A 40,994-nucleotide genomic window follows, 5' to 3' on the forward strand; every position below is an offset into this window, starting at 1 on the left:
AACCGATTACGCATAAAAAAGAGGCGCTACTTAGCGCCGCTACATGGGGGGGTAACTACTCAGTTATTGCTGCACTTCAATGTCATTTTCGACAGACTTAACACCTTCAACGCCGCTTGCGAGCTGTGCTGCTAAATCAGCTTCTTCACTGGTTGTCACCACGCCGCTGAGTACAACGTTGCCATCAATGGTTTCAACATTGATGGCGCTAGCACTGAGCTGGTCAGCCTCAAACAACGCTGTTTTTACCCGTGCTGTAATGGCACTGTCGCTAAGAAAGTCGCCAGTACGTTCTGCGGTGTCGCGGGTGAAATCAGCAGCGTCACTTGCGGCCTGTTTGGTGGCCTCGGTCGCTTGTTCTAACGAAGACTGTGCCTTGTCGCGCGTGTCATCCTGCTCCTGTTGCGAGCAAGCAGCTAACGATACGGTTGCAAGGAATGCAAGAATTAACGTTGTGATTGTTTTCATGTAAAACCTCCTGTTTTATAAGTTGTTGCAACTAAACATAGTAAAGTGGCAAAAAATATCGAGGTGGTTTACAAAGCTTTTGCGCTTTACACTAAAGCCGTTGAAGCAGTTTAGAAAAGGAAAAGTAACATGCGTACATTAGGGAACGTGTTGTGGTTTATTTTGGGTGGCGCGATCATGGGGCTAGGCTGGTGGTTAGCTGGTGTTCTCGCGTTTGTAACCATTGTCGGCATTCCTTGGGGGCGCTCGTGTTTTGTGATTGGTTTATTCTCCTTCTTTCCATTTGGCCAAGAAGCCATTAGCCGCGAAGAACTCACCCAAAAGAGCGATCTGGGCACCGGCGGGTTTGGCTGCCTGGGCAATGTTCTGTGGTTTATATTCCTGGGTTGGTGGCTGGCGCTGGGTCATTTAGTGTCCGCCATTGCACTATTTATCACCATCATCGGCATTCCATTCGGTATTCAGCATCTAAAACTTGCGGGCGTAGCATTATCACCGATTGGCAAAACTATCGTCAGTAAAGAAGTGGCAGCAGCAGCCCGTATGCACAATGCGACCACCACGGTATCTAAACTTAGAGAAAAATAACTGGCGAAACCAATTAATCGGGGCCGTTCTTGCTACACTAAAGCAACGATTAAAAGTTGAGGAAATTCCAATGAAATGGATGATTTATGGTGCGAACGGCTATACCGGAGCCTTGGTGGCCCAGTATGCGAAGCAACAAGGCTTACAACCGGTTCTTGCTGGACGCAATAGCGAGGCAATCCATAAACTCGCCGGGCAACTTGAACTGCCCTCATGCATTGTTGACTTAAGTGATTCAACCGCGCTGCAACGCGCGTTAGCAGATGTTGATCTTGTTGTGCATTGCGCGGGCCCATTCGAAATTACCGCTGCGCCAATGATAGAAGCCTGCTTGGCAAGCAAAACCCATTACGTGGACATTACCGGTGAATTGAGTGTGTTTGAGTACGCGCATGCCTGTCACGAGCGTGCGCAGCAAGCTGGCGTGGTGCTTTGCCCCGGTGTAGGTTTTGACGTGATTCCAACCGACTGTGTTGCGGCTAAATTGAAGCAAGCATTGCCCGACGCAACAGAATTGACGTTAGGGTTTGATTCAGCCTCGCGCATGAGTCGCGGCACGGCGAAAACCAGTGTGCGCCGTCTTGGCGAAGGTGGCGCGGTGCGGCGTGACGGTAAAATCACGTCAGTGCCATTGGCTTACCATACGCGTAGCATAGATTTTGGTAATGGCGAAAAATTTGCCATGACAATTCCTTGGGGTGATGTTTCAACGGCGTATTACACCACCGGCATTCCCAATATTGAGGTGTACATTCCAGCCTCGCCGAATTTAGTAAAAAAATTAAAACGGTTAAATTGGTTTCGTTGGTTGCTGCGTTTGGAAACGGTTAAGAAATTCCTTGAGAAAAAAGTTGAGCAGCAACCGGCTGGGCCGAATGAAAAACAATTGGAGCAGGCTATTACCTATGTCTGGGGTGAAGCCAAAAATGCTCAAGGTGTTACCGAGACGCTGCGAATTACAGTGATGAATGGTTACAGGCTAACCAGTCATGGTGCGGTTGATGTGGCCCAATATATTTTGACGCATAGTCCAGCAGGTGGCTTCTACACACCAGCGAAGCTTTGCGGTGCTGATTTGGTGGAGAAGTATTATGTGGTGGCGTAGTTGTGCCGTAGCGCTTGTTGTTGCGGCTTTTTCGCACGTTGCATACGCACAAGATACCAGTACAGAACAATCGCAAGAGGAACTTGATGCTGAGGCGTTCAAAGAATCCGATCTTGTAGGTCGTTTTTGGGATTTAGGCCAAGATCAAAAGCGCGGCATTTTTGATTTGCGAACCTTTCAACCCAATTTTATCCTGCCAGCGCATTACAGTTCAGACACCAATGAACAACCGATGTCGCCGACTCGAGGGCCGGGTACGCCATTAGAAAGCTACCAACCCACCGAAGTTAAACTGCAACTGTCACTGCGAACCAAACTGTTTGAAAACCTGGTGTTTGGCGGCGATGTTTGGGTCGCTTATTCACAAACCTCACTGTGGCAAGCATGGAATTCTGATGATTCGTCACCGTTTCGCAGCACCGACTATAAACCGGAAGTGTTTTACATTTTGCCGTGGCAAGACGAATGGGATTTTATTCCAGGCAATGCACGAATACGGTTTGCGAAGGCAGGTTTTGCTCATGAATCAAACGGCCAACGGAAGCCCGATTCACGCAGTTGGAATTATGTGTATTTTGGCGGTGCTGTTGAATGGGGGCCCGTGGTTTGGGAGTCGACATGGAAGCAGCGCGTGAATGAAACCGGCGATGACGACGACAATCCAGATTTAATTCGTTTTCGCGGTAACTTTGAAAATCGATTTTCGTGGCGCAATGCCTTGAGCACCTACAGCCTCACACGGATTACACGAGAGCTGTCGTGGGACAGAGGTTCCTGGCGTCTGGATTTTACCCACCCATTGAACTCGGAAAAACCAGACGGTTTGCGCTTTTATATCCAAATTTTTTCCGGCTATGGTGAAACCCTATTGGACTACAATCATCGTCAGAATCGAATCGGCATTGGATTTTTGTTATTAAACATTTAAGCGCTTTGCGTTGTCGTACGGCCAAAAATATGACAGACAATTACTTATTAAAGCTTTACCACAAAACACTGAGTTATCCGTTTGGGCGCGCGTTGTTTTCGCGCATGTTTGCGGCAAAAGCGCCTTATTTTAAGTCGATAAAGCCAACCATTACCGAGCTGCAACCTAACCATTGCGAACTGACCTTCAAGAAGCGAAAAGCAGTGCAAAATCATATCGGTACAGTGCATGCTATCGCGTTATGCAATGGCCTTGAAATGGCCATGGGGGCGCTCGCTGAAGCGTCCATACCCAAGCACTTGCGGTGGATACCGAAAGGCATGACGGTTAACTACACCGCCAAGGCTGATAGCGATATTCGTATTGTCGCAAGCACTGATCCACAGGCGTGGAAACTCGGTGATTTGCCAGTAACAGTGCAAGGCTTTCGTCGTGATGGTACGCTTGTTATTGAGGGTGTGATTACCATTTATATTTCTGAAAAGCCGCCCAGAAAATCCATTTAGCTCAGTTGCTTGAGAGCTTGTTCAATCGCGAAAACATGTTCATCATGCTCGCCAAGTTCACGCAATGCATCGGCCAGCTTCAATAAATACTCATCATTGGGGCCGCTTGGGCCAGCAGATGCGGCAATATGTGCTGCAATATCGGTTTCATTGGCTTGCCCTAAGAACGCTTCGTTGTCAGGGCCTGCAACGTAAACCAAGCCTTCTACCGAGCCCGAGCCGTCAAGCCATTCAAATTCAGTAAAAAAGCGCAAGTAGCCATTTTTTTCGCGGTGGTCAAGGTGCGCAAACACGTCGGGAGTTACCTGATAAGCCATGCCGGCGCATACCGCGCCAGGGTCTGCTATTAGCGTTGCGACCCGGCCGGGCTGCTCAGGCGTGCCACGATGATCATGGGAGCCTTGCCAAAAACGCCGTACCCAACCATGAATTCGTGCCGGTCGACGTTGTATAAAGGGGAAATCCGCTTTATAAATCAGAGAGCCATAGCCGAATAACCAGACCGATTCGAGATGGTCTAGTGGTTGGCTTTGTTGATTTAGAGCAATTGTATTGTGTGACATAGCGGAAGCTATTTTAACAAAATATCCCGTTGGAAAAAGGAAAGAATAAATGCGCACATTAGAACTGAAAGTACCGCCCGTGATTGTTGTCGCAGCGACAGCCGGCTTGATGGCGTTAACGGCACGATTAATACCAATGGAGCCGTGGCACTTTACCGATGCCAAATCATTAGCTGTTGCATTAGTGGCCATTGGCGCATTGATTGCAGTCGCTGGCGTTGTTGCGTTTCGACAGGCGAAAACTACAGCCAACCCGATGGACCCAAATGCCAGCTCGGCACTGGTGTCACATGGCATTTACCGATTCACACGCAACCCGATGTATCTTGGTTTCTTGCTAGCTCTTGCCGGGTGGGGCGTGCAAATCGGCAACCTACCCGCCCTAGCGTGGTTAGTTGTCTATGTTTTGTACATAAACCGCTATCAAATCATTCCCGAAGAGCGCATATTAGAAAGTAAGTTCGGTCAGGCATTTTTAGACTATCGGAAACATGTGCGGCGCTGGTTTTAATTGGGTTTTGCTGCTATATGTTTAACTTCATTCATTATTTTGAGGTAATTGCTTGCGGAACTCTTTAGGCTTAGCCTGTCTTGCGGCCGCAGCTTGTCTCGCCTTTGGGCAGACAGCTTTGGCGCAAAAATCCACCCTACGCGTTGGTGTTTACGACAACCCGCCTAAAATTTTGTTAAAGAATGATCGACTTTCTGGAATATTTGGCGACCTGTTTCAGGAGATTGCAGAACAAGAAGGTTGGCAAGTCCAAGCGGTTCCGTGCGCATGGAACGAGTGCCTGCAACTGCTGCAACAAGGCGAAATTGATTTAATGCCAGACGTTGCTATAAATCAGAAGCGCGATGAACGCTTTATTTTCCACGAAACCCCAATTTTGCATTCGTGGTCTCAGCTTTACGGCCAGCGTAGCTTGAAAATTTCCACCCTGCTTGATCTTGATAATATTCGCATAGCGGTGCTGGAAAACTCAATACAGCAAAATTATTTAGTGAACATTGCCGAAAACTTCGGGCTTGATGTCACCTTGGTTCCTGTAACATCGTTTGACGAAGGTTTTCAGGCCGTTGTGAATGACATGGCCGACGCCGTGGCTGCCAACCATCTCTATGGCGATCAGCGCGCGCGGGAACTCAATTTAGAAGCAACGCCGGTGATGTTTCAGCCGGCACGGTTGTTTGTTGTTGCAACCAACAGCGCCATGCAACCTGTTTTGAACACCATCGACACGTACATCAATACGTGGAAGCAAGACCCCAACTCTCCGCTGTTTAAGACACTAAAACGCTGGCGCGCGATGGAAGAAGAGTCTCCGCTGTTTCCTTTGGCTCTAGTTGTTGGGCTCGTGTCGACATTGTTGTTGGTGTTAGGGGTATTGTTATGGCTCCGCCGCCGCGTTAAGCAACGAACACTGGAGTTATTTCACAGTGAATTGAAGCTCAATACCATTTTAGATTCCGTTGAAGCCTATATTTTTATTAAAGATAAAGAACTGAAATATCAGTATGCGAACAAAAAGGTCTGCGATTATTTAGGTACTACCACGGCAGGCATCATCGGACAGAGTGACACAGCATTTTTTGATGAAGAAACTTGCACGCACCTACGCGAAAATGACATGCGTGTTATTGAACAGGGTCTGCGAGTTTCGAATGAAGAAGACAATGTCACCACTGACGGTTCGGTACGCCACTTTTTATCAGTAAAAATCCCGTTGCGTGACGCCTACGACAGTGTTTATGCGCTGTGCGGTATTTCAACGGACATCACTGAACATATTACGATTAAAGAGTCGTTAAATCAGTTGGAGTATTACGACACCGTTACCGGCTTAGCGAATCGTAAGCTGTTATTAAAAAACTTAGAACATGCATTAGCCAGTGCCAATAGAACTCAATACGACGGCGCATTATTAACAATTGATTTAACAGATTTTACCATTATTAACGAAACCTTGGGTCACATAGCTGGTGACAACGTGCTACAGCAGGTGGCACAGCGAATTCGGGCACGCATAGACGACACCGATACCGCAGCACGACTGGGCTCGGATGACTTTGTGGTTATCTTAGAAGATATCAGTCAGGACACCGATCAGGCGGTATTGGATGTTCGCAATTGGGCGCGTGAATTGTTGGATTTGTTGGCTGAACCTTATGATTTGGGTGACATAACCCATACCACAAGCGCCAGCATTGGCGTCACGATGTTTTCTGACAGCCAAGACGACGTGGCGGGGCTTCTAAAAAATGCAGACTTGGCCATTTCTGAAGCAAAAGCTCAGGGGGGCGGGTCGATTCGTTTCTTTAACCCGGTAATGCAAGAAAATATTAACCGTCGCATGTTAATTGAATCTGCGTTGCGCCGTGCGGTGAAACATCAAGAGCTTGAAGTCCATTTACAACCGCAGGTAAATGAACGTCACGAAGTGGTTGCTGGAGAACTGCTGTTACGCTGGACAGATCCTGATCTCGGCTCAATTTCTCCGGCAGAATTTATTCCAATTGCTGAAGCAAGTGGGCTCATTATTCCGCTGGGTGCTTGGGTCATCGAACAGGCGTGTCGAACGCTTAGCGATTGGCAAACGATGGATGCGCTGAAGCATATTCCGTTGGCAGTGAACATTAGCCCACGGCAATTTCGCCACGGCGGGTTTGTCACTCAAGTTGAGCATTGCCTGCGCGAAGCAAAACTTCCGGCGGGGTTGTTGGAGCTTGAAATTACAGAGGGCATGTTAATTGACAATGTCGACGTGACCGTGAAGCGCATGTACAAGCTGGGTGATCTGGGCGTGCGTTTCTCACTGGATGATTTCGGTACCGGCTACGCGTCATTGGCTTATTTGAAGCAACTTCCGCTGTACCAGTTAAAAATTGATCAGTCGTTTGTACGCGATATGCTCACTGATGTGAACGACGATGTCATAACCCAAACCATTCTGGGCTTGGGTAGAAACTTGAAGCTGTCAGTTATTGCCGAAGGTGTCGAAACCGTCAAGCAACGCGACCATTTGCAGGCAATGGGGTGTACCAAGTTTCAAGGCTTTTTGTTCGGCAAGCCAGCGCCCATTGCAGAGTGGCAGGCTCGCCTGTTAGAAAGTACTGCGCTGACGGTTGATTAGCGGATGGGCGGCACCAGCAATTGAATTTTTTCAGGCACCATGCGCATCAAATGAACCCGAAGTGGATGCCAAAATACTGACAACAATAACAACCCGAAGCCAATGACCAAGCCAATAATTGCTGCACCTAAATTCACCACACCGAAGCTTGTCAGCAGCGCACCAAACACATAAATAACGTATGACAAGGCCGAGACCATCAACGCACGTCGATCAAGAATCAGCGACATCGCACTAAGCACCAGGTAAAGCACGAGAGTAATCAGAGCTTGGGTTACGCTAACATCAAAATCGCTATCCGCTAAAGTCACGAAGATAGGATGCACCAATAATGGGGCCGCCAATAAGTGCAACCAAAACGCCACGTCTGACTGTCGGGTTTGTCGTTGCCGATCACGACTGTCCCAACGCAGCGCCAAGAGAAATACCAACACACCGCAAGCAAACAAGGTAACTTTTAGTAACGTATCGGAAAACGCAAACACCATGGATAACGCCGAGACTAAAATGCCAATGAATGCGGCGAGTCCTGCAGCTAACGTGAGCGGTACTTTAAAACGGTACCAGTGCGCAACAGCGACCAGCGTGGTGACGAAAAATGCCAGCAATGAAATGCTACCAGGGCTATCCAAAACAGCAAAATTATTGGTTATCGCGAAAAACACGCCGCCCAAGCAAAAGCCTAACAAGACAATAGATGGCAGAGCCATGCGTCGTCTCAAAGTAAAATATTCGGCCATACCCCAAGCCGCTGCCGCAACCAATAAGCCGCCAAGCCAAGGGGTGACCGTATTACCCAGAGTACCCAGAGCAACGAGCGCGAGTACGGCCGCAATCACGACAAAAATATCATTGAAGCCACTAATGAGTCGAAAGTGCTCTTCGTCTTGAATGGTCATGTGCCGTTGTTTTTGCACGTAATCACGGAAAGCTTGCGCCTGCGCTTCCGGCAAAACCCCTTCTTGCACGGCAGACGTTAAATCGTCATCGGTATACATATGCGAGTTCCTTACGTGAATTCCTGATATTAAGAGCGTGTTCAAAAAATGAACTGTTATTGATGCTGGCACGAAAACAATTTACTGTCGACAGATAAGCGTAACAAACTGTTGCGTAGCTTGTTTTCGTATGAGAACAACGATGCCACGCCACCATTGCATTTGCGCTAGCGAAGAACTCTGCGGCGCTATTTAACTACATCCAACGCTGGTGGTTGTTAGCAATAGTAGCGCTCCAGTCACGTTGTAGATTGAATGCGATTTCAGCCGGTTGGTATTTGATCACTTGTGCGCCGGCAGCGGTGTGTACAACAACGTCAGCGTAGCCGAGCAAACGTAACCACGGCGACTGATACACGTCTATCTGCTGCGTTTTATAAAGCGGATACCAACTTTCAATACGACCAAAAACGCCACGTTTAATACCAAGCCAGCCTTCAGTCATGACATAGCCATAGTTTTGCCAACGCGCTACGGTGTAGGCTTGTAGAAGCACCCAAACCAGAGCGCCAATAACCAGCCCAAGTTGCGGCGGTTGCCAATTAAAGTACCCCACTACAGCCACTGCTGGCGCAACCAAGGCCACCCAGAACGACGGGTTCAATAGCGCAATTGAGCTTATTCGCTGCCATGGCACGGTACTTCTATCAGGCAGTTGCAACCAATGGCATAGCTCATCCACGCCTGCTTGCGTCAATACGGGGAGAACAAAAGCACCGGCAGAACCTTGTTGTTGCGCATGCGCGGACGGTTGCAGTTGACTGACGCGCGCACTAAAGCGACCTAACAGGCGGCCACGAAGATTTTGCTTTAGGCGTACGCGTTGTAATTTATGGTAGCGAAAACTTACCGTGCGAATACTAAACAGCCCCGAGCGGGCCTGATAACGCTGATTAGCAATGGTGAACTGTAAATTATAGTAACTGGCAATTGTGACACCAATAGCTAAGGTAAATAAAACCAGCAGCGCGGTTACCACCAGCCCGACATTTAACCACAAGCTTTGCTCAATAAATTTTACGTTGGCTTCCAACCAAGGAACAAGCTGCTCTTCCAGCACATCGGTTTGCGAAAGTGGGTAGATAAGCACGGCCAGCAGTACGAAAACTTTATTGTCCATAATGCCCGCGCGAACAATTTCACTGAGCGAATAGTTCCGTTGTAAATCTGTGTGTTGTGCGCTTTCACTCACCGAACCGCCATTGGATTCCGCGTCGGTTGAACGGTGCGTGCTTGCCGCTTGCGCCAACATACGTTGGCGTAAGTCTTGGGCCAGTGCTATTGGTAAGCCCGGTATTTCAACTTCCTTGCCAGCTGAGCCTGCGCTGTCGACGCGCAAAATGGTTAGATTAAACGGCCGGAAATACCAAGTCTGATCCAGCTCAGCCTGTTGAATACGCTCATACTTCAGGGTGAGACTCTTTTTGCCAAATACCCCAGTGCGCAGGTGTACTGCGTCATCGGTAAGCGCATACAGGAAAAAATGATGGTTCAAAATGGCGCTGATCACAATAAAAACTAAGTAGCCGCCGCCTACCGCGTAAGGTAGCCAGTCGTTATCGGTTACAAAAATTACGGCGAGTACCGGAATAAAGTTGGTAATGTTACGGACAAACTGCCGTATTTCTTTTGCAACGAAAAAGCCCAGTGTTAATAGCGAAGTGCGTTGCCAAGTTAACTCAGTCATCGTTCTTGTCACTCACTGGCTCTGCAGCAATAGTATTCACCAGCTCTGCTTTCATGGCTTCCGCAGTCGCCAGTTTTAGCCCTGGTATACTTAAATCTGCACCACCACTGCCGGCGGTGTATAACGTCAGGTGCGCAAGCCCAAGCAGACGCTCAATAAACCCTTGGCGCACTTCCACATGTTGAATGCGATTCAGCGGTACAGCGCGGGTTAAGCGCCATAATGCGCCGCGGCGCAAGTGCATGGACACATCGGTGCTTGCATAAGCGGTAAATTGAAATCGACGTGATGACCAGAATAGGCCGAAAAATAAGGTTAAAACCGCCCAAGGAATTCCCAGCCATAGTGGGTTAGGCAGCCAGCCAGTTGACGGGCTGAACAGATACAAGCCAATCGCAATGAGCGCCAAAATACTCATATCGATAAGCACAATTAACTGTAAATAAGTTTTGTAAGCGGGCTCAACAGGCTTCCACGCAATTGTCATGTGATCGTTTCCTTACTTGAAAAGGTATGTTTTAGCACCCATGTATCTTTCATGTAACTCTAACACGAAGTAAAAAAATAGGAGCAAGCTCATGAAAATTTTAATGGTTTTAACCTCGCACGAGCAGCTCGGTGACAGTGGCCATAAGACTGGCTTTTGGGCCGAAGAATTCGCCGCACCGTACTACGCATTTAAAGATGCGGGTGCTGAAGTGGTGTTAGCCAGCCCCAAAGGTGGCCAGCCGCCAATTGATCCAAACAGTGAACAGTCCGATGCACAAACGACAGCAACAGTGCGTTTGTTTGAAGACCCTGAGACAATGGAGAAGCTTGCGACAACCCTCAAATTAAGCGAAGTTACAGCCGATAAATTTGATGCGGTTTTCTACCCAGGTGGGCATGGCCCGCTGTGGGATTTAAGCGAAGACCCACTATCCATTGGCCTGATACAACAGTTCTGGGAGCAAGAAAAACCGGTTGCAGCGGTATGCCATGCGCCAGCGGTGTTAGTGAATGTGAAAACCCCAGCGGGTAAGCCGCTAGTAGCAGGCCGTAAAGTCAGTGGCTTCACGAACACTGAGGAAGCTGCGGTGGGCTTAACGGACGTTGTTCCATTCTTGCTTGAAGATAAGCTGAAAGAACTCGGTGGTGTGTATCAGAAAGTTGATGACTGGAAACCATTGGCCGTGGTGGATGGCAATTTAATTACTGGGCAAAACCCGGCAAGTTCAGAGGCAGTTGCTGGCGAGTTGCTAAAACGCTTAAAAGCGCTTCACGTGAATTAAGTGGCACATTGGTCGGTATAACATCCGACACAACGGACACAAAAAAGCCAACCTTGGGGTTGGCTTTTTTTGTTGCTGCGTGTTGATTAATACGCGTTTATTCAGTCATTTCCTGCAAGCGAGCACGTAGCTCTTCGTCTTGCTGAATACGCTGAACAATGGTGTTGTACTCTTGCGGTGAAAGACCAGAATCATTCACAGCTGACACCATTTCTTCTTGTGCTTTACGCTGAATTTCTTGCGCTTGCTCAGCATCTTCAGCGCTTTGGAACTGCTCTGAATATTTATTGCTGATTTCCTGCACATTGCTCATGGCAGTAACAAACTTTTCCAGCATCGCATCAGTTAGTTCAATCGACTGCTGTTGCTGCATCATTTGTTGCTGTTGTGACTGACCTTCTTGTGGTGCAGCCATTGCCGCAGAACCAGAAAATAAAGCCGCGATTGCTAAAGCTGTCATTGTTTTACGCATAGATATATCTCCTATTTTGAGTTCAATTTTAATGTTGCAAGAGGTGTGCCAACTTTCGAGAATTAGATAACTCATTGTAATTAAAGATTAAACGCTGGAGCCTCGATCCACGTTACTGATTTGTGTATAATTTCGATACACACTTTGCAGGAATAAACCGTGACAAAAAGATACAGCCTATGGTTAGCCAAGGGGTCGGGCCTACAGCGAACGTTGACGTTTTACATCATGCTGCCATTGTTGGCACTGTCCGGTATCGCGATAGGTATCGGGCTTGAACGTGCCGCAGAATTTCAGAATGAGCGGTTGCGCGATGACCTTGAATTGGTCGGGCGAGCTATACATGTGCCCGTCAGTGATGCGCTGATTCGGCGTGACATTACAGCGGTTCAGGCTAGCCTCGACTCGGTATTTAAAATCGGTCGCGTATATGGTGCCTCGGTTTATGATACCGAGGGCGCACTTGTTGCATCTGCTGGGGTTACCGAGCGGGATTTATCCGAAAGCCTGTTGGCGGAGCAAGTTATCCTCACCGGCGAAACGCAAGACAGCTATCGGCAAGTGGCAGGGCGCGATGTATTTTCGCAGTTTGTGCCTATTCAAGACCGTGGCGGCCAAATTATTGGGTTCATGCAGCTAAACCGCCGAGCTCAAGATTTCGACAACTCATTTACACAACTGTCCCAAATCGCATGGGGTACTTGGTTGGTACTGGCGCTGGCAACAGTAGCTATCTTAGTGTTCGGGCATTACCGCGGCGTTGGTCGCTATGTGGAACTCAAGCTGGAACAACAGCGCCGGGAACAGGAAAAGATGGTTGCTATCGGTCAGGTGTCGAGTGGCGTTGCACATGAGCTTGGTGCACCGCTTACGGTTATTGATGGGCGCGCCAAGCAATTGCTAAAACGTCATGACGACCCAGAGTCACAACGGCAATTGCAAGCAATTCGTGGCCAAGTTCAGCGTTTAACCAAAATGGTCAAACAACTGCTGGCATTCAGCCGCACGCCAGTTTCAGCGAAGCAGCCTGTAACGATTTCCAGCTTGCTTGATCAAGCATGCAACAGTATCTCATTTGAACAGTCGCAAGGCGGGCCCAAAGTCGCGTTAAATCACCCCCCTTCAGCGATCACCATTGAAGCTGACGCGCAACGACTGGAGCTCGCCTTAGTGAATATATTGCGAAACGCGCTGCAAGCCGCAGAACACAACGTTGAAGTGGCCGTAAACACTGCACCTGACCAAATTTCCATTCATGTGCGCGACGATGGTGCCGGATTACCTGATAGTGTTGCGCAAGAAGATTTAACGAAGCCATTCACCACCACTAAGAAAACCGGCGAGGGTACGGGGCTTGGCTTGGCGCTTGTCAGTTACATTATGGCGGATCACCAAGGCATGCTGTCCCTGAAGAACTGGCACACCAACGACCAAACGGTTGGTGGTTGCGAAGTGGTCTTAACGTTGCCGCGCAAGCAACAAGCGAACAGGAGCTAAACCATGAACACCAAAAGCGTTCGCATTGCGGTAATTGAAGATGACCCAGGTTTACGTGAGTTGCTACACGAAGAACTGGAAAGTGTCGGTTATAACGTCGCAGCGTTTACTGACGTTGAATCATTTCAGGACCAGCAAACCACGTTCGAAGCACAGTTGGTGGTCAGTGATATTCGCCTGCCGGGTATGAGCGGCCTTGAGTTGCTGGCGCAATTGCAAACTCAGGACAAGGCGCCCCCCCTTATTCTCATCACCGCCTTTGGCACCGTGGACCAAGCCGTAGAAGCTTTAAAACAAGGTGCAGATGACTTTCTGACCAAGCCGTTAGATCTTGAGCACTTGTTGGTTAGTGTTGAGCGGGTACTAACATTTCATCAGTTACGTGATGAAGTTGAGCAGTATCGCCAGTCGCAGCAGCGCACCGCGGAAGGGCCAGCGGGAATTATCGGAAAAAGCCGTGTGATGCAAAAGCTGTACGATGAAATTGAGCGGGTGGCGCCGGTTGAAGGCGCCGTGTTAATTTTAGGCGAAAGCGGCACGGGTAAAGAGCTTGTTGCACAAGCATTGCATCAACAAAGCCAACGCGCGGCAGGCCCATTTTTAGCAGTTAACTGTGCCGGTATTCCGGCGGAATTATTAGAGAGTGAATTTTTCGGGCACGCCGCCGGAGCATTTACCGGCGCTCAAAAAGCACGCGCAGGCCTGCTCAAAGAAGCCAATGGCGGAACACTGTTGCTGGATGAAATTGGCGAAATGCCACTGGCCTTGCAAGCGAAGCTGCTGCGCGTTTTGCAGGAAGGGAAAATGCGACCCGTTGGTAGCGATCAGGAAGTGCAGATTGATGTGCGCATTCTTGCCGCGACCCATCAAGACTTAGAGCAAAAGGTCGCTGATAAAAGTTTCCGCGAAGACTTATTTTATCGGCTGGAAACTTTTGCGATAAAAGTACCGCCGTTGCGCCATCGTGGAGATGATGTGGCGTTGTTGGCTGAACACTTTATTCAGCAGGTTAGCGAGCAGCAGAATAAACGGATAAAAGGCTTAACCGCGGCAGCGCAAGACTTGTTTTATTCCTACAATTTCCCCGGCAACGTACGCGAATTACAAAATGCCATTGAACGTGCGGTTACTTTTTGTGACGGTGACTGGATAGATGCGGACCACCTACCAGCACGAATGCGCCTCGACCAGGTGCCAGAAGTTGCGACCGATGCAACTGAGCAGTGGCCATCGATGGATGCGTTGCAGGCTGATTATGTGCGCAAGGTGCTAGCCCATACGGAAGGGAACAAACAACGCGCAGCGCGCATATTGGGCATTACGCGCCGCACCTTGTACCGTTGGCTTACCAACGACGATTAAATTGCACACCCGCTTGCAGTTCGCGCCCCGTGCCCGGCTCAAATGCGCGTCCGCTACCTTGGTTAACCACCACGGAACCGACATAGGCTTTGTCGGTGAGGTTGTGCAGGTTTAGCCAAGGTGATACTTGCCACTGGCCAACACTGTAATTTGCGCGCCAATTCAGGTGCCATAAAGTATGGCTCGGTGCGATAACGGTGTTGGTGTCATTCGCAGCAACGTCACCACGGTATTCTGTAATCACGCTCAATCGTTGCTCTGGCCGATAGTCCCAGTTTAGCTGACTGTACAATTGGCGCTCTGCAACACCGGGTAAGCGTTCACCGCTGCTGTAGTTTGCTTCAAGCAGAGTCGCAGCTGTGCGCCAATTCCAGTTGTCGCTGAAAAGCCACGTTGCTTCAAGCTCAATACCTTTACGTTCGGTCAGGCCAGCATTGGTGTATGTGGTTCGGCCGTCAATACTTTGGTCGACCACAATCTCGTCCGTGGTATCAATCCGAAATGCGGTTAACTGGGCTTGCAATGATTCACCCTGCCAATTGACTCCGGCTTCCCATTGCTGATTATACGCAGCGCCAAGCTCTGTGTTTAAACCGGTTTCGGTGTTGCTGTAGGCCAATTCCGTTAGTGTTGCCGTTTCAAAACCATTACCGCGGGCTATAAACACCTGCCAATTGTCATGAATCTGATAATTTAACCCGAGGCTCCAACTCCATGCATGCTGGCGCTGTGCGCCACTATCATCAGGGTTGTTTGGTACCACAAAGTAATCATCCACACCAAAATCAACGTCGCTGTAACGCAACCCAGCAAGTACTGTGAAGTCGTCCAGCGGGCGCCAATCGGTTAAGCTGTAGATGGCCTGCTGTGTCACTTCGCCAAGCTCGTTGCGGCGTAGCTCACCGCGATCGCCAAAGTTATTCTCGTACCCAAACCTGCGGTCATCTTGCTCTGCATGATGCACGCCAACCGTTGTGGTTAACGGCTGAGAGAATTCCCAGTTGTAATCGTAGCTGGCATCAAGGCCAATGAAACTGCGGCGTAAATCAATCACTGCACCCGAGCCACGAATATCCCCACCAGGAAACGGCAGATACTGTTCAATATCACGCCAGCCTTTCCAACTGTTGATATGCCAGCCGTCTTGGCTACGCAGCGACACCGACATTTGTTGATGATGAATGGCTTTGCGGGTATTGAAGCGCGTTGCACCGGCAAACGTTTGCGTGGGATCAGCACGCCAGTCATCGGGGCTTAGTGAGCCAGGGTCTTGTAACCGTGGGGCGTTGTTGTCGTCCAAGCGCACGATCATCTCTACGCTATCGCTTAAATCTTGATACCAGCGCAGCGCCAGTTGATCGCGCTCAGCGCTGTTGTGCTCGCGCGGACCATCGGTGCGTAAACGTGTACCCACAACACGTATAGCGGTCGAGTCGCCTACCCAGTCACCCTGCAATAGCTGGCGCTGCGTGGCGTTACTGCCAGCCATGGCGTCAACACGCAGTTGTGTGGTATCCGGCCGCCGACTGAACCATTGCACCATACCGCCGGCGCTATTGCCGTATATCGTTGCCAACGGGCCACGAATCACCTGAACGTTTTCGGGCTCATCCAGCAAGATACTTGAGGTTTGGGCTTGGCCATCGGGCATGCTCAAAGGAATGCCGTCAAGCTGCAAAACAATACCACGCACACCAAACGCAGAACGGGCACCGAAACCTCGCAAAGTGATGCGTGTGTCTTGCGCATAGTTCGCGCGCGAGTCAGCTTGTACACCAGCGAGCCCTTTGAGTAATTCGGCCGCATCAATACGCAGCCCGGCCGGCTGCTCGGAAACGTCCGCATTACTGATAGACGCAGGCGTTTCTTTCGCGGCGCGCGGCTTACTCTGATTCACGACAATGACTTCATCAACAGCAACGCTGGCCGAAGCCAGCGTTGACAAAAGCAGTAAGTGACTACTTACAAACATAGTTTATTCCGAAGGTTTAATTTGAATAAGCTGACCATCGCGGTCATCGGTAATCAGATAAATATAGCCGTCTGGACCCTGTTCAATATCGCGAATCCGTTGTTCTACAGCCTCTTCAAATAAAGTTTCTTCATGCATCACGCGGTCACCCTCAAGATCAAGCCGCGCAACTTGTGATCCTTTGAGTGCCGCAACCAGCAAGTCGCCCTGCCAGGCTGGGAATTTATCGCCGGTATAGAAAATCATGTTTGAAGTAGCAATTGAAGGCACCCAATAGTAATGCGGTTGAATGGTGCCTTCTACATGAGTTTTGTCACTGATAATGCTGCCATCGTAGTCCACACCATAAGTGGCAATGGGCCAGCCGTAGTTGTTGCCAGCTTCAGGGATATTGATTTCATCACCGCCTTTAGGGCCATGCTCAACGGTCCACAGCTTACCCGTGGTTGGGTGAATTGCTGCACCTTGCACATTGCGGTGCCCGTATGACCAGATTTCTGGTAGTGCGTCAGCTTTGCCAACGAAGGGGTTGTCACTTGGGACGCTGCCGTCAGGCTTAATTCGCACCACTTTGCCGTGATGATTATCCAGTGTTTGGGCGTCGTCCATGGCTGAATATCTGTCGCCCAGCGTAATAAACAAATGACCATCTGGGGCAAACACTAAACGCGAGCCGAAGTGTGCGCCACTTTTATACTTGGGTGCGCCACGGAAAATCACTTTGCCGTTGGTTAACCCTGTATCGGTAAGCGTTGCGCGCATTACCGCAGTGCTGTTGCCATCGCCGCCCTGCGGGTCGGCTTCAGAATAGCTGATGTAAACGTAGTTGTTATCGGCAAAGTTTGGGTCAACCGCAACATCGAGTAATCCGCCTTGGCTTTTATCAACCACACTCGGTACGCCAGTTAGTGGTACACTGATTGAACCGTCGAGTTTCACACGACGCAAAGCACCAGATTTCTCGGTAACTAATAAGTCGCCCGAAGGTAAAAACGACATTCCCCAAGGCTTATTTAATTTGTTGGTCAGGCTAGTAATCGATACCTTGTGACGCTCAGTTGAAACGGTTTCAGCCGCAGCTGATGAGGCATTTAATGTCAGCGCTGCAGTAACACTTACCGCAAGTAAAGTGCGTAACATAAGGTTCTCCTTTGGTTGCTAATACACTAATCTGTACTAGTGTAAATATAGTTTAAATAGGAATTTGGATTGCTTTTTTTTCGCTACACTCAATGTATTACAAGAAATTAACACCTTCTCAAGGAGTATTTAATGGTAGATTTCAAACGTAACACAATGAAAGCCGCTGCAATGATTCTGGTGACCATGCACCTTAGTGCGTGCGGAACCATCCTGTATCCAGAGCGCAAGGGGCAAACAAGCGGAAAAATCGATGCTGGCGTTGCGGCGCTAAATGGCATTGGCTTACTATTCTTTTTAGTACCTGGCGTTATAGCTTTTGCTGTCGACTTTTCTAACGGTACCATTTATTTGCCGAATTCGGCAGCTACGGGTGACGATTCTGACTTGCGCGTTGTGCAAGCAGGTAAAAACCTAACTCCTGATCAGCTGCAGGCGCTTATTTCCGCTGAACTGGGTCAAGAAGTTGACCTCTCTGAGGCACAAGTTCGCGCTGAAAAAGCACCTGATCAAGCCAGTATCGGTCCGCGTCTTAGCGAGCTGCGCACAGCACCTTAAACCACGTTTTATTTTTGCTCTGGCCGCTACTCAAGTAGCGGCTCGGGCAGAAGTTGTGCGACAACCTCGGCAAAGCGTCGGAATGTCTGACGGCGGTTCGTAGTCGGCCGATAGACCAAGCCAATGTCGCGTGACGCTTCCTTCCCTGTCGGCTTTAACGCCACCAAATCAGTTCCGTTTAAAATACCCCGATCAATTGCCATTTGTGGCAAGAAGGTAGCGCCTAAACCGGCGTCGGCCATTTGCACTAAGCTGTGTAGGCTGGTGGCAGTAAATGGATTAATTTTACTGGAATCGGCCAATTCACATGCTGCAACGGCATGGCCGGTTAAGCAATGTTCCTTTTCCAATAAGAAAATAGAGTTATCCGGCAGCTTGTTATATTGCACCGGTTCTTCCAGTTTCTCCGCCAATATTTTATGCATCACCAGCTTGAATGGGTCACGGCCTAATACGTAACTTTGGTTGCCTTGAATGTCCATCGGCAGCGCCAGCACCAACACATCAAGTTCACCATTGCGCAACAAATGCAGCAAATTGGCGGTTGTGTCTTCACGAATATTCAACTGTAAATTTGGGTAGTCACGCTGCAGCTTTTTACTTAAATCGCCAAGTAAGAATGGCGCAATGGTTGGAATACAGCCGATTCGCAGCGGACCTTCCATTGTTTTGCCCTGACTTTGCGCAAAATACAGCAGCTCTTCCGTAGAAGTTAGAATATGACGTGCTTGCTCGACGACCTCTTCACCCATACCGGTAAATAAAAACGATTTGTGGTCACGCTCTATAAGCTGACACCCCAATTGTTCTTCCAAATTTTGAATACCACTGCTTAAGGTGGACTGGCTGACATTACAGGCAGTTGCAGCGCGATTGAAGTTTTGATGCTGATGCAATGCTAATAAGTAGCTGAGATTTTTTAAGCTAGGTAGTTTGCTCATGAGGTGCCTCACCGTGGCTGACAGATTAAATAACAAAACCGTTTAATTAGTATTTTCGATTATGATAATCCGTTTTATTCGTTTTAACAAATTTAATCCAGCGCCTACTATAGTCCCCGAGCTGAGGCGCAATGTCTCAAAACCTTTACGTTTAGTTTGTCTAACAAGGAGACACACATATGTTAACAGTAGGCGATAAGTTACCAGAATTTGAAGTGGTTGGTGTAAAACCTGGCTTCAACCTGCCAGAAGAAGATGGCAAAAGCGCGTTCGAAACAATTAACAACGATAGCTTTGAAGGTAAATGGAAAATCATTTACTTCTACCCGAAAGATTTCACCTTCGTATGCCCAACTGAAATTGTTGAGTTTGCGAAACTGAACGAAGAATTCGCTGACCGTGACGCAGTGGTTATGGGCGGCAGCACGGATAATGAATTCGTGAAGTTGGCATGGCGCCGTGAACACCCTGACCTGAAAAGCTTGAATCAGTGGTCATTCGCTGACAACGGTGTGAAGTCTTTGGTTGACGGTTTAGGTGTGCGTGACCAAGTCGAAAATGTTGCGCTGCGCGCAACCTTTGTTGTTGACCCACACGGTGTGATTCAACACGTGTCAGTAAACAACTTAAATGTAGGCCGTAACCCAACTGAAGTACTGCGTATTTTAGACGGTTTGCAAACCGATGAATTGTGTCCATGTAACCGCGCAGTAGGCGGTGACACCCTGTAATTAGGCATCACACCCCCACAGTACGGTGATGTCTAAAGGTGCCGCGCAAGCGGCACCGTTTTTAAGCGGAGGAATTTAAATGAGCATTGCAGATTTCAAACAAGGTTTGGGCGACCACGGTAAAGATACCAAACTCAACTTGTCGAACATTTTCGGCAATGTCGATACTTCGGGTATGACCGCGACCCAATTTTATGGCACGGCCCTGTCTTTAGCCTATTCAATTGGCGACCAAGAGCTGATTGACGCAGTAAAAGTAGAAGCTGAAGGCAAAATTGAAGATAACGTGGATGGCGCAGCAAAACTTGCGGCAACCCTGATGGCGATGAACAACATTTATTATCGCTTCTTACATTTGTGCACCGACAAGCAGTTTTCGAAACTGCCAGCAGGTTTGCGCATGAACGGCATGGCTAACCCTGGCGTTGAAAAAGCTGACTTTGAGTTGTACTCGTTAGCCGTTTCAGCTTTAGCTGGCTGTGGCATGTGTATTGACTCGCACGTTGGTGTATTGCTGAAGCACGACGTTTCAGCGCAAGTGATTCAAAACTCGATTAAAATGGCAGCCGTGATGAACGCTGCAGCAACAGCTAAGCGTATCGCTTAATTTTAGTCGCCTGATGTCACTCTTTTGTCATACATGCGTTTTATAGTGTTTGAACTTCCCTGAGATCTGGTTGTTCTCTTTTAGCCCGGCACCCCGCCGGGCTTTTTTTTGCGTAAAAATCGTTAGTGGTTATTCGTTATTCGTTGTTCGAACGAGCAATTCCCAAAAACTTTTATGAGCTTCTATACTCCTATTAACGAATAACGAATAACGAATAACGAATAACGAATAACGAATAACGAGGTTTTATGAATATTAATGGAGAACGACTAAAGCAAAACTTACTCGAACTCGCAAAAATTGGTTATAACGAACAAGACCGCGGCATGTACCGCATTGGTTTTACTGATGCCGATATGGAAGGCCGCCGCTGGCTGCAAGATAAAGCGAAAAGCGCAGGCCTGAAAACTTTTATGGATGGTGCTGGGAATATATTCTTTGGGCGTGGCGATCGAAGCAAGCCTGTTATTTTAATGGGTTCCCACATAGACACAGTACCAGCTGGTGGTATTTTCGATGGCGCGCTTGGGGTTATGGCCGCACTCGAAGTTATTGAAACATTGCAAGAGCACCAGCCAGAACTCGATACGCCGATTTGGGGCGTTGCCACGGCGGAAGAAGAAGGACGCTTTGGCGGTATGCTTGGCTCACAGGCTATATCTGGCTGCTTAAACCCTGATTGGCTACTCTCGGCGCATGACGCCGATAATGTTTATTTGAAAGATGCAATGGCGGCACAAGGCCTTGATGTCATGCAGGCATTAGACGCAGCATGGCGGCCGGAGCAACTCAAAGGGTTCGTTGAATTGCATATTGAGCAAGGCCCAGTGTTATTTCAAAGCGACGTACAAATCGGCGTGGTTGATGGTATTTCCGGTGTGTTCAAATGGATTGTGCATTTAAAAGGCAAAGCAGACCACGCTGGAACCGCGCCCATGGATATGCGTAGCGACGCGTTTATGGGGCTAGCTGATTTCGCTCACGAAATTGAGCGGATCATTGCGGAAAACGGCACCGACAAAACCCGTATCACCGTAGGCAAAGTCGAGCTCAAGCCGGGGCATCCGCATACTGTGCCTGGCGAGGCCGTATTTACCATCGTTGGGCGCGACATGGATGAAGGTGTTATGAAAGAATTAGCCAATGCCTGTCGCAAAACGCTGTCAGCCATTGCGCGCAGACATCGGCTGATGTTTGAGTACGAGCAAGTGAGCTGGTTAGAACCCAAACCCTGTTCAGCGCAACTCACCGATATGATTGAGAAGCAAGTGAAACAGCGTGGATACAGCTACACGCGCATGCCGAGCGGTGCCGGTCACGATGCTCAGTTTCTGACAGAAATTACCCGTGCGGGGCTCATTTTTATTCCTTCGGTAAACGGCGTAAGTCATGCACCGGATGAGTGGTCGCATTGGCATGATGTTGAGGCTGGGGCAAATATACTCTTAGATACCGTCGTGGCAATGGCAGAAAAATCATTTTAAGGCTCAAATAATCCGTTTCTAGCGGCAAAATGAATGAGTTCAACGGTGGATGTGACCTTCAATTTTTTAAAGATATTACTGCGGTGGTTTTCGACTGTTTTTGCCGAGAGTGATAGCAACTGAGCAATTTGTTTATTACTTCGCCCAGCCACAACCAAATAGAAAATTTCGCGCTCGCGCCGCGTTAAACTTTCCATTGGGTTGATAGATGAGGATGTTGTCTCCGAGTGTTGATTGGCGTTAGCAGGGAAATAAGATTTGCCAGAGGCAACATCTTGTATGATTTGAATGAGCAATTCCGAAGGTGCGTCTTTTTGAATATAAGCTCGAGCGCCAGCCAGTTTTACCGCTTCGACATATTCAGGCTCACTATGCATGCTCAATATAATGACCTTGCTTTGTGGTCGGTGGTGAAGAATTTTTTCAAGTGCCGCAAAGCCGTTCATTTTGGGCATCGATATATCCATTAGAATGATATCGGCGTGAAATTTTAATGCTGTCTCAACGAGTTCAGCGCCGTCAGCACACTCATATTCGATAGAAAATAGTCCGGTCGCTTTTAGGGTACTTGCTATGGCTTGTCTTACCATGGTGTGGTCATCGGCAAGAATGAGTGAAATCATAGGTCGCCAAACTCTGAAAGTTGTTGGTAAGGTAGCAATAGACTGACTTCGCAACCGCAATTGGACTTCGATTTTATATCCAATGTAGCGCCACAAGCTAAGGCTCTGTCTTTTAAACTTTGTAGCCCGATACCGCACGCGATAGATTCCACGTCAAACCCGATGCCATCATCTTTAATTTTTAGTACGATGCCTTGCGACGTCTCATATATTGCCAAGTCGACCTGACTGGCTTGAGCGTGCTTGACGATATTCACGAAAGTTTCTTGCGCAATTCTAAATAGTAATAAGTTGACGGCATTTGGAGGCTCAATGGATAAATCGTAATTGATAGTCAAGCGAGCGTTGGTCGGTTCTAAAAGCTGTCGATTGAGCCAAGTCAGTGCCCGCTCCAAACCGAGATCAAAGAGAATGGTCGGATGCATAATGCGTGAAAGGTTTCGTGTACTTTCAATGGCTTGCAGTAACCCTTCTTGTATCTTTTTGAGTTGTGGGTTTTGCAGTGCATCTATTTGCGCTCTTAGGGCGATGAGCTGTTGACCAATATCATCATGTAGTTCGCGCGCAAAATAGGCCCTTTCCTGCTCTTGTTGTACCCACAAACGTTTCGCTAGATCAAGCATAGCGTGATGTTCGTAATCGAGTTGCTGTTGAAGTAAACGCTGCTGCTCTTGAACTTGAGCAAGTAATCCCTCTAATTCATCGACTGCTAGCGAATGCTTTATAGGCTGATTGCTGTTTTTCATTCATGTTTTCGATTAGCCGCTCATAGGCAGCGCGTTGTTGTTCTTCAAATGCGACATCATTAAGGTATGAATATAACTCAAAGTTACGCCAAAAACTCGGGTATTGCTGCAATGCAGCTTGCAGTAACTGTTTAGAGTTGTCAAAGCTTCGAGCGGCGAGGTATGGCAGGTAAGAAGCAAACACGCGCTCGTTACTAATTGTTTCGAGTCTTTGCCACACCGCGGCTGATTTTGGGAAGTCGCCTCTGAAGACTAGCTCGCTTAACAATTTTATTTCGACTAAGCGAGAGGGTTGTTGTTGGATAACGCGCTCTGCGAATGCGGCCAGATCAGCCTGTGATTTATCTTTCTGACTCAGCAACAACAGCCAATCAAAAATCAATTTTTGTTCCTGATTAAACTCATTTTGAAGCGCCCTAAGGTTTATTGAATGTTGTTCAAACAAATCAGTTTGGTGCAGGAATATTGCCATTTCAGCCCGCCAGAGAAGGCTTTCGATAGCACCTCGCGGATCATTGATTGACTGTGCTATTTGTTCCGCTTGCTCGCCAGCGTCATCGGCGACAGCCATGCGCCCCTGCAAAAAATTTAAGCGGCTAATTTGAAGTTGTGTGGATAGATTGGCTTCGGTACTTTTGTCCTCACTGCCCAGCAATTCGGCCAATAGTTGTTCTGCTTGGTTAAACTGACCTTGGGCAATCAATAATTGCACTAAATTAAGTTGGATACTGTGTAGCGTTGCTTGTTCGTTGAGATTTTCTACTGTTTGTAGGGCTTGCCGCCAATACACCTCGGCTAAGCTGAAATCACCGATTAGGAAGTTAATAAAAGCAACATTGTTAATGCTTTGACTCTGTACATATTCGTCACCTTCACGTAAACGGATGTCTAGTGCACGTTTGTAATGGCGTAGCGCGCTTTGGTAGTCGCCCTGCTCCTCGAAAAGCAGACCACGTTCGTTCTCTATATGGGCAACCGCGAGTGCGTCATTAATCTCATCTGCGAGTCGTGTCGCTTCTCTAAGCGACTGATCAGCTTCTTGAATCTGCCCGGTAATTGCTAAAACAGTGGCTAGATTACTGAGTGTTGTTATGCGTTGGCGAGGATCACGCTCCTGAGTTCGATATTCTAGAGCTTGCTGAAAATATTGGGCCGCCGTGTCAAACTTTGCGAGGCGCAGATAGGCGACACCAAAGGCATTTAAAATAAGCCCTTGACCGCTCACATCTTCACGCTGGCGAAATTGAATAAGACTTTGGGTTAATTCTTCATTAATTGCTGACTCGGTTTCACCCTGAATGATTTTTAAGCGTGCGAGTTCGAACCACCACATTGGCTGGTTACGATCATAAGAAAGAGCGCGGCGATAGTATTCGCGGGCACCTGTAAGATCATTTAACGCAGCTGCCACATTGGCCCGTTGGGCAAGAATATCGGCACGATGGGGAAACTGTTTCAAAAGTTCATCAAGTAAAGCCGCTGCGGGTTCGAACTGTTCATTAATAATTGCTAACTCAATGCGTGCTTGCACCTTCAGTACAGCGGGCACTTTAGGCGAATCTATCACTTCCCGTAGTTTTAACATTAGCGAATTGACGTCACCATCGGCTCGAGCCACGGCTAAATCTTGAACGACTTTGTAGTTGATGAAAGCTGTTGAATCAATCTCGGTATTTGGGTTGGGTAACGCATTATTTAACGCCGCTGAAATAGCGGTGACTAAGCTTTCGGGCGCAACATTTTCGGTATCAAATGTTTTTGAAAAAATAACCTGCTCGGAAGGGTGTGCTGTGAGTAGCGCATGCAACTGTAATTTCCCGCTCAAATTTCGTGGCGTTAAAATCAGTAGATACTGGGCTTGCGTTAGTTGTGCCAAGCGCGCTCGCTCAGATGCGGATTCAAAAGGCTGTATCCCCATATTTTTTATTAGCTGGCTTACATTTTGCGGCTCTATGGAGTAAATGTTTGGTTCAGCTTGCAATAGTAGGTGGGTTAACTCAGCTAATGCGGGTTCTCCGTCTATCATGGCTATCGCAATGGTCGTTACGGAAGCCTCCGGCGGGAGTTCTGTGTGCTCTTGTGGCACCATAAATATCAAAATGGAAAGCGTAAATACAACCACGGCGGCTAGTGCCAGCCATTTTCTACCCGTTGATGCAGTGGAATTTAGAAGATCTTGGCATTGTGCTAGTGACGGGCGTTGATTTGGCGTGTCTGCTTGCAGTTTCACAGCTAGTTTTTGTAACGCTCGTTTGGTCACAGAAGCGCTTTTCCAGCTGCTGGATTCGCTTGCCTCCAGGATTAAAGCTAACGTTTTGCCAAGCGCATAGCGGTCACTCGCAGTCGTTACTTGTTGTGATTTGGCGAGTTCAGGCGCTACGAATCCGGTCGAACCAAATTGACTGCTGCTATCGTCAAGTGTTCGACCAATACCAAAATCGATAATTGACAAGTTGCCGTCGTCATCAATTAATAGGTTGTCGGGCTTTAAATCGCCATGAATAACGCCGCTTTCATGACAACTTTGTAATGCACCTAATAATTGTTCAAACCATTTTATAACGTCAGAGGCTGATGGGCTGTCGTCGAGTGCTTGACTTAGAACCTTTCCGTTAACGAGCGCCATCGTGAAAAATGTCGCTTGTGGTGTTGCGTAAAATTCATGAATACGCACGACATTAGCGTGATGAATTTGACGCGCAAGAAGTACTTCATTTCGTAGGTGCTCAATTTCGCTAGCATCCGCTTCTTGAGCCAGAACTTTTAGTGCACACGGGGTTTCGAGCACCTCGTCGTAAGCTTCAAATACGCGTGCTTGGCCGCCGTGACCCAGTAAACGAACAATACGAAAGCGCTCCGCTAAAATTTGCCCAGGTTCCAGCAGTGATTGCGTCGTCAATTTTGTGGTTGTGTGGTTCGATAACAAGTTATCGTGTTCGTCGGGATCAGCCATCGTGAGAACTATCTCGTTACAGAAGCCTAGAGATTAAGTTATCACAGATTTCCCTGGGGTCGAATGTTATTGGAGAGTTCCTTAGCGGTCGTCATTTTTTGCTGAGCCAGTTTTAGATAGTCATTGAGCTGGCAGAGTGTCAATTGCATGGCAATAAGTTGGCTGAAGCGTTGCAATATAAATAGTTGGTGCTCATTAAAATAGTGCGCATGTTTCAGGCTGTCAGCGTACAGCACGGCAATAACTTTATTCCCCAATGCAATCGGTACTGCGAGGGCAGCTTTAATCTGCTGTCGCTTCACGCTGTCACGATGCTGCAACTGTTGATGCGTCAAAGCATTATGAACAACGCAAGGCTGACGGCTTTCAATCGCCTGTCGAACGAGCGTTGTTGAGCCGTCAAAAGGAGTCACAACGTGCTTGTCATCCAGCATGATTAGGGCGGTTCTATCGCTCTCTAGAACCTGTGCAAGGGTGTTTTCAGCAGTCGCAATCACCTTGTGTAACGATGCAGAATGCTGCCAGGACTTGTGCATATTAGCGAGTTGTTGCGCACACCACTTGGCTTGATTGCTGGCTACTTTTTGTGAGTGACTGTGATGCGGCACAAACATACAGGTAATATCACCCAACCGACAAACAGAAGTTTGCTGGAGCGGTTTTTCTTCAACACGCTGCGCATCAATATACACACCATTGGTACTATTTAAATCACGTAAATGCCACCCGCCTTGGTGATAAAAAAGTAGTGCGTGCCGACGCGAAAGCGTTGGATGAACAATTTGAATGTCGCACTCTGAACTGCGTCCCAACACGTATGCATTTTGTTCGCGCAAATCGAAGCGTTGCGCGAAGCGGTGTTGGAATACGACATCGAAGATAGCGGTCATTGCTAAGTTATCACTCAATTCGCAAACTAAAGCGCAGCGTTGTTGCGGCGGAGATTAAATTGCCGCGAACGTTGTTCAAATCGTTGCTTGAGCGCCATACGTCGGGATAGAGGGTGCCATTATCGGCTTCTAGCAAGTGGATTAAATGTTCAAGCGCAGATAAGGCTTGCCCTTTGTCGCTTGAGTTCATTGCAATGCTCACACTATCAATGGCGTCCGATAGCACTTGGTAAGCGCTAGGCGTTAGGTGCGATTGGCTGTTACTCCCGATGTTTTGTAGCCGAGCAAGTTTAGACTGAGTGATGGTGTTGGAATCACGTAAGTCAGTCAAGATAATGAAGTCTGAAAATTGACCGCCATTACCGCGAACTCGGTAGCTTCCTGAGCCTGTCATTGTTGTGATATCTGCAAAGGTGCCGTTATTGTGCGAGTGAAATAAGCGTAAAGGTGTGCCTTCAGTGTAGTGTAATGACTTGGTATAGATCTCGATTGTGTAAGCACCGCTGAATGCAAAACCTTTTGCAGGGTCTGGGCTAATTGAAATAAGTACAGGGAATGCTTGTGGAATAGTAGTCAGTAAGCTACTTGGCAACCGATGCAAAATGTCGGGGTCAGCTAAATTCAATAAATGCGCTTCAAGCATCACATTTTGAGGCGTGAGGCCAACAGCATTTTCAAATTGCACAGAAATGTCGAAGCTAACGAGTGAGTTTAATTCGACACTTGCACTAAGGCTATTTTGTTGTGCATTTATAGTTAGTGGAACTTCAACAGCGTGCGCAGAAGTACTGTAGCTAGATAGGCTGCTAAAACCTAACAACAGGACGGCAACTTTTAATAAGGTTTTGCTAGCGTACATGATTAAATCCTCGGTTTTCTGTTACATTTTGTTACATCTTTCCGGTTAAAATTTACCCATAAGTTTGATGTTTGTCACGCTTTTCTAAGAATAAAAGGGCTGCAAGAAACAGCCCTTTTCGCTTTTCAACCCAATTAATTGGCTTGATAGTAGTTGCTGTACAAGCGACCCGCGGTAAGTGCATAGTGCGCTCGAGTAATAGTGGTATCAGGGACAAAGTGAGCTTGCAGCACTGGTTCGAGTGCGAAAGCCTCTTGCTTAATTGAGAAGCGAACGTTCAATAGCGAATAACGAATTGCCGTCTGCACATAGCCTTTCAAATGAGCTGGAATTGCATCTTGGTCAGCCAAGACAATAGTGTCACCTTTGTAATCCACAACAATATCTTGATTTGGATCGAAGGCTAAAGCTTCACTTTCTAAACCAAGTGTTTGTACTAAAGAGTAGGCAAGATCAAGTTTGTTAACTTTGCCACGCGGGTCAAAATTGCCGTTGTTTGAAAGCATCACAGGAGCTTGTTCTTGCGCGTTGTCTTTAAGTGCGCCGCCTGTTACCGATACAGATTCGGCAAAAACTTTGACGTCACTCGGTACATTCGCTAACGAAGGTTGCGGTTCATTTAATAGGTCGCGGTACTGACGAATAGCGCCTCCCATTACCAGATATTGGGCTAAGTCTTCACGCAGTAAGGCATCATCAGGACGGAATTTCCCGTTACTAAAGCCGTCGACTAAACGCTCAGAAACAGCGAACTCAATAGCATTTTGCTGAGGGTGACCCGCGATATCATCAACGCCGTCGTAGCCACCACTTAATTCGAACGAGATGGTGCCAGCAATAACTTCTGGAATACCAGGGCCATTGGTTAAATCAAGTGGATCAGGGTCAACGCCAGATAATGACGTTAAACCATAAACGTACACCTGCCATGTGCCGGGTTGACCTGGGGCGGCAACACGCATGCCAGTTTCAAGAACGGGTAACGTTAAGTTGCCAAAATATTCTGTACCATCTGGGGCAACAAGTACGAGCTTGGTGGTATTTGCGAGCGTTTCAGCGCTGGCTTTAACCCAAGCCACATCGTCACCAACTTCAAAACTAAAGGTTTCAGGCTCACCAGCTGGCGCATAGAGCACTTCAAAGTTCTCGACGTTGTCGCTGCTTTCTAGCAGGGCATTCGCATTGAAGGTATTTAGGTTGTTTACGCTAGCAACGTGACCCATGTCGAAATTTAACGCAGCAGAGACAGCAGATTTAGCATTAACATAACCCCCGCCGACTTCCCACTTCTCATAGCCAGGCATATTGGTAGAAGTCTCTTGCAGCAAGCGTTTGACTTCCAATAGCGAGAGCTCTGGATTGGCTTCCATCATTAAGGCAATAATACCTGCGACATGCGGCGTTGCCATCGATGTACCTGAGATCATGGTGTAGAACGGAACATACTCAGTTTCAATTGCGTCGAGATCCGCTTCGCCACCATTAGAAACTAAATTGGTGCTAGCGCGTGTTGAGATAATATCAACACCAGGGGCAACGACGGTAATTTCATTGTTGTATGTCCACGTTGTGTTGTCTGGCATTTCAAAAGTGCCTGTTTCGCTTTTTAAACCGCGTGAAGAGAAACCTGCTAGTTGCCCAAACTTGTCACCTGCACCAACTGAAATTCCCCACGGAATTTGGGCGTATGGGTTGTGGCTGTCTTCACCAGGACCTGAGTTGCCTGCTGCAAATACGGATAAGATACCGAGTTTATAAGCTTTATAAGAGGCAATACTTACTGGGCTATCTGGACTAAATTTGCCGCTTGAGCCCCATGAATTGCTCATGATGCGAATTGGTGAGTTAAACGCATAAACATTATTAATGGCGTAATCGTAACCGCCGACAGCGTCAAGAATGGATAAACCGGCACCTGAGCCGTAACCAATCAAATCGGCCTCTGGTGCTGCGCCCAAATACTTACCGTCAGACATAATTCCAGTGCCAGCAATGGTGCCTGCACAATGGGTTCCGTGACCCACATTTAAATCGGTATTAACTTGACCTTCTATAACAAAACCGTCAGTTGGCGCCACTAAACTTATTGCTTGGGCATGGGTAAGCGCCTGCACGTTTTCGATGACCTTTTCGCCAAATAGAAGATCTTGATGAGAAGCATCAATACCAGAGTCATTGACCATGATGGTGATACCGTTTCCGGTAAAGGAAGTACCATTTCGGGCGACAAAGTCGGCAGATTGTAATTGCTCGACACCAGTAATTTTTCGCGCATCTGCGTTAAAGTATTCAAGTTGGCGATTCAACCAAATGGAACGAACATTGGGAAGTGATTTGAGTTGCTCAATTTGAGCACCCGTTGCAATCACGCCGATAATTGGTAAAGAAGAGAACTGCACACCTTCTGTGATTCCTAAATTCATAAGTTGCTGCAATTGCGATTCAGAAACCGGCTCGAGTTGGTCATAAGTGACCACAAGGGTTAGGCTTTCAGTTGCTGACAACGTTGGCAGCTTCGCCTGTAATTGTTCACCAATAACAGCATTTGCTAAGGCTTGGCCCGGAGTTGCTGCAAGTGTTAATGCAGCAATGGTTGAGAGTGTGAATTTTTTCATTATTGTATCCTCGTTGCTGAAGTTTTAAACGCTTTCGAGAATGCTCTGTGGTCACAAGAATATATATAGGGGTGAACCCCTAATTTTTTTCAGGGAGATATTCGGTAAAGGTTGCGCAGGCGCAGTGAATTTCGGACCAAATTAAGCGTATAATCAATAAACCGTTAAAAAGTGGCTGAGAGCGTAGTATAGCTATGGAACAAAAAGTTGAAGTGCAAGCGGCCGACAAAGTAAAAATTCATCGCCCTGATCCTGATAAACGCAGCAACGACTATTCACCCCGTAACCGTATTTACGTGCGTGATGTTAAAGGCGCGTTTGAATGGTTCCGGCGTAGCTTTGGGTTTATTCTGCTGTTCGCATTTGCGCTCATTCCATGGCTGCAGTTTAACGGCGAGCAAGCTGTTTTGTTAGATATTGCTGAGCAGCGCTTCCGTATTTTCGGCCTTACTTTGTGGCCGCAAGATTTTACCATTGTGGCTTGGATATTTATTGTTTCAGCCTTCGCCCTATTTTTTGTTACCACCCTCTACGGCCGTGTTTGGTGCGGTTTTATGTGTCCGCAAACCACGTGGACCTTTATTTTTATGTGGTTTGAGAAAAAATTCGAAGGCACCCGCAACCAGCGTATGACGCTCGATAAGCGGCCGTGGGACTTTGACAAGTTTTGGCGCAAAGCCGCCAAGCACACTTCCTGGATTATCGTGTCATTGTTAACGGCCATGATATTTGTTGGCTACTTCACCGATGTTCGCGAATTGTTTACGCAATTCTGGACCTTGGATTCAGGTTTTTGGCTAACCGGAACCGTCCTATTCTTTGCTTTTTGTACCTATGGAAACGCTGGTTGGATGCGCGAAATCATGTGTACCCACATGTGCCCGTATGCGCGCTTCCAATCTGCAATGTTTGATAAAGATACTGTTACCGTGTCTTACGACATGAATCGTGGTGAGCCTCGCGGTGGTCGCCCGCGTAAGAAAGATCCAAAAGAGCTCGGGTTGGGTGACTGCATCGACTGCTACATGTGTGTGCAGGTGTGCCCAACAGGCATTGATATTCGTAACGGCCTACAATACGAGTGCATTAACTGCGGTGCGTGTGTGGATGCCTGTAATGAAATCATGGATAAAATGAATTACCCACGCGGACTTATTCGGTTTACCACTGAACGTAATTTACAGGGCGGACGCACGCACAAGTTGCGCTTCAAAAGTATTAGTTATTTCGTGGTGATGGTGGTTATGACAGCTTTGCTTATTTGGGATATTGCAACCCGAGTGCCGCTGCAAGTTGATGTGCTGCGTGATCGCAATCAGCTTTACAGCATTAATATGGAAGGCTGGATACAAAACGTTTTCACACTGAAAATACTGAATAAATCACAACTGCCACAAAGCTTTGTGGTGACTTCAGAAGGCTTTACCCGCAGCACGTTGACGGGCGACGTGACCATTACTGTCGGCGCCGGTGAAGTTGCGACTGTACCGGTTACTCTCGCCGTGCATCCAGACGAAGTGACGGAACGCGTGCAGGATGTTACCTTTGTGGTTACTTCCACCGACGGTGCTATCAAAGAGAAGCATGTCAGTCGATTCTTGTATGAGTGAGCAATCTATCAGCGACGACTTTAGCTTCCAAAACTTAAATCCCGAACGCATCGCGGATGCGCTCGCGGATGTTGGTGTGAACCCGCAATCAGGGTTGCTTGCCTTGAATAGCTACGAAAACCGGGTGTATCAATTTATCGCGGATGACAACCAGCGCTATGTGGCCAAATTTTATCGCCCTGCCCGTTGGAGTGACGCGCAAATACTCGAAGAACATCAATTCACGCAAGAATTGCTCGACGAAGAGGTTCCTGCGGTTGCGCCACTGCAATTAGGCGGCTCAACTCTGCATAACTATCAGGATTACCGCTTTGCGGTTTTTCCGAGTGTCGGCGGGCGCGCAGTTGAACCCGGTGATCTGGACCAGCTTGAGCGTATTGGCCGTCAAATAGGGCGTTTGCATGCAGTTGCCAAGCAACGTCCGTTTTCGAATCGCCCTAACGTGTCTTATCAGGAGTTCGTTACCGATGCGATGGCAACGCTGCGCGAATCACCGCTGCTTCCCGATAACCTGCAAGAAGCCTTTTGGGCGATAGCCGAGCCGCTTGCCGAACACCTTAAATGCACAGATATTGGCGCCTTTACGCAGCAGCGTTTGCATGGTGACTGCCATTTGGGCAATATGTTGCTGCGTGATGATCAACTGATGTTTGTCGATTTTGATGACGCGCGAACTGGCCCAGCCATTCAAGACTTATGGATGATGCTTGCGGGTGACGATAGAGCTGAGCGAACGCTCCAGCTCGATGTGCTGTTAGAGGGCTATCAAGAGTTTTGCGACTTCGATAGTAAAGAAACGGTATTAATTGAACCCTTGCGCAGTTTCAGAATCATACACTATATGGCATGGTTAGCACGGCGTTGGAATGACTCGGCTTTTCAGCAAGCGTTTCCGTGGTTTGCGGAACAGCGTTACTGGGAACAGCAAGTGTTAACGCTCAAAGAACAATTTGCGGTGTTGCAAGAACCACCAATTCAGTTGCAACCCAATTACTAATTCGTTTAATTTATAAAAAAACCAACTGTAGGACTTTTTGCCCATGAAGAAGTTGTTGTTCGTTCTCGTTGCTTTGATGATGCTGCCGGTAACGGCGCAAGAATTCAAAGAAGGTGTGCATTACGAAGTGATTGCTGAAGAAGGCACTGCAAAGCCTGAAATTAAAGAGTTTTTCTCTTTTTACTGCATTCACTGTTACCGTTTTGAACCAATTGCAGCAGCCATGAAAGACGCGTACCCGAAAGCGTTTGAGAAGTCGCATATTGTGTCACATCCAACCTTGGAGTTGATGGCACGAGGCTTTGCGGCCGCTAAACTGTTCAAAAAAGAAGAGCCAATCAGCCAAGCTTTTTATGAGCGGATTCATGCGCAAAAGAAGCAAATCAACACTGAAGAAGACTTGAAAGCAATCTTCCATGTAAACGGTGTCAGCGCTGACAAATTTGAAAAAGCGATGAAGCACCCGCTGGTTGAGAAGCAATTAAACGATATGGACCGTGACATGCGTGCGTACAATATTAATGCGACGCCAACCTTCATCGTTAATGGCAAGTACCGTTTGAAAACTGAAGGCTTCCGCGACAGTGAAGACTTTATGGCTGACTTTGTGAAAGCAGCCGGTTATCTGATGGAAATGTAAGAACAGAAGTAAGAGCGTTATTAGTTATCAGCTTGCTGATAGCAGTACAACAAGCTAATAACGCTCTTCATGCACTAACTACCTGCTTATCTCGCTTTTTACCCTGCTAATTATCTTGTCTTTGCGCACCCAGCGTTGATTCAACCAATCGTGAAAATGTGCTTTAAATGCAGCGTCTGCAAAGTAGTCACCAATTAAGTCATCAGTGACAGGTAAGGTTTCCACATTGACATAAACGTCGCGTAGCTGACCGCTCAATAATTGCCATACGGCAGGCCGTTTTGTATCTGGGTACACAATGGTGATATCCAAAATAGCGTCAAACTGGTCGCCCATCATTTGTAGTGCAAACGCAGTACCGCCAGCCTTCGGTGGCAAAAGGTGTTGAAAGGGACTATTGCGCTTCGCGTGTTTTTCAGGCGTAAAGCGCGTGCCTTCGCAAAAGTTTATGACCGTGGTTGGAATATGTTGAAACTTTTGACACTTTTTGCGTGTGGTTTCAATGTCTCGGCCCTGCAATTTAGGGTTGCGGGCAATCTGTTCGCGGGAATAACGCCTCATGAACGGCATGTCGAGGGTCCAGCATCCCAAACCAATGATGGGTGCCCAAATTAGCTGATATTTTAAGAAAAAGCGTGGCATTGGCATGTTGCGGCAGGCCAAGTGCATCAGTACCAAAATATCAACCCAGCTACGATGGTTGGCAATAATCATGTACCAGCGGTCGCGATGTAATTGACTGTCGCCTTCAATATGCCAACGCATCGGCTGAGTGAGTCGAAACATGGCCGACATGGCGTAACCCCACAACCGAAAAATACCATTTGCCCAGGTTGAAATGAGGCGTTGCACAGCGGGAATGGGCAGCAGCAATTTGGGTAAGCCCACCAAAATAATCAGTAAGCCAATAATTCCTGTCGAAACCAGAGCAAAACTAAAGTTAATAATAACGCGAAAAGGAATCAGTAAAGTCGTCAGCATGTTCGGGCCAATGGTAGCGCTAATCATAGCAGTGATGAGCCTATGATACGCATTTGCAAAAGACTTGCCAGTTTCAGTAAAAGGCTCTAGAGTATACTGTATATATGTACAGTATTTGTCTGTTGTTCGTACAGGTTGAGGTTGGTTATGGGGTATCCTGCGCAAGTAGAAGCGTTGCTGCAAAAAGGCTGGGTTTGGCAAGGCCAAAACGCACCGTTAAATAAGGCCGAAAACCAATTTGTGAGCACTGGCTGGCATGATCTTGATCAGCGCTTAGGCGGTGGGTGGTTACAAGGCAGTGTGAATGAATTGCAGGTACAGCAACCTTTTATTGGCGAGCTGGCGGTGCTGCTCCCCTTGCTTGCACAACCAGCAACAACTGCGCTTTGGGTAAATCCACCAGCTCAGCCTTATGCTCCTGGCTTGCACTATCAACAGGTGATACTCAACCAGCAAGTCATTGTGAATGAACCCAATGAGAAGCTGGCTTTATGGGCTGCTGAGCAGGCATTGCAAAGCCGCTCCATGAGTGTGGTGCTTCTGTGGAGTAATGCGTTGAGTGCTGTTCAAGTACGCCGTTTGCAGCAAATAGCTGAAGCTGAGCGTAAATTGGTATTCGTTATTACGCCAAAACAACGGGAAGAAGAAGCCCGAGCCTATGTAACTCGGTTGCAGTTACAACGCACAGATAATTTATACATTAGCGTATTAAAGCGGCGTTTTGGTTGGCCGCTGCCGGCTTTTCCATGTGCGGTTGATAAACATTTACCAAGGCGTCGTCGTGCGTTATGAATGCCTGGTTGTACCTACACTTCCCTCATTTATTGCTGGATTATCAGCTGGCGCTGCAGCCACCGGAGGCTGCCGCTAACCCACATGCACTGGTTCATACGGTTGCGGCACGACGAACTCTGGTGCAGGCCAACCAAGCGGCCCTTCAGCAAGGTGTTGAAGTGGGTATGGCCGATGTGCTTGCCAGCACCTTGGTGCCACAATTGTCACTGAACGAACATGATCCGTTGCGTGAAAGCGCCATGCTTACGCAATTAGCTCAGGTGCTTTATCAAGACATTGCGCATATTGTGCTGCATCCACCGCAAGGCATGCTGTGCGAAATTCGTAGTCTACTGCGTTTACATCAAGGTTTTGATGGGGTGTTAGCGCGTATTCAGGCGCGGTTAGCGCAATGGCCGCTGCGTTATCGTATTAGCAGCGGTTACAGTCCATTAGCAGCGAAGCTGTTGGCGCAATCCGAATACGCATTATTAACGCCAGAAATCGGCGTAGCAAAAGCCGCTGTGGCACAACTCCCTATAGAGCAAAGTGGCCTACCGGCTCAGCAAATTGAGCGGTTGCGTAATGTCGGGCTGCTGAACCTAGGCAGCGTAATGCAGCGGCCGCGCGCTGAATTAGGCGTACGATTTGGGCGGACTATTACGATTTATTTAGCGGAGTTAGCGGGAGAACTCGCCCCGCCGCAAGATTTCTACCATCCCCCAGCGCGCTTTGACGAACGGGTTGAACTTGCTGCTGAGGTAGCAACTTGGCCGCAGCTATTATTTCCATTGAAGCGCTTACTGCAGCAAGTCGAAAGCTTTCTGCAGAGTCACCAATGGAGTACGCGCGCGTTGCTGATTCGTGCGCATCATCGGCATGGGCCGCCAACCCAAGTGACCATTCAATTTGCGCATGCGGTCTGGCAGCAGGGCGATTTACTGAGTCTTAGCCAACTGCATTTGGAGCGGCAGCAGTTGCATGCGCCCGTGCTTGAATTAAGTGTGCGAGTGCAACGCCCAGAGCCTCGGCAAGCGAAGCGCAGTCAAATGTTTGCCGAGGTGAATGAACATGCTGACTCATTGAATGAGCTGGTGAGCCGACTGCAGGCTCGCTTGGGCGAAAATAGGGTACAAAGTACGCAGCTACAGGATGACTGGCGGCCGGAGCGTCACGGCGCTATACAAGCATGGCAACAAGCCGAAGCGCCCAACGCCCACGCAGTGCAACGGCCGTGCTGGTTACTACCTCAGGTAGAGCCGATTCATCGGCATCAATGGCAGTTGCAATGGGGGCCAGAGCGAATCGTCAGTGGCTGGTGGGACGCCGCCCCCATTCAAAGAGATTATTATGTGGCGCTTGACGCACAACAGCGACAAGGCTGGATCTATCACAGTGACAAAGGGTGGTTTTTGCATGGCTGGTTCAGCTAACCCCACACAGCATCCACACCCTGTCGCCCTGCACTGTCTGACCAATTTCAGTTTTTTACGCGGCGGCTCACACCCCCATGAACTGGTTGAGCAAGCCTGCGCGCTGGGGTATCAAGCTTTAGCGATAACTGATGAATGCTCGGTCGCCGGTGTTGTACGTGCTTATGTTGCGGCGCGGGATAAGCCATTGCGGTTAATTATTGGCAGTGAATTTAAACTCAACCCGCTGGGCACTTTTATTGTCTTAGCGCGCAACCGAGCCGGCTATGCCCAGTTATGTCAGTTGATCACCACGGCGCGCAATCGGTGCAAGAAAGGTCATTATCAAGTGAACGTTGATGACTTTATCGGAACCCTTGATGATTGCTTATTGTTATGGCGGCCTGCAAACACAGAGCTTACGGCAACTATTGCTCGCTTGCAGAAAGCGTTTGCACAACGTTTGTGGTTTGCTTATAGCCGTCATTATGGCGCCAACGATGCCGACAATTACGCCCGTTACCAACAGCTTAGCGCCACCTACCAAGTGCCCGTGGCTGCGGTTTGTGAGGTGTGTTATCACGCGCCCCAACGGCAGCCGTTGCATGACATTTTGGTGGCTATTCGCCAGCGACAGCCGCTTAGCACCCAAGTCGCTCAACTCAAACCCAACCAAGACTACGGTCTGCGCTCCGCGTCACAACTTATGCAGTGTTATCCCCACAGCTGGCTGGCACAGAGTGCTTTGATTGCTCAGCAATGCCGCTTTTGTTTGAGTGAGTTACGTTATGACTATCCAGCAGAGCTTGTACCTGAAGGGCAAACGGCTACCAAGTATCTGCGCGAGCTCACGTATGCTGGAGCTCGCCTACGTTTTCCAGGCGGCTTGCGAGAAGACGTTAAAGCCAAGCTTGAAAAAGAGCTGCAATTAATCGCGCAGCTGCATTACGAATATTTCTTTTTAACCATTCATGATTTGGTGCAGTTTGCTCAGCAGCGCGGCATCTTGTACCAGGGCCGTGGTTCAGCCGCCAATTCGGTGGTTTGCTATTGTTTGCAAATCACCGCGGTGAATCCTGATCAAGTTGATGTGCTATTTGAGCGTTTTATTTCTGCAGAGCGCGATGAACCACCAGATATTGATGTCGACTTTGAACACGAACGCCGTGAAGAAGTGATTCAATATATATATCGCAAATACGGTCGCCACCGAGCAGCATTAGCGGCTACAGTTATTCGTTATCGTTTACGCAGCGCTTTACGTGATGTGGGTAAAGCGCTTGGCTATCACGAGCAAGAGTTGCGGCACTATGTACGGCAAATCGACCGGCGCGATACCGAACAAGGGTGGCAACAACAATTGCTCGATAAAGTGCCTGGACTGGGAGCAACGCATCGGGGGCGCTGCTTAATTCAGTTAACCGAGGCTATTCTAGGTTTTCCCCGTCACTTATCGCAGCATGTGGGTGGGTTTGTGATTGCAGCCACACAACTTTCCGAACTGGTGCCAGTAGAAAATGCCAGCATGCCGCAGCGTACGGTTATTCAATGGGACAAAGACGATTTAGAAACCTTACACCTGATAAAAGTTGATGTGCTAGCACTGGGTATGTTGACCGCATTGCGGAAAATGATGGATTTAGTGCGGCAACATCACCAGCGCACAATCGGCTTAGCAGATATTCCTCAAGAAGACCCCGCAGTGTATCAAATGTTGCAACGCGCTGACTCCATTGGGGTGTTTCAAATTGAGTCACGCGCACAGATGAACATGTTGCCGCGGTTACGGCCTTGCACCTTTTATGATCTGGTGGTGCAAATTGCAATTGTTCGGCCCGGGCCTATTCAAGGCGACATGGTGCACCCTTATTTGCGTCGCCGCGCTGGTATAGAACCTATTACATTTCCCAGTGAGGCGGTACGGCAAGTACTTGAACGCACTTTAGGGGTGCCGATCTTCCAAGAGCAAGTGATTAAGTTAGCAATGGTGGCTGCTGGTTTCAGTGGGGGCGAAGCTGATCAGCTTCGGCGTGCTATGGCCAACTGGAAAAGTTCAGGTGAACTGCGCCAGTTTGAGAACAAGCTTATTCAAGGTATGCGTGAACGCGGGTATAGCGATGAATTTGCCCAGCGCATCTTTCAACAAATATGTGGTTTTGGGGAGTACGGCTTCCCAGAGTCGCATTCGGCCAGTTTTGCAAACTTAGCCTATGCGTCCGCTTGGTTTAAACACTATTATCCCGAAGCTTTCTACTGTGCCCTGCTCAATAGTTTACCCATGGGCTTTTATTCAGCCAGTCAGCTAATACAAGATGCCCGTCGCCATCACGTTACGATACTGCCAGCGGATATACAGCGCAGTGACTGGCATCATCAACTCGAGGCTGGCCACCGTGGAGTACAGTTGCGCCTGGGGTTACGGCTAATAAAAGGCTTAAACCAAACGCGCATAGAACAGCTACTTTGCAAGCGACCTACACAAGGCTTTCAAGGGTTATCCGAGCTAAGAGAGCTGGGCATCAGCGGTACCGAACTGCATAAACTTGCCGCGGCCGATGTACTCGGAGAGCTAGCAGGCCATCGTTATCAAAGCCAATGGCAAAGCTTAGCCTTGCAAGCCGAGCAACTGCCTTTGTTTGCTGCCTCGGAATCTCATGAGTTGATAGCGCCAATGCAAGCGCCTGATGAGTTTCAGGATATTGCCGTGGATTATCGAACCACGGGCGTATCTTTGCGGCGGCATCCATTGGCCTTATTGCGTGAACGCAGTCAGCTTAAAGGGTATAAGTTGGCCAGCGAATTAGCCCAATGCCGACATAAACAGATTATCCGCGTGGCTGGGCTTGTCACCTGCCGGCAGCGACCGGGCACGGCTTCTGGCGTGACCTTTGTGACGCTTGAAGACGAAAGTGGCTTAATCAATATAGTGATTTGGCAGCATACCGCACGTGCATTCCGGCATACTTACTTAACTGCACAGTTGCTTAAAGTAAAAGGGGTGGTTGAAATTCATGGTGACGTTATTCATGTCATTGCTGGGCAGCTTGAGGATGGCACCGAACAGCTAGCGCACCTAGGTATGGAAGCTAACCGTTCGCGTGATTTTCATTAATACCCCAAAGCGCAATTCAAACTGGCGTTACGTGCAGCCGATAATCTTCTTTCAAGGTTACGTAGTTTTCTGCTGACTGCGGTAGAAAATTCAATTCGGCTTGCGATAGCTTTCTTGCTTCTTTGACTGGGCTGCCTACATATAAGTAGCCACTGCGTAGCGTTTTGCCGGGCGGCACTAAACTGCCAGCGCCAATGATGACATCATCTTCTACTACCGCGCCATCCATAATCACAGCCGACATACCAATGAGTACCCGACTACCAATCTCACACCCGTGCAACATGACATGGTGCCCAACCGTTACGTCGTCACCGATAATAAGCGGATGCCCTGCCGGATTGCCTTCGCTAATACGGCTGACATGCAACACGCAATTGTCTTGAACGTTGGTACGCGCACCAATACGAATGAAGTTTACGTCACCACGTGCTGCAACCAACGGCCAGATGCTGCTGTGCTCGCCAATGCGAACATCGCCAACAATAACAGCGCTATCGTCAATATAAACATGTTCACCCAGTTGTGGCTCAATACCACGATAACTACGAATATCCCCACTCATGGCCATTTACCTCTAGAATTTCTATAAAATGTTAGCTTTTCGATTTGTTCGTTGAATGCCTTAAAGACTAGCAGAAAGCGCTATTGCTGGCGAATCAGACAAAAGGCGTAGCTTTTTACAGCGCTTCGTTCACAAAACCAGCAGTCAGCAAAAAAACACCTAAAAATGTCAAAAAGGCGCTTGACGCGGCGAGTTAAATCTCTAAAAT

Annotated in this window: 36 protein-coding genes; 19 read left to right on the forward strand and 17 right to left on the reverse strand. The window is 48.2% G+C overall.

Annotated features, from left to right (window positions below; translation table 11 throughout):
- Positions 1-63 precede the first annotated feature (63 nt).
- Positions 64-468 (reverse strand): BON domain-containing protein, encoded by a 405-nt coding sequence (locus ACN0UN_RS10425; protein ID WP_417659914.1) that lies wholly within the window; start codon positions 466-468, stop codon positions 64-66.
- 129 nt (positions 469-597) lie between these two features.
- On the opposite strand from ACN0UN_RS10425, the gene ACN0UN_RS10430 reads away from it, so the two are divergent.
- From ACN0UN_RS10430 to ACN0UN_RS10445, 4 genes are all read left to right on the forward strand, one after another.
- Complete coding sequence (locus ACN0UN_RS10430) at positions 598-1,056, forward strand: YccF domain-containing protein (RefSeq protein ID WP_417659915.1); 459 nt, start codon at positions 598-600, stop codon at positions 1,054-1,056.
- Between the two features lie 70 nt (positions 1,057-1,126).
- Positions 1,127-2,161 carry a saccharopine dehydrogenase family protein gene (locus tag ACN0UN_RS10435; protein ID WP_417659916.1) on the forward strand — a complete coding sequence of 345 codons (1,035 nt, stop codon included), beginning with the start codon at positions 1,127-1,129 and terminating at the stop codon, positions 2,159-2,161.
- Entirely contained in the window at positions 2,148-3,089 is a 942-nt protein-coding gene (locus tag ACN0UN_RS10440) for a phospholipase A (protein WP_417659917.1), read from the forward strand. Before ACN0UN_RS10435 ends, ACN0UN_RS10440 begins: the two co-directional genes overlap by 14 nt.
- Before the next feature lie 29 nt (positions 3,090-3,118).
- On the forward strand, positions 3,119-3,595 hold the full coding sequence (locus tag ACN0UN_RS10445) for a hotdog fold domain-containing protein (RefSeq protein ID WP_417659918.1): 477 nt from the start codon (positions 3,119-3,121) through the stop codon (positions 3,593-3,595).
- On the opposite strand, the gene ACN0UN_RS10450 is transcribed toward ACN0UN_RS10445, so the two are convergent.
- On the reverse strand, positions 3,592-4,158 hold the full coding sequence (locus ACN0UN_RS10450; RefSeq protein WP_417659919.1) for a gamma-glutamylcyclotransferase: 567 nt from the start codon (positions 4,156-4,158) through the stop codon (positions 3,592-3,594). The genes ACN0UN_RS10445 and ACN0UN_RS10450 overlap by 4 nt on opposite strands.
- Before the next feature lie 49 nt (positions 4,159-4,207).
- Here ACN0UN_RS10450 and ACN0UN_RS10455 point away from each other — a divergent pair, with 49 nt between their 5' ends.
- Both ACN0UN_RS10455 and ACN0UN_RS10460 read left to right on the forward strand, forming a co-directional pair.
- Positions 4,208-4,669, forward strand: coding sequence for a methyltransferase family protein (locus ACN0UN_RS10455; RefSeq protein WP_417659920.1), 462 nt, complete (start codon positions 4,208-4,210; stop codon positions 4,667-4,669).
- 52 nt (positions 4,670-4,721) lie between these two features.
- Positions 4,722-7,289, forward strand: a complete 2,568-nt coding sequence (locus tag ACN0UN_RS10460; RefSeq protein WP_417659921.1) for an EAL domain-containing protein — start codon at positions 4,722-4,724, stop codon at positions 7,287-7,289.
- Here the strand turns inward: ACN0UN_RS10460 and ACN0UN_RS10465 are convergent.
- The 3 genes from ACN0UN_RS10465 to ACN0UN_RS10475 form a co-directional block, all read right to left on the reverse strand.
- On the reverse strand, positions 7,286-8,287 hold the full coding sequence (locus ACN0UN_RS10465; protein WP_417659922.1) for a hypothetical protein: 1,002 nt from the start codon (positions 8,285-8,287) through the stop codon (positions 7,286-7,288). The two genes, ACN0UN_RS10460 and ACN0UN_RS10465, sit on opposite strands and share 4 nt — an antisense overlap.
- Before the next feature lie 196 nt (positions 8,288-8,483).
- A complete protein-coding gene (locus ACN0UN_RS10470) occupies positions 8,484-9,974 on the reverse strand; it encodes a PH domain-containing protein (RefSeq protein ID WP_417659923.1) in 1,491 nt (496 codons plus the stop codon).
- Positions 9,967-10,461: a PH domain-containing protein gene (locus ACN0UN_RS10475; RefSeq protein WP_417659924.1), complete on the reverse strand. Its 495-nt coding sequence runs from the start codon at positions 10,459-10,461 to the stop codon at positions 9,967-9,969. Before ACN0UN_RS10475 ends, ACN0UN_RS10470 begins: the two co-directional genes overlap by 8 nt.
- A gap of 91 nt (positions 10,462-10,552) precedes the next feature.
- On the opposite strand from ACN0UN_RS10475, the gene ACN0UN_RS10480 reads away from it, so the two are divergent.
- Positions 10,553-11,245 (forward strand): type 1 glutamine amidotransferase domain-containing protein, encoded by a 693-nt coding sequence (locus tag ACN0UN_RS10480; protein ID WP_417659925.1) that lies wholly within the window; start codon positions 10,553-10,555, stop codon positions 11,243-11,245.
- A 97-nt stretch (positions 11,246-11,342) separates the two neighbouring features.
- On the opposite strand, the gene ACN0UN_RS10485 is transcribed toward ACN0UN_RS10480, so the two are convergent.
- A complete protein-coding gene (locus ACN0UN_RS10485; RefSeq protein ID WP_417659926.1) occupies positions 11,343-11,717 on the reverse strand; it encodes a DUF4168 domain-containing protein in 375 nt (124 codons plus the stop codon).
- Between the two features lie 159 nt (positions 11,718-11,876).
- Between ACN0UN_RS10485 and ACN0UN_RS10490 the strand changes: the two genes are divergently transcribed.
- Positions 11,877-13,214, forward strand: a complete 1,338-nt coding sequence (locus ACN0UN_RS10490; RefSeq protein WP_417659927.1) for a sensor histidine kinase — start codon at positions 11,877-11,879, stop codon at positions 13,212-13,214.
- A gap of 3 nt (positions 13,215-13,217) precedes the next feature.
- The gene (locus ACN0UN_RS10495; protein ID WP_417659928.1) at positions 13,218-14,576 is read left to right on the forward strand and encodes a sigma-54-dependent transcriptional regulator; all 1,359 of its coding nucleotides are present in this window, start codon (positions 13,218-13,220) and stop codon (positions 14,574-14,576) included.
- On the opposite strand, the gene ACN0UN_RS10500 is transcribed toward ACN0UN_RS10495, so the two are convergent.
- Together ACN0UN_RS10500 and ACN0UN_RS10505 are read right to left on the reverse strand one after the other, a co-directional pair.
- The gene (locus ACN0UN_RS10500; protein WP_417659929.1) at positions 14,560-16,548 is read right to left on the reverse strand and encodes a TonB-dependent receptor family protein; all 1,989 of its coding nucleotides are present in this window, start codon (positions 16,546-16,548) and stop codon (positions 14,560-14,562) included. The genes ACN0UN_RS10495 and ACN0UN_RS10500 overlap by 17 nt on opposite strands.
- Before the next feature lie 3 nt (positions 16,549-16,551).
- Complete coding sequence (locus ACN0UN_RS10505; RefSeq protein WP_417659930.1) at positions 16,552-17,688, reverse strand: PQQ-dependent sugar dehydrogenase; 1,137 nt, start codon at positions 17,686-17,688, stop codon at positions 16,552-16,554.
- A 132-nt stretch (positions 17,689-17,820) separates the two neighbouring features.
- Between ACN0UN_RS10505 and ACN0UN_RS10510 the strand changes: the two genes are divergently transcribed.
- Positions 17,821-18,246, forward strand: coding sequence for a hypothetical protein (locus tag ACN0UN_RS10510; RefSeq protein WP_417659931.1), 426 nt, complete (start codon positions 17,821-17,823; stop codon positions 18,244-18,246).
- A gap of 26 nt (positions 18,247-18,272) precedes the next feature.
- On the opposite strand, the gene ACN0UN_RS10515 is transcribed toward ACN0UN_RS10510, so the two are convergent.
- Entirely contained in the window at positions 18,273-19,187 is a 915-nt protein-coding gene (locus ACN0UN_RS10515; RefSeq protein ID WP_417659932.1) for a LysR substrate-binding domain-containing protein, read from the reverse strand.
- A gap of 179 nt (positions 19,188-19,366) precedes the next feature.
- Here ACN0UN_RS10515 and ACN0UN_RS10520 point away from each other — a divergent pair, with 179 nt between their 5' ends.
- From ACN0UN_RS10520 to ACN0UN_RS10530, 3 genes are all read left to right on the forward strand, one after another.
- The gene (locus tag ACN0UN_RS10520) at positions 19,367-19,918 is read left to right on the forward strand and encodes a peroxiredoxin (RefSeq protein WP_128352576.1); all 552 of its coding nucleotides are present in this window, start codon (positions 19,367-19,369) and stop codon (positions 19,916-19,918) included.
- A gap of 79 nt (positions 19,919-19,997) precedes the next feature.
- Positions 19,998-20,525, forward strand: coding sequence for a carboxymuconolactone decarboxylase family protein (locus ACN0UN_RS10525; RefSeq protein ID WP_417659933.1), 528 nt, complete (start codon positions 19,998-20,000; stop codon positions 20,523-20,525).
- A gap of 248 nt (positions 20,526-20,773) precedes the next feature.
- Positions 20,774-22,009 carry a Zn-dependent hydrolase gene (locus tag ACN0UN_RS10530; protein WP_417659934.1) on the forward strand — a complete coding sequence of 412 codons (1,236 nt, stop codon included), beginning with the start codon at positions 20,774-20,776 and terminating at the stop codon, positions 22,007-22,009.
- On the opposite strand, the gene ACN0UN_RS10535 is transcribed toward ACN0UN_RS10530, so the two are convergent.
- The 6 genes from ACN0UN_RS10535 to ACN0UN_RS10560 all read right to left on the reverse strand — a co-directional run bounded on the left by ACN0UN_RS10535 (position 22,006) and on the right by ACN0UN_RS10560 (position 30,695).
- Entirely contained in the window at positions 22,006-22,632 is a 627-nt protein-coding gene (locus ACN0UN_RS10535; RefSeq protein WP_417659935.1) for a response regulator, read from the reverse strand. The two genes, ACN0UN_RS10530 and ACN0UN_RS10535, sit on opposite strands and share 4 nt — an antisense overlap.
- Complete coding sequence (locus ACN0UN_RS10540) at positions 22,629-23,378, reverse strand: sensor histidine kinase (RefSeq protein ID WP_417659936.1); 750 nt, start codon at positions 23,376-23,378, stop codon at positions 22,629-22,631. The genes ACN0UN_RS10535 and ACN0UN_RS10540 overlap by 4 nt, the downstream gene beginning before the upstream one ends.
- Positions 23,332-26,331 (reverse strand): protein kinase domain-containing protein, encoded by a 3,000-nt coding sequence (locus tag ACN0UN_RS10545; RefSeq protein WP_417659937.1) that lies wholly within the window; start codon positions 26,329-26,331, stop codon positions 23,332-23,334. The genes ACN0UN_RS10540 and ACN0UN_RS10545 overlap by 47 nt, the downstream gene beginning before the upstream one ends.
- Before the next feature lie 41 nt (positions 26,332-26,372).
- Complete coding sequence (locus ACN0UN_RS10550) at positions 26,373-27,221, reverse strand: FHA domain-containing protein (protein WP_417659938.1); 849 nt, start codon at positions 27,219-27,221, stop codon at positions 26,373-26,375.
- Positions 27,222-27,231: 10 nt separating this feature from the next.
- Complete coding sequence (locus tag ACN0UN_RS10555) at positions 27,232-28,080, reverse strand: DUF6689 family protein (RefSeq protein ID WP_417659939.1); 849 nt, start codon at positions 28,078-28,080, stop codon at positions 27,232-27,234.
- Between the two features lie 134 nt (positions 28,081-28,214).
- Positions 28,215-30,695 carry a S8 family peptidase gene (locus tag ACN0UN_RS10560; RefSeq protein WP_417659940.1) on the reverse strand — a complete coding sequence of 827 codons (2,481 nt, stop codon included), beginning with the start codon at positions 30,693-30,695 and terminating at the stop codon, positions 28,215-28,217.
- 194 nt (positions 30,696-30,889) lie between these two features.
- Here ACN0UN_RS10560 and ccoG point away from each other — a divergent pair, with 194 nt between their 5' ends.
- Genes ccoG through ACN0UN_RS10575 form a run of 3 tightly spaced genes read left to right on the forward strand, consistent with a single transcriptional unit; the run spans position 30,890 to position 33,942 of the window.
- Positions 30,890-32,305 (forward strand): cytochrome c oxidase accessory protein CcoG, encoded by a 1,416-nt coding sequence (gene ccoG / locus ACN0UN_RS10565; RefSeq protein ID WP_417659941.1) that lies wholly within the window; start codon positions 30,890-30,892, stop codon positions 32,303-32,305.
- Positions 32,298-33,302, forward strand: a complete 1,005-nt coding sequence (locus tag ACN0UN_RS10570; RefSeq protein WP_417659942.1) for a serine/threonine protein kinase — start codon at positions 32,298-32,300, stop codon at positions 33,300-33,302. The genes ccoG and ACN0UN_RS10570 overlap by 8 nt, the downstream gene beginning before the upstream one ends.
- 43 nt (positions 33,303-33,345) lie before the next feature.
- Complete coding sequence (locus ACN0UN_RS10575) at positions 33,346-33,942, forward strand: thiol:disulfide interchange protein DsbA/DsbL (protein WP_417659943.1); 597 nt, start codon at positions 33,346-33,348, stop codon at positions 33,940-33,942.
- Between the two features lie 78 nt (positions 33,943-34,020).
- Here ACN0UN_RS10575 and ACN0UN_RS10580 read toward each other — a convergent pair whose 3' ends face one another.
- Positions 34,021-34,950, reverse strand: a complete 930-nt coding sequence (locus ACN0UN_RS10580; RefSeq protein WP_417659944.1) for an acyltransferase — start codon at positions 34,948-34,950, stop codon at positions 34,021-34,023.
- 120 nt (positions 34,951-35,070) lie between these two features.
- On the opposite strand from ACN0UN_RS10580, the gene ACN0UN_RS10585 reads away from it, so the two are divergent.
- From ACN0UN_RS10585 to ACN0UN_RS10595, 3 genes are read left to right on the forward strand one after another with little or no spacing between them, the layout of a single operon-like run.
- Positions 35,071-35,715 (forward strand): hypothetical protein, encoded by a 645-nt coding sequence (locus tag ACN0UN_RS10585; protein ID WP_417659945.1) that lies wholly within the window; start codon positions 35,071-35,073, stop codon positions 35,713-35,715.
- Complete coding sequence (locus ACN0UN_RS10590; protein WP_417659946.1) at positions 35,712-37,130, forward strand: Y-family DNA polymerase; 1,419 nt, start codon at positions 35,712-35,714, stop codon at positions 37,128-37,130. The genes ACN0UN_RS10585 and ACN0UN_RS10590 overlap by 4 nt, the downstream gene beginning before the upstream one ends.
- On the forward strand, positions 37,114-40,221 hold the full coding sequence (locus tag ACN0UN_RS10595) for an error-prone DNA polymerase (protein WP_417659947.1): 3,108 nt from the start codon (positions 37,114-37,116) through the stop codon (positions 40,219-40,221). Before ACN0UN_RS10590 ends, ACN0UN_RS10595 begins: the two co-directional genes overlap by 17 nt.
- A gap of 16 nt (positions 40,222-40,237) precedes the next feature.
- Here ACN0UN_RS10595 and ACN0UN_RS10600 read toward each other — a convergent pair whose 3' ends face one another.
- Complete coding sequence (locus ACN0UN_RS10600) at positions 40,238-40,786, reverse strand: gamma carbonic anhydrase family protein (protein WP_417659948.1); 549 nt, start codon at positions 40,784-40,786, stop codon at positions 40,238-40,240.
- Between the last annotated feature and the right edge of the window lie 208 nt (positions 40,787-40,994).

It is taken from the genome of Pseudidiomarina sp., from assembly GCF_048267825.1.
GTDB lineage: Bacteria > Pseudomonadota > Gammaproteobacteria > Enterobacterales > Alteromonadaceae > Pseudidiomarina.

Coding starts and splice junctions, on each gene's coding strand:
- ACN0UN_RS10425 (WP_417659914.1), bottom strand. CDS start 468: ATGAAAACAATCACAACGTTAATTCTTGCATTCCTTGCAACCGTATCG.
- ACN0UN_RS10430 (WP_417659915.1), top strand. CDS start 598: ATGCGTACATTAGGGAACGTGTTGTGGTTTATTTTGGGTGGCGCGATC.
- ACN0UN_RS10435 (WP_417659916.1), top strand. CDS start 1,127: ATGAAATGGATGATTTATGGTGCGAACGGCTATACCGGAGCCTTGGTG.
- ACN0UN_RS10440 (WP_417659917.1), top strand. CDS start 2,148: ATGTGGTGGCGTAGTTGTGCCGTAGCGCTTGTTGTTGCGGCTTTTTCG.
- ACN0UN_RS10445 (WP_417659918.1), top strand. CDS start 3,119: ATGACAGACAATTACTTATTAAAGCTTTACCACAAAACACTGAGTTAT.
- ACN0UN_RS10450 (WP_417659919.1), bottom strand. CDS start 4,158: ATGTCACACAATACAATTGCTCTAAATCAACAAAGCCAACCACTAGAC.
- ACN0UN_RS10455 (WP_417659920.1), top strand. CDS start 4,208: ATGCGCACATTAGAACTGAAAGTACCGCCCGTGATTGTTGTCGCAGCG.
- ACN0UN_RS10465 (WP_417659922.1), bottom strand. CDS start 8,287: ATGTATACCGATGACGATTTAACGTCTGCCGTGCAAGAAGGGGTTTTG.
- ACN0UN_RS10470 (WP_417659923.1), bottom strand. CDS start 9,974: ATGACTGAGTTAACTTGGCAACGCACTTCGCTATTAACACTGGGCTTT.
- ACN0UN_RS10475 (WP_417659924.1), bottom strand. CDS start 10,461: ATGACAATTGCGTGGAAGCCTGTTGAGCCCGCTTACAAAACTTATTTA.
- ACN0UN_RS10480 (WP_417659925.1), top strand. CDS start 10,553: ATGAAAATTTTAATGGTTTTAACCTCGCACGAGCAGCTCGGTGACAGT.
- ACN0UN_RS10485 (WP_417659926.1), bottom strand. CDS start 11,717: ATGCGTAAAACAATGACAGCTTTAGCAATCGCGGCTTTATTTTCTGGT.
- ACN0UN_RS10495 (WP_417659928.1), top strand. CDS start 13,218: ATGAACACCAAAAGCGTTCGCATTGCGGTAATTGAAGATGACCCAGGT.
- ACN0UN_RS10500 (WP_417659929.1), bottom strand. CDS start 16,548: ATGTTTGTAAGTAGTCACTTACTGCTTTTGTCAACGCTGGCTTCGGCC.
- ACN0UN_RS10505 (WP_417659930.1), bottom strand. CDS start 17,688: ATGTTACGCACTTTACTTGCGGTAAGTGTTACTGCAGCGCTGACATTA.
- ACN0UN_RS10510 (WP_417659931.1), top strand. CDS start 17,821: ATGGTAGATTTCAAACGTAACACAATGAAAGCCGCTGCAATGATTCTG.
- ACN0UN_RS10515 (WP_417659932.1), bottom strand. CDS start 19,187: ATGAGCAAACTACCTAGCTTAAAAAATCTCAGCTACTTATTAGCATTG.
- ACN0UN_RS10520 (WP_128352576.1), top strand. CDS start 19,367: ATGTTAACAGTAGGCGATAAGTTACCAGAATTTGAAGTGGTTGGTGTA.
- ACN0UN_RS10525 (WP_417659933.1), top strand. CDS start 19,998: ATGAGCATTGCAGATTTCAAACAAGGTTTGGGCGACCACGGTAAAGAT.
- ACN0UN_RS10530 (WP_417659934.1), top strand. CDS start 20,774: ATGAATATTAATGGAGAACGACTAAAGCAAAACTTACTCGAACTCGCA.
- ACN0UN_RS10535 (WP_417659935.1), bottom strand. CDS start 22,632: ATGATTTCACTCATTCTTGCCGATGACCACACCATGGTAAGACAAGCC.
- ACN0UN_RS10540 (WP_417659936.1), bottom strand. CDS start 23,378: ATGAAAAACAGCAATCAGCCTATAAAGCATTCGCTAGCAGTCGATGAA.
- ACN0UN_RS10545 (WP_417659937.1), bottom strand. CDS start 26,331: ATGGCTGATCCCGACGAACACGATAACTTGTTATCGAACCACACAACC.
- ACN0UN_RS10550 (WP_417659938.1), bottom strand. CDS start 27,221: ATGACCGCTATCTTCGATGTCGTATTCCAACACCGCTTCGCGCAACGC.
- ACN0UN_RS10555 (WP_417659939.1), bottom strand. CDS start 28,080: ATGTACGCTAGCAAAACCTTATTAAAAGTTGCCGTCCTGTTGTTAGGT.
- ACN0UN_RS10560 (WP_417659940.1), bottom strand. CDS start 30,695: ATGAAAAAATTCACACTCTCAACCATTGCTGCATTAACACTTGCAGCA.
- ccoG (WP_417659941.1), top strand. CDS start 30,890: ATGGAACAAAAAGTTGAAGTGCAAGCGGCCGACAAAGTAAAAATTCAT.
- ACN0UN_RS10570 (WP_417659942.1), top strand. CDS start 32,298: ATGAGTGAGCAATCTATCAGCGACGACTTTAGCTTCCAAAACTTAAAT.
- ACN0UN_RS10575 (WP_417659943.1), top strand. CDS start 33,346: ATGAAGAAGTTGTTGTTCGTTCTCGTTGCTTTGATGATGCTGCCGGTA.
- ACN0UN_RS10580 (WP_417659944.1), bottom strand. CDS start 34,950: ATGATTAGCGCTACCATTGGCCCGAACATGCTGACGACTTTACTGATT.
- ACN0UN_RS10585 (WP_417659945.1), top strand. CDS start 35,071: ATGGGGTATCCTGCGCAAGTAGAAGCGTTGCTGCAAAAAGGCTGGGTT.
- ACN0UN_RS10590 (WP_417659946.1), top strand. CDS start 35,712: ATGAATGCCTGGTTGTACCTACACTTCCCTCATTTATTGCTGGATTAT.
- ACN0UN_RS10595 (WP_417659947.1), top strand. CDS start 37,114: ATGGCTGGTTCAGCTAACCCCACACAGCATCCACACCCTGTCGCCCTG.
- ACN0UN_RS10600 (WP_417659948.1), bottom strand. CDS start 40,786: ATGAGTGGGGATATTCGTAGTTATCGTGGTATTGAGCCACAACTGGGT.